This is a genomic window from Ensifer sp. ENS06, from assembly GCF_014852205.1.
Classification (GTDB): domain Bacteria; phylum Pseudomonadota; class Alphaproteobacteria; order Rhizobiales; family Rhizobiaceae; genus Ensifer; species Ensifer adhaerens.
In genome coordinates this window covers 689803-731546 of the sequence record NZ_JACVBC010000003.1, presented here as the reverse complement: position 1 = coordinate 731546, position 41744 = coordinate 689803, and the positions used below count along the sequence as shown (strand labels likewise).

39 protein-coding genes (1 of these 39 running past the window's edge) are annotated in these 41744 nt (G+C 63.3%); 7 read left to right on the top strand and 32 right to left on the bottom strand.

Features of this window, described 5'->3' with window-relative positions; translation table 11 throughout:
- The coding region (locus IB279_RS16860) for a dihydrodipicolinate synthase family protein (protein ID WP_192339375.1) at nt 1-587 on the bottom strand (587 nt) is incomplete at its 3' end.
- A gap of 298 nt (nt 588-885) precedes the next feature.
- Between IB279_RS16860 and IB279_RS16855 the strand changes: the two genes are divergently transcribed.
- Nucleotides 886-1674: an NAD(P)-dependent oxidoreductase gene (locus IB279_RS16855; protein WP_060529793.1), complete on the top strand. Its 789-nt coding sequence runs from the start codon at nt 886-888 to the stop codon at nt 1672-1674.
- A 108-nt stretch (nt 1675-1782) separates the two neighbouring features.
- Nucleotides 1783-2520 carry a FadR/GntR family transcriptional regulator gene (locus tag IB279_RS16850; protein ID WP_060529792.1) on the top strand — a complete coding sequence of 246 codons (738 nt, stop codon included), beginning with the start codon at nt 1783-1785 and terminating at the stop codon, nt 2518-2520.
- Between the two features lie 21 nt (nt 2521-2541).
- Here the strand turns inward: IB279_RS16850 and IB279_RS16845 are convergent, their stop codons facing one another.
- From IB279_RS16845 to pcaD, 5 genes are all read right to left on the bottom strand, one after another.
- Entirely contained in the window at nt 2542-3597 is a 1056-nt protein-coding gene (locus IB279_RS16845; RefSeq protein ID WP_060520905.1) for a 3-carboxy-cis,cis-muconate cycloisomerase, read from the bottom strand.
- Nucleotides 3598-3702: 105 nt separating this feature from the next.
- A complete protein-coding gene (gene pcaG / locus IB279_RS16840) occupies nt 3703-4317 on the bottom strand; it encodes a protocatechuate 3,4-dioxygenase subunit alpha (protein ID WP_192339374.1) in 615 nt (204 codons plus the stop codon).
- A complete protein-coding gene (gene pcaH / locus IB279_RS16835) occupies nt 4317-5066 on the bottom strand; it encodes a protocatechuate 3,4-dioxygenase subunit beta (protein ID WP_034801800.1) in 750 nt (249 codons plus the stop codon). The genes pcaG and pcaH overlap by 1 nt, the downstream gene beginning before the upstream one ends.
- A gap of 12 nt (nt 5067-5078) precedes the next feature.
- A complete protein-coding gene (gene pcaC, locus IB279_RS16830; protein WP_034801802.1) occupies nt 5079-5483 on the bottom strand; it encodes a 4-carboxymuconolactone decarboxylase in 405 nt (134 codons plus the stop codon).
- Nucleotides 5476-6288: a 3-oxoadipate enol-lactonase gene (pcaD, locus tag IB279_RS16825; protein WP_192339373.1), complete on the bottom strand. Its 813-nt coding sequence runs from the start codon at nt 6286-6288 to the stop codon at nt 5476-5478. Before pcaD ends, pcaC begins: the two co-directional genes overlap by 8 nt.
- Before the next feature lie 93 nt (nt 6289-6381).
- On the opposite strand from pcaD, the gene pcaQ reads away from it, so the two are divergent.
- Nucleotides 6382-7308 carry a pca operon transcription factor PcaQ gene (gene pcaQ, locus IB279_RS16820; RefSeq protein WP_090301924.1) on the top strand — a complete coding sequence of 309 codons (927 nt, stop codon included), beginning with the start codon at nt 6382-6384 and terminating at the stop codon, nt 7306-7308.
- Nucleotides 7309-7340: 32 nt separating this feature from the next.
- Here pcaQ and IB279_RS16815 read toward each other — a convergent pair whose 3' ends face one another.
- The 6 genes from IB279_RS16815 to IB279_RS16790 all read right to left on the bottom strand — a co-directional run bounded on the left by IB279_RS16815 (nt 7341) and on the right by IB279_RS16790 (nt 14646).
- Complete coding sequence (locus tag IB279_RS16815; protein WP_192339372.1) at nt 7341-9026, bottom strand: Na/Pi cotransporter family protein; 1686 nt, start codon at nt 9024-9026, stop codon at nt 7341-7343.
- 22 nt (nt 9027-9048) lie between these two features.
- Nucleotides 9049-9654: a histidine phosphatase family protein gene (locus IB279_RS16810; RefSeq protein WP_034801808.1), complete on the bottom strand. Its 606-nt coding sequence runs from the start codon at nt 9652-9654 to the stop codon at nt 9049-9051.
- On the bottom strand, nt 9651-10751 hold the full coding sequence (locus tag IB279_RS16805; protein WP_060584557.1) for an ABC transporter ATP-binding protein: 1101 nt from the start codon (nt 10749-10751) through the stop codon (nt 9651-9653). Before IB279_RS16805 ends, IB279_RS16810 begins: the two co-directional genes overlap by 4 nt.
- On the bottom strand, nt 10748-12493 hold the full coding sequence (locus IB279_RS16800; protein ID WP_192339371.1) for an iron ABC transporter permease: 1746 nt from the start codon (nt 12491-12493) through the stop codon (nt 10748-10750). Before IB279_RS16800 ends, IB279_RS16805 begins: the two co-directional genes overlap by 4 nt.
- Before the next feature lie 62 nt (nt 12494-12555).
- The gene (locus IB279_RS16795; protein ID WP_192339370.1) at nt 12556-13677 is read right to left on the bottom strand and encodes an ABC transporter substrate-binding protein; all 1122 of its coding nucleotides are present in this window, start codon (nt 13675-13677) and stop codon (nt 12556-12558) included.
- 132 nt (nt 13678-13809) lie between these two features.
- Nucleotides 13810-14646 (bottom strand): MurR/RpiR family transcriptional regulator, encoded by an 837-nt coding sequence (locus IB279_RS16790; protein ID WP_063891251.1) that lies wholly within the window; start codon nt 14644-14646, stop codon nt 13810-13812.
- 506 nt (nt 14647-15152) lie between these two features.
- Here IB279_RS16790 and IB279_RS16785 point away from each other — a divergent pair.
- Both IB279_RS16785 and IB279_RS16780 read left to right on the top strand, forming a co-directional pair.
- Complete coding sequence (locus IB279_RS16785) at nt 15153-16199, top strand: ATP-binding protein (RefSeq protein ID WP_192339369.1); 1047 nt, start codon at nt 15153-15155, stop codon at nt 16197-16199.
- A 97-nt stretch (nt 16200-16296) separates the two neighbouring features.
- Nucleotides 16297-16908, top strand: a complete 612-nt coding sequence (locus IB279_RS16780) for an outer membrane protein (protein ID WP_090301904.1) — start codon at nt 16297-16299, stop codon at nt 16906-16908.
- A gap of 361 nt (nt 16909-17269) precedes the next feature.
- Here IB279_RS16780 and IB279_RS16775 read toward each other — a convergent pair whose 3' ends face one another.
- The 9 genes from IB279_RS16775 to IB279_RS16735 all read right to left on the bottom strand — a co-directional run bounded on the left by IB279_RS16775 (nt 17270) and on the right by IB279_RS16735 (nt 28160).
- Nucleotides 17270-18889, bottom strand: a complete 1620-nt coding sequence (locus tag IB279_RS16775) for an ABC transporter substrate-binding protein (protein WP_082566483.1) — start codon at nt 18887-18889, stop codon at nt 17270-17272.
- A 57-nt stretch (nt 18890-18946) separates the two neighbouring features.
- Complete coding sequence (locus tag IB279_RS16770; protein WP_110819860.1) at nt 18947-19771, bottom strand: creatininase family protein; 825 nt, start codon at nt 19769-19771, stop codon at nt 18947-18949.
- Between the two features lie 389 nt (nt 19772-20160).
- Nucleotides 20161-21153, bottom strand: coding sequence for an oligopeptide/dipeptide ABC transporter ATP-binding protein (locus IB279_RS16765; protein ID WP_192339368.1), 993 nt, complete (start codon nt 21151-21153; stop codon nt 20161-20163).
- Nucleotides 21150-22175, bottom strand: coding sequence for an ABC transporter ATP-binding protein (locus IB279_RS16760; protein WP_082584699.1), 1026 nt, complete (start codon nt 22173-22175; stop codon nt 21150-21152). The genes IB279_RS16765 and IB279_RS16760 overlap by 4 nt, the downstream gene beginning before the upstream one ends.
- On the bottom strand, nt 22172-23080 hold the full coding sequence (gene ddpC / locus IB279_RS16755) for a D,D-dipeptide ABC transporter permease (protein ID WP_246801962.1): 909 nt from the start codon (nt 23078-23080) through the stop codon (nt 22172-22174). The genes IB279_RS16760 and ddpC overlap by 4 nt, the downstream gene beginning before the upstream one ends.
- A gap of 2 nt (nt 23081-23082) precedes the next feature.
- Nucleotides 23083-24096 carry an ABC transporter permease gene (locus IB279_RS16750; RefSeq protein WP_034801824.1) on the bottom strand — a complete coding sequence of 338 codons (1014 nt, stop codon included), beginning with the start codon at nt 24094-24096 and terminating at the stop codon, nt 23083-23085.
- Nucleotides 24097-24228: 132 nt separating this feature from the next.
- On the bottom strand, nt 24229-25770 hold the full coding sequence (locus IB279_RS16745) for an ABC transporter substrate-binding protein (protein WP_034801826.1): 1542 nt from the start codon (nt 25768-25770) through the stop codon (nt 24229-24231).
- Nucleotides 25771-25893: 123 nt separating this feature from the next.
- The gene (locus IB279_RS16740; RefSeq protein WP_060584582.1) at nt 25894-26526 is read right to left on the bottom strand and encodes a helix-turn-helix domain-containing protein; all 633 of its coding nucleotides are present in this window, start codon (nt 26524-26526) and stop codon (nt 25894-25896) included.
- Between the two features lie 176 nt (nt 26527-26702).
- Complete coding sequence (locus tag IB279_RS16735) at nt 26703-28160, bottom strand: M81 family metallopeptidase (RefSeq protein ID WP_113187406.1); 1458 nt, start codon at nt 28158-28160, stop codon at nt 26703-26705.
- Between the two features lie 111 nt (nt 28161-28271).
- On the opposite strand from IB279_RS16735, the gene IB279_RS16730 reads away from it, so the two are divergent.
- On the top strand, nt 28272-29096 hold the full coding sequence (locus IB279_RS16730; RefSeq protein ID WP_113187407.1) for a M55 family metallopeptidase: 825 nt from the start codon (nt 28272-28274) through the stop codon (nt 29094-29096).
- Between the two features lie 24 nt (nt 29097-29120).
- The gene (locus tag IB279_RS16725; protein ID WP_113187408.1) at nt 29121-30359 is read left to right on the top strand and encodes an FAD-binding oxidoreductase; all 1239 of its coding nucleotides are present in this window, start codon (nt 29121-29123) and stop codon (nt 30357-30359) included.
- 18 nt (nt 30360-30377) lie between these two features.
- Here IB279_RS16725 and IB279_RS16720 read toward each other — a convergent pair whose 3' ends face one another.
- The 11 genes from IB279_RS16720 to IB279_RS16670 all read right to left on the bottom strand — a co-directional run.
- Nucleotides 30378-31724 (bottom strand): MATE family efflux transporter, encoded by a 1347-nt coding sequence (locus tag IB279_RS16720; protein WP_060529779.1) that lies wholly within the window; start codon nt 31722-31724, stop codon nt 30378-30380.
- The gene (locus IB279_RS16715) at nt 31725-32303 is read right to left on the bottom strand and encodes a peroxidase-related enzyme (RefSeq protein WP_113187409.1); all 579 of its coding nucleotides are present in this window, start codon (nt 32301-32303) and stop codon (nt 31725-31727) included.
- 1 nt (nt 32304) lies between these two features.
- A complete protein-coding gene (locus IB279_RS16710; protein ID WP_113187410.1) occupies nt 32305-32805 on the bottom strand; it encodes a CMD domain-containing protein in 501 nt (166 codons plus the stop codon).
- 31 nt (nt 32806-32836) lie between these two features.
- A complete protein-coding gene (locus IB279_RS16705; RefSeq protein ID WP_113187411.1) occupies nt 32837-34306 on the bottom strand; it encodes an NAD(P)-binding domain-containing protein in 1470 nt (489 codons plus the stop codon).
- A gap of 13 nt (nt 34307-34319) precedes the next feature.
- Entirely contained in the window at nt 34320-35390 is a 1071-nt protein-coding gene (locus IB279_RS16700) for an ABC transporter ATP-binding protein (protein WP_034801840.1), read from the bottom strand.
- Nucleotides 35391-35395: 5 nt separating this feature from the next.
- Entirely contained in the window at nt 35396-36187 is a 792-nt protein-coding gene (locus IB279_RS16695; RefSeq protein ID WP_034801842.1) for an ABC transporter permease, read from the bottom strand.
- A 10-nt stretch (nt 36188-36197) separates the two neighbouring features.
- On the bottom strand, nt 36198-37178 hold the full coding sequence (locus tag IB279_RS16690; protein ID WP_051659597.1) for an ABC transporter permease: 981 nt from the start codon (nt 37176-37178) through the stop codon (nt 36198-36200).
- A gap of 78 nt (nt 37179-37256) precedes the next feature.
- On the bottom strand, nt 37257-38357 hold the full coding sequence (locus IB279_RS16685) for an extracellular solute-binding protein (protein ID WP_051659598.1): 1101 nt from the start codon (nt 38355-38357) through the stop codon (nt 37257-37259).
- 63 nt (nt 38358-38420) lie between these two features.
- A complete protein-coding gene (locus IB279_RS16680; protein WP_192339367.1) occupies nt 38421-39416 on the bottom strand; it encodes a LysR family transcriptional regulator in 996 nt (331 codons plus the stop codon).
- Between the two features lie 118 nt (nt 39417-39534).
- Complete coding sequence (tdh, locus tag IB279_RS16675; protein ID WP_060611193.1) at nt 39535-40569, bottom strand: L-threonine 3-dehydrogenase; 1035 nt, start codon at nt 40567-40569, stop codon at nt 39535-39537.
- A gap of 11 nt (nt 40570-40580) precedes the next feature.
- A protein-coding gene (locus IB279_RS16670) for a glycine C-acetyltransferase (protein ID WP_192339366.1) crosses the window boundary here: on the bottom strand, nt 40581-41744 show its 3' portion. It continues 24 nt past the right edge of the window; 1164 of the gene's 1188 nt are visible here — the last part of the coding sequence; its start codon lies off the right edge, out of view; it ends in the stop codon at nt 40581-40583.

The following is a 41744-nucleotide window of genomic DNA, read 5'->3' as shown; positions in this document are numbered from 1 at the left end:
TCCGCCGTCGGCATGCCGCCGAGATACATCAGCCGGTCGCCCATCTTGGCGGTGACCTGGCGCACCAGCCCGATGTCGCCGGTGCCATCCTTGAAGCCGATCAGGTTCGGGCATTCGTCGCACAGCCGGGCAAGCGTATCGGCCTGCAGCACCGCGTTGTCGCGATTATAGACCATGACGCCGATGCCGACCGACTGGCAGATCTTCTTCACATGGGCATAAAGCCCTTCCTGCGGCGCATCGATCAGATAGTGCGGCAGAAGCAGGATGCCGTCGGCACCGACGCGCTCGACCGAACGAGCGATGTCGACCGCCATCTCCGTGCCATAGCCGCAGCCCGATACGATCGCCGTGTCGCCGGAAACGTCCTTGGCGGCCCTGACGATGCCGGGGATCTCGTCCGGCTTCAGCGAAAAGAACTCGCCGGTGCCACCGGCCGCAAACAGAACCGGCGCCTTGTAGCCGGCCAGCCACTCGACATGCGCCCGATAGCTGTCCGGCGCAAACCGACCCTCCGCATCGAAATGCGTCACCGGGAACGAAAGCAGGCCCGATCCAAGCGCGGCCTTGATCTGCTCAGGGTTCATTTCGTGCGGGTCCTCCCTAAAACTCGACGCGCCTACTAAGCAAGTCATCACACACATGTCAATATGTCGTAATACAAGTCATCATATAAGATCTGTGGGTCGCCTTTGTACTTCGAAAGCGACGTGACGCCATAAGGCCGAAATTCGGCGCCAAACGCCGCCAAGAGATCGCTCCTTACCAAAATCGCCTCATCGCGAAAGCATTGCAATAGAGATGTATTATATGTTAGCGGATATCATATGATATGTGGGCGCATCGATCGCGGTGAGCGCCTGCACCGGCTTGGGGGGACAGGCGATGGAACGACTTCTGATCACCGGCGCGGCGGGGCAATTGGGCCGCGTCATGCGCGAAAGGCTGGCGCCATTGGCAAGGACGATCCGTCTAGCAGATCGCGCGCCGCTCGATCCGCCGGGTGAAAACGAGGAATGCGTTCAGTGCGACCTGGCCGACCGGCGCGCCGTCAACGAGCTTGTCGTCGGATGCGATGCGATCGTGCATCTGGGCGGCATTTCGGTTGAACGTCCGTTCTCGGAAATCCTCGACGGCAATATTCTCGGCCTCTACAATCTCTATGAGGCGGCGCGCGCCAACAACAAGCCGCGCATCCTCTTTGCCAGCACCAACCACACGATCGGCTACTATCCGCAAGGCGAACGGCTCGGCCCGAACGCGCCCTACCGGCCCGACGGGCTCTACGGCGTGTCGAAGTGCTTCGGCGAAGCGCTGGCGCGCATGTATTTCGAGAAGTTCGGCCAGGAGACCGCCCTGGTCCGCATCGGCTCCTGCCTGCCCGAGCCCGTCAACTATCGCATGCTCTCCACCTGGTTTTCCCATGACGACTTCGTATCCTTGACGGAGGCCGTCTTCCGTGTGCCGGTTCTCGGTTGCCCGGTCATCTGGGGCGCCTCGGCCAACGACGCCGGCTGGTGGGACAATTCGCATGTTTCCTGGCTCGGCTGGCGCCCGAAGGACAATGCCGAAGTTTTCCGTCAGAAAGTCGCCGAAAACACCCCCACGCCGCAGCCGGGCGACTCTCTCGTGCGCTATCAGGGCGGCGCCTTCGTCGATGATCCGATTTATTGAGACATCACCCTTGGTTCCCGCGCATTGCAGCCAGCCATGGATTGCGCCCTTGATCGGCAATGGCGTATCCAGACACAAAGCACCCAAGTCGCAGAAACGGCCATTCCCATGAGCAACGTCACCGCCTCCGACCCCCCCGCCTCTCAAGGCAAGACGCTGGTGGCCAAGGTAACGGACGCCCTCAGCGGCCAGATCGGCGCCGGGCATTACAAGCCTGGCGACCGCCTGCCTTCGGAAGCGCAGCTGACGCAGGAATTCGGCGTGAGCCGCACGGTCGTGCGCGAAGCGATCGCGGCGCTGCGCTCCGGCGGGCTTGTCGAGGCGCGGCACGGTATCGGTGTCTTTGTGCTGGAGCCTGCGCCTTCGACCCCGCTGCCGTTCCACGGCATCGATCTTGCGCGCGTCTCTTCGCTGATCGAAATGCTGGAACTGAGGACCGCCGTCGAGGGCGATGCCGCAGCGCTTGCCGCCCTTCGCCGTTCGCCGGCCCAGGAAGAAAAGATCGCCGAAGCGTTCGACAGTTTCTGCGAGAGCGCCGCGCAGGGGCGGCCGACGGCGGAGGCCGACTTCAACTTCCATCTGGCGATCGCCCAGGCGACCAACAACCCGCGCTTCAGCGAGTTCCTGCAGATGCTCGGCACGGCGCTCATTCCCCGCCGAGCGGTTTCGGAGAGCGGCGAGGAAACCGTGCTGGCGTCTGCGGAGCTGTCGCGATTGATCGCCGAGCACGAGGCGATCCTCATCGCCATCCAGGATGGAGACGAGGAGCAGGCGCGCAGCGCCATGCGCCAGCACCTCAAGAACAGCCAGGTGCGCTACCGCTCGATGTTGCGCGCGGCCCGCTGAGGGATCGCGTCACCAGCCCGCTCAGGCGCGGCCAAGCCGGCGTATGTTGCCCACGAGTTCGCCAGCCAGACGAAGCGCTGCCGCCGTCGCACCAGCCATCTGCGGCATGATCAGCCATTCCAGCGTCCAGGCGGCGCCGGAACGCTCCTGTTCGTGGATCAGCGCATGGTGCATGCCGGAAAGCTGGGTCGCGTTGAACCGCGCGAGCGCCACCAGAACTTCGGCTGCCACCGGGTTCTGCTTGTGCGGCATTGCCGAGGATCCGCCGCCACCCGCAAGCTCGATCTCGTCGCCCTGCTGCGCCATCAAGGCGATGTCCTGGCCGAACTTGCCGAGGCTGCCCGTGACCAGCGACAGGGCATTGGCAAAGTCCGCCACCTCCGAGCGCTGGCTGTGCCATTGCGGAAAGTCGGCGAGATCGAGTTCTTCGGCAAGCGTCGCGCGCACGTCGTCCGCCCGGTCACCGAGCTTCTCCAGCGTCCCGGCGGCGCCGCCGAACTGGACGGCGAAGAGATCGCGATCCATGGCTTCCAGCCGGTCCTTGTGATCGAGCAGCGGCTCGATCCAGCTGCGCAGCCGGTCCGACACGGTGATCGGGATCGCCGCCTGCATACGGGTGCGCCCCATCAGTCCGCGCTCGCCCCATTCGTTGTCGCACTCCTCGAGCACCGTGACGATGTTGCCGAGCCGGACGGCGAAAAGCTCGGCCACCGCCTTCATCCTGAGCATCAGGCTGGTGTCGATGACATCCTGGCTGGTGGCGCCGTAATGCACATAGTCTGCCGCCTCGCCGCCGACGATCAATCGCAACTGTCGCACGAGTTCCGGAACCACCACCCCGTCGGCCGCCACGGCCCGCCTCAGCGCGCTGACGTCGGGCGAAAAGGCGCGGCACGCCTCGGTGATCCGGTCGGCAGCCTTGGCCGGAATGATGCCGTGCACGGCTTCGGCCCGCGCAAGCGCCGCCTCGAAGGCGAGCATCGCATGGATATCGGCGGAAGCCGAGAACTCGGCGGCAACCGCCTCATCCCCCAGCAACCCGGAAAGATAAGGGTGGTCGAAGGCGGAATAGGTCATGATTTCCCCGTTTCTGGTCGCGGATGCGGCTCGCCGAACGAAATGCCACCTGCTGCCCTGAATGCCGCCCATGCGGCACTCCATGTCCAGGCGTGACATTCCTGTTCAGATGTCGAGGAAGACCGTTTCCGTCTCACCCTGCAGGTGAATGTCGAAGACATAATTAGGCGCCGTTCCGGTCGCGACAAGCGTCGCGACGCGATGGCGATGTTCGATGCGCGCAAGCAGCGGATCGGCAGCGTTGGCTGCCGCCTCGTCCGGGAAATACATTCGGGTGTGAAGGCCTATGTTGATGCCCCGCGCGACGATCCAGAAGGTGATGTGCGGCGCCATTTTCCGGTCGTGGCTGTAGGGAACCTGCCCCGGCTTGATGGTCTCGAAGGAAAAGACCCCGTCTTCGGCGCCCGTTGCGCAGCGCCCCCAGCCGGTGAAGTTTGCGTCCGCAGCACCGCGTATCTCGGTCGGCGAATTGTAGAGCCCGGCGGCATCCGCCTGCCAGATCTCGACGAGTGCGTCTTTCAACGGCGCGCCGGCGCCGTCGATCACCCGTCCGGTGATAGTAATGCGCTCGCCACGCGTCTCAGCGTTCACCATCCGCGATCCGAGGTCAGCCTCGTAGACGCCGGTGATGCCGCAGAAGTTCGGGGTGAGGCCGATATGCACGTAGGGCCCGGCCGTTTGCGAGGGCGTCTCCTTGAGGTAGCCGAGTTGCTGAACCATCAGTTGCCCTCCAGCCGGTTCTCGAACAGTGTCGAGCGGCGTCCCCGCAGCACGATATCGAACTTGTAGGCCCGTGCGTCGAAGGGAATGGTGTTTGCCCAGTCGAGCGGGGCGATCAATTGTTCTACGGCCTGGCGGTCCGGGATGGTGTTGACGATCGGACACTTCCAGATCATCGGGTCGCCCTCGAAATACATCTGGGTGATCAGCCGCTGCGCGAAACCATGGCCGAAGACCGAGAAATGGATATGCGCCGGACGCCAGTCGTTGACGCCGTTCGGCCAGGGATAGGGACCGGGCTTGATCGTCCGGAAAGCGTAGCCCCCTTCCGCGTCAGTGATCGTGCGGCCGCAGCCGCCGAAGTTCGGATCGAGCGGCGCGAGATAACTTTCCTTCTTGTGGCGGTAGCGGCCGCCGGCATTGGCCTGCCAGAATTCGAGCAGCGCCCCAGGCACGGCGCGGCCACGCTCGTCGAGCACGCGGCCATGCACGATGATGCGCTCGCCAATGGCGCTCTCACCGGGCTTGGCGAAATTGTGGATGAGGTCGTTGTCGCGTTCGCCGATGACCGAGTGCCCGAAGACCGGGCCGGTAATTTCGGAAATCGTGCCGTCGAGTGAAAGCAGCGCCTTTTGAGGCGAGCGCAGCACCGAGGTCTTGTAGCCCGGCGTCAGCGCCGGCGCATGCCATCCACGGTCGCGTGGGAAAAAGGCGCCCGTCTCCGGCTTTCCATTGGTTCTGTCGGACATCGCTTCCTCCCGTCAGGCCGCCGTGCCGGCATCGATCTCGGCAAAGACCTGCTTGGCGATCTTGATCGCGTGGTTGGCCGCCGGCACGCCGGCATAGATCGCCACGTGCAGCAGCGCCTCGCAGATATCCTCGCGGGTCGCACCGGTATTGGCGGTCGCCCGCACATGCATGGCAACCTCGTCGTCCTGGCCGAGGGCGGCGAGCAACGCGATCGTCACGATCGAGCGCTCACGCTTCGTCCAGGTCGGCCGCGACCAGACATGGCCCCACGCCGCTTCGGTGATCAGCTCCTGGAAGGGGCGGTCGAATTCGGTGGAAACCGACTGCGTCCGATCCACGTGATTGTCGCCGAGCACCGCACGGCGCGTGGCCATGCCCTGGCGATAGCGGTCGGAGGGCGCAGAAGCGTCACTCATGGGTCCTGTCTCCATGCATTGCAATTTCGAAGAAGGCGCGAAGCACCGCGGTCAAGGCTTCCGGGTTTTCGACGCAGGGAATGTGACCGGCATCGCGGATGACTTCGTAGCGCGCACCGGGAATGAGGCGGGCGGTGGCAAGCACGACATCCGGCGGCGTCGAGCCGTCCTGATCGCCGACGACGCAAAGCGTCGGCACGGCGATGCGGGCTGCCGCCTCGGTATAGTCGGCGTCGCGGATGGCGGCGCAGGTGGCGACGTATCCGGTTACAGGCTGACGGACGAGCATGTTGCGATAGCCGGCATAGGCGATGTTTTCCGGGCGGCGAAACGCCGGCGTGAACCAGCGCTCGAGCACGCTATCGGCAATCGCCTCGATGCCGTGTTCCTCTACCGCCGCGATGCGTGCGGCCCAGGTCTCGGCCGTGCCGATCTTGTGCGCCGTGTCGCAAAGGACGAGCGCCCGCACCAGATCGGGCCGTCGCTGGTAGAGCGACTGCGCAATCAGGCCGCCGACCGAGAGGCCGCAGATGATCGCCTGCTTGACCGAGAGCATGTCGAGCAGGCCGGCAAGGTCGTTCGCATGGTCCTCGATCGCATAGAGTGTGGGCCCGATATCCGAGAGGCCATGGCCGCGTTTGTCGTAGAGGACGATGGCAAAATCGCCGGCAAGACGGACGATGACATCGCGCCAGATGCGAAAATCCGTGCCGAGCGAATTGGCGAAAACCAGCACCGGCCGGTCGCCGGTGGCGCCGATCACCTGATAGTGGATCGTAATGTCGTTGATACGGGCAAACTGCACGGGCTCTCTCCTCCGCCACCAAATTGGATATTTAATCTGGTTAGGTAAAATGATATTTCATGGCATTTCATTAACTTGAGGGTTATGAATTCCATGATCGACGCCCGGGTCAAGTTTCGCCATCTACAGACATTTGTCGAGGTCTCCCGGCAGAAGAGCGTGATGAAGGCGGCCGAGCTGCTGCATGTCAGCCAGCCGGCCGTGACCAAGACGATCCGCGAACTCGAAGAGGTGCTTGGCGTCGCGGTCTTCGAGCGCGACGGGCGCGGCATCAAGATAACGCGCTACGGCGAGGTGTTCCTGCGCCACGCCGGTGCGGCGCTGACGGCGCTTCGGCAGGGGCTCGATTCCGTCTCGCAGGAACGGTCCGGCGACGGCGTTCCGGTCCGCATCGGAGCGCTGCCGACCGTCTCGACGCGGATCATGCCGCATGCCATGACGCTGTTTCTCAAGGAGGAGACCGGCGCCCGCATCAAGATCGTCACAGGCGAGAATGCAGTCCTCCTCGAACAACTGCGCGTCGGCGATCTCGATCTGGTCGTCGGGCGGCTTGCGGCACCGGAAAAGATGACCGGCTTTTCCTTCGAGCATCTCTACTCGGAACAGGTGGTCTTTGCCGTCAGGGCCGGACATCCGCTGCTTGCCGGCGCCCATGCCACCTTTGCGCGGCTCGCCGACTTCCCGGTCCTGATGCCGACACGCGCCTCGATCATCCGCCCCTTCGTCGAGCGCTTCCTGATCACAAATGGCATTGCCAGTCTGCCGAACCAGATCGAGACCGTGTCCGACGCCTTCGGCCGGGCCTTCGTGCGGGCGAGCGATGCGATCTGGATCATCTCCGCCGGCGTCGTCGCCGCCGATGTCGACGATGGCACGATCGCAATCCTGCCGATCGACACAAGCGAAACGAAAGGTCCTGTTGGCCTGACCATGCGCGCCGACGCGGTGCCGCCGCTCGCCCTTTCTCTGCTGATGCAGACTATCCGAGAGGCGGCGACAGCGGTCTCAGCCAAGCTCTAGCAGCGCCTGGCCGATCGACATCGCCTTTGCGATCATCTCGCACCGGCAACCGCTCCGACGTTGAGAATTCGGCTGCTGCTCAACAGGCCTGCGGCCTGCACCAGCGGATAACCGGCGGCTGCGATATCGGAATTGATCCGGTGGAGGTCGCGCACGAGGTCGATGAAGAGGGCATTGTCTCTCGCACCGGCCGCCGTCTCCACATGCTCGCCGCCGAGATGCCGGCGCACGATTTCATCTTCGAGTTCACGGAAGCGGTCCTTTTGGGCCGCGAGCCGCGATGCGGCCGCGACGTCGCGGGAGGAGAGGGCCGCAGGCAACAATCGCAACGAGGCCACGATCACCTCCGAGAGCGCCTCGATCGCCGCACGCTGGCTGACGGTGAACTGGATGTTCTGCTTGATTTTCGCCCTGATGCGATCGGCAAGGCTTAGCTTGATGACGTCGCCCGCATGTTCGAGATTGCTCGCAAACAACATGATCTCATGGGCTCTGCTCGTCTCTCCGGCCGGCAACCCGTCCTGTGTCAATTGTCCGAGATAGGCGTGCACCGACGCCATGTAATTGCCGAGCCGTGCATCCACGGGCAGCAGTTCCTTCAGATTTTCGAGCCTGCCGGCCTGTAACGACGTCAGCGCCATCCGGAACATGCGCTCCAGCAATTCGCTCATGCGGATCGTTTCGGTCGTTGCATTGCTGAGCGCGATTGCCGGCGTCTCCAGCGACATGCTGTCGAGATAGCGCGGAGACGTCAAGGGATCGCCAACGACCGGCGCTGGCGGGACAAGCCGTTCCACAAGGTTCACGACGAACGACGACAGCGGCAGGAACACGGCCGCAACGACCAGGTTGAAGGTGACGTGAAGACCGACCGCGACATGCAACGGATCGGTGGGTAGACGGCCGGCAATATCGACGATCTGCCGCGCGAAGGGCAGCAGCGACACCGCCAGAAGCCCGCGGCAGAAGAGATTGGCGACCGGCAGCTTGCGGGCGGATGGCGGCTGGTCGAGCGTGGCGCTGACCGCCGGAAGTCCGCCGCCGAAATTGATCCCGAGGATAAGCGGGATGGCGCCGGCGACTTCGAGGCTGCCGTTCATCAGGAGCGAGGCGACGAGCAGGATGACGGCAAGCGTCGAGTGGAACAGCCATGCAAGCATTGCACCGACGAGGAAGCCAAGCACGGGCTCCGTCGCGACCGCCTGCAGGACATCGTGGAAAAGCGTGGCTTCGCGCAGTGGCGCGGTCGCCGACACGACCACCTTCAAGGCCATCAGCATCAGCCCGAGGCCCATCAGGATGCGGCCGGCGTTACGCGGTCGGAATTCGCCGGACACGCTGAATGCGATGTATCCGGTCAGGAGAAACAGCGGAGCGAGCACGCCGGCAAGCGACGAGCCGGAGGCAAAGAGGCCGGAGACGAGCGCGGAGCCGATATCCGCCCCAAGCAGGACGGCGAGCCCGGTCTGGGCCGAAATCGCACCTGCGCCCGCAAGCCCGGCAACGATCAGCGCCATGGCCGTGGCGCTGCCGAGCACGGCGGTCGCAAGGACCCCGCCACCGAAGGCGGTAAGCCGGTTCGACAGGCGTTCTTCGACAAAGCGCTGCAGCCGGTCGCCCCAGCCGCGCATGACGCCAGTGCGCACCATGCGAACGCCCCACAGAAGCAGCGCCACGCCGCCCAGAAGTTCCAGGATAACGAATGTTCCGGAGTTCATCTCATGCCCCTCGCCGCAAGTATCAGTCGGCGACGAAGTCGTCGGGTGCGACAGATCCGATGTTGTAGCCCTCCAGCTGCGCGGTCATGCTGCCGCGCCGCGGGAAATGCAGGATGGTCGCCGTCCCCGGCGTGACGGGGACGACGCGCGACGGGGGAAGATCGAGGAATTCGTGGCAGGCGGCGCGCACCACGCCACCATGGGCAACCACGAGCAGGTCCCCTTCGGTGCGCGACATCCAGTCATGCACACCTTCGGCCACGCGGCCGCGAAATGCGCCCCAGGTTTCGCCGTTGGCCGGCGTGAACGTACCGGCGCGCCATGCGGCATATTCTTCCGGCCGCTCGGCGATCAGATCCGGCTTGCGCCGTCCCGTCCATTCGCCCATGTCCAATTCGCGGAAGCGCTCGTCGGTCGGCGCGTCCGGGTGACCGATGAGGGCGACCGTCTGCCGGGTGCGGCCGAGATCGGAGGCGATAATGCGAACCGGCTTCAACGCCTTGGCGTAGGGGCGGAACCGCCTCACCTGCGCGACCCCACGCTCGGACAGGAGCGAGTTGTCCTGTCCCTGAAGGCGTTGTTCGGCGTTCCACTGGGTTTCGCCGTGGCGCATGAGGATGAGCCTCATTGTTGGATCCTTTCTCCGGTGGCGGCGAAAACCGCATCGGGGGTGCGAATGAAGGAAAGGGGGATCGGCTCCCCCGGTGTGGCGGTGAAGTAGCTGTCGGCCATGGCCGTAACGCGCAGGTCGCCGACCATGGCGGTCACCATGGTTCGCCCCGCGATCGGTGCTGCTTCGGCAAAGCGGGCCATAAGCGACGGTGCTCCGGCGACCGCGCCGACGCTGACGTCTTCGGCACGGTAGAGCAGTTGCGCATCGTCGCGGCCGGCCGCCACGGAAGCCGGCGCGAGCACCATATCGCCGAAGACGAGGCCGTCGCCGGCGCGGTGCACCGGTATCAGGTTTGCCGGCGGCGTGCCGAGGAAGGTCGCAACGAAGGTGGTCTGCGGATTGCGCAGGAGATCGATCGGCTTGCCAAACTGTTCGACGCGGCCGTTGTTGAGCACGGCGACATGGGTCGCCATGGTCATCGCCTCGACCTGGTCGTGCGTGACGTAGACCGATGTCGCCCCCGTCGCCCGGTGGATGCGCATCAGCTCGCTGCGCATCTCGATGCGCAGCTTGGCATCGAGGTTCGACAGCGGCTCGTCGAACAAAAGAATGCTCGGCTGTGGCGCGATCGTGCGGGCGATCGCCACGCGCTGCTGCTGGCCGCCGGAGATCTCGGCCGGATACCGTTCGGCAAGCGTGTCGATGCCGAGAAGCGAAAGCACTTCCCGCACACGCTGCTCGCGCTTGTCGCGCGGCCATCTGGCGACCTTCAGCGGCCAGGCGATGTTGCCGGCGACCGTCATGTGCGGCCAGAGCGCATAGCTCTGGAACACGAGCCCGGCGTTGCGCTTGCCGGCGTCGGCAATGACGCCGCCCGCGCCGCTCGATACGGTCTGCCCGACGAAGGCGATTTCGCCTTCGCTCGGGCTTTCAAGCCCGGCCAGCATGCGCAGAAGGGTCGACTTGCCGCAACCCGAGGGGCCGACGAGCACGAGAAAGGACCCCGCCGGTACCGAGATGTTGACGTCCTTGACGGCGGTAAAGGCGCCAAAGCGTTTGACGAGGCTGCGGATCTTGATGGCGTCCGCAGTGCCGGTTGCTAAAGCATTCATGGTGCTTTCCATTTCTGGACACGGTTCTGCAGGCTGTGGGCCACGAAGGAGGCAGCCAGGCAGACGACGAGGATGACGAGGGTGATGGCATTGGCGAACTGCAGGAAGCCTTCCGCAGCATAGCGATAGGCGACCATGCTCAAGACCGGCGAGGTGGCGGTGAACAGCAGCACGACCAGCGAGAGATCCCGCACCATCTTGACGAAGACGAGGATCGCGCCGGCAAAGAGGCCCCGGATCGCGAGGGGAAAGATGATCGCGAACAGGCGACGGATCAGTCCCGCACCCGTCAGCCGGGCGCTTTCCTCGATGTCGGCGGAGATCTGGCCCAGCACCGACCGCCCCGACTGCACGGCAAAGGGCAGATTGTGCGCCGATGCCGCGATGACCAGCAGGGCGAAGGTGCCGTAGAGCGAAGGCAGCGGCCCGATCGGCGCGCCGAAGAGCGCGATATAGGCCGCGGCAAAGGCGATGCTCGGCACCAGAAGCGGCAGGAAAGCAAGCTGGCTCAGCAGCGTCGCGAGCAGGCTGCCGCGGCGCTGGACGATGGTATAGGCCAGCCCAAGACCGAGCAGCATCGTGGTGAAGGCGACGACCAGCCCGAGACGGATCGTGTTCCAGATCGCGTCGATCAGCACCGGATTGCGGAAGATACCCGCCTGCCCCTGCGCCATCTCGCCGCCACCTTCGCCGATCCAGAAGTGCAGCGTCCAGTTGGAAAACAGCGCGCCGCTCTGCGGTGCCAGGCTCGACGCGGCCAGCACGAAGACCGGCAGCACCGTGGTCAGAAACCCGATGATGACGGCGATGGCAAAGAGTGGCCAGCGCCAGGCGCCAAGCGGGAAGCGTTTGGTCCGCCCGCCTTTGCCGGTCACCGTGATGAAGGCCTTGCGACCGGAGACGATACGATCGGAGAGCCACAGGAACAGTGCCGACACTGCAATGAGCAGCAGCGCAAGCACGAAGCCGCGTTCGTTCTGCCCGGTCTCGATCATGCCGAAGAGACGGGTAGAAAGCGTCTGCATCCGCACCGGCAGGCCGAGCAAAGCGGGTGCCGCGAAATTGGCGACGGCACCGGCGAAGGTCAGCGATGCCGCGGCAATCAGCGCCGGCGTGACCACCGGCAGGATGATGCCGAAGAAGATGCGCGGGCGCTTGGCGCCGGCCATCTGGCCTGCCTCGACGAGATCGGCGCCGACCGAACTCAAGGCCGCGGCGATGATCGTATAGGCGAGCGAATAATAGTGCGCGATCAGCACGATCGCCGTCGGGATGAGCCCCCAGGCGAGCCAGTCGGGAATGGCAAGGCCGCTGGTCTCGAAGAAGCCGGCCGAACCGCCGAGACGCGAGTTGCGAAACAGCGTGCCCCAGGCAAGGGCTGCGGCAAAGCTCGGGATCATGTAGGGCAGCGACGCCATCAGGCCGAGGAAGCGGCGGCCCGGCACGTCCGTCAGCACCACAAGCCAGGCAAGGAAGCCGCCGATGAGCAGGCAGCCGGCGCCGACGCTGAAACCGAGGATCATGGTATTGAGGAGCGGCCGCCACCAGAGGTTGGCCGAGAGCGGGCTGGCGAGCACGGCCTTCCAGGCCGCCATGCCCTCAGGCGTCAGCGTCGTGAAGAGGATGCGCAAGAGCGGAGCGACGACCAGGATCGCGACGATGGCGACGAGAATTGCCGGCAAGAGGAAGCCCGATCGGAGCAGCCGGCTGCCCGATGGTGCGGATATCGATAGGGATGTCATGTCAGAGCCTCGGCGTCTGTCGGCACGCGTTTTTGGAAGAGCGTGCCGACAGACGGTTTCCGTTACTGGAGCGTGATGATCAGGTCGGCAATGCGCCCGCGCGCGGCGGCCGTCTTTGCCGGGTCGATCGTCCAGGCCTTTAAGTCATCGAGCTTCACCGAGTCCGGATGGTGGGCGATGGTCTTGCGGGTCGCGTAGTCGCCGGGAACGTTGAAGGGCTCGAAGCCCGCCCCGCCGGTCGGCGTATCGTCGCCGAACATGAAGTCGATCAGCAACCGAGCGGCCGCCGGATGCGGCGCCTTGTCGGCGACCGTCAGTACCGCCGGAAACAGGATGCCGTTGGCCGGCTCGACATTGTTGGCGATCTGCAGCGCCCAGCCCTCCTTCTCGTTGTCACGACGGTCGGAATAGGTGCCGAAACCGACCGGCGGGCTCTTGGCGTTGACGTCACCCACCGACTTGTTGAGCACGTCGCTGTTGGGAACCAGGATCAGGTCGTTGGCGAAGAGGTCCTTGATGAACTGCTCACCGGCGCCCTGAAGATCACCTTCAACTTCGATATCCTTGCCGAAATGCGCCTTGTAGGCGGCGGCCATTTCGTTCGGATGCAGCGCGATCTCGGTCAGGAGATCGAGCAGTTCGCCACGCTGGCTCGGATCGACCATCAGCACCCTTCCCTGCCATTCCGGCTGGGTGAGCTGCCAGAGATTGCTGACGGGCGAACCATCAGGAAACGCCTTCTCGTTGTACATCAGCACCTTCGTCGAGAGGCGCTGGGTCAGGAGCGGCGCCTTGTAGCGATCCTCCAGTTCGTTCGCGACCCGCGGCGGCACATAGTTCACGATCCGCTTCCCCTCCAGAAGCTTGGTGAACACGACAGGCGTGTCGGCAATATAGAGCACGTCGACAGCATGCACACCGGCCTGTTGCTCCGCTTCGACACGCGCGATCTGCTTGGTCGAACTCATGTCGAGGCCGATGAGGTCGATGCCCGGATAGGTCTCTTCGAAGGCCTTCTCGATCTTGGCTATGCGGCTCGAAAGCGAGAAGACTGTAACGCTTCCCTCCTTCTGTGCGAGCGGCAGCAGTTGCTGCGGCATCAGCCCGTCGAGATCGGACGCCATCGTCAAGGATGGCAGTGCAAAGCATGCGGCAAGTGCGGCACTGGACAGTTTTTTCAGCATTTCGTTCTCCTCCCTTTATAGTTCCCCGCTAGAGCATTCTGCCTTCAAGTGGGATCACTTGCGGGGCGGAAAGATGCTCTAGAATCAAAGTATTAGAACGTCCCTTGTGCGTTCCTGTGAACGCAGGCGCTCCTAGTCGAAGTCGTTGAACAACTCCGACAGCTTCTCCAGCCTGCCGATCACCTGCCCCTGGTGGCGGCCGGCGATCGTCAGCACGATGGCGTTGACGATCGCAAACGGGATCGTCGGTGTCTGAAATTCGCTGCCCGAGCGTCCCCTCGGCGCTGCAAGCATCAGATCGGCAGCGGGCTCCATCAGCGGCCCGACCAGATCGGAAACGAGGATCGAGGGCGCACCGACCCGTGTCGCATGCCGCATCAGCGGGGCGTAGCTTTGCGGCTGTTTGCGAAAGGCAAGCGCCACGATGAGGTCGCCTGCCTCCATGCTGACCAAGCGCTCGGCGATGTCCCGGCCGCGCCCCGTCAGCTGGATCGTGGTCATGCCGAAGCGATCGAGGCGACGCTGCAGGAAGCCGGCCACGGATTGCGCATGCCCCTGCCCGAAGATGAAGACGCGACGTGCGGAAAAAATCATGTCCGCGGCCCTGTCGATATCCGTCTGCTCGACGGACCGGGCGAGCGTTTCGAGCGCGCTGATCTCGGCCGCAATCAGATCGGTCAGGTAGTCGCCATGCTCGACCTTCGAGACCGAGCGGCGCATGCGGTTGGCCGCGTCCTGATCGTCCAGCACCTCGCGCTGCAGCTGCGCGCGAAGGTCCGGAAAGCCCTTGTAGCCGAGCTTCTGCGCCAGCCGGGTGGCGGTGGCCTCATGAACGGAGGCGCGCTGGGAAAGCTGCGGGCCCGACAGGAACGCGGCCTCCGCCCGGTTTTCCAGCATGGTGGTGATCAGCTTCTGATCCGCATCGGTAAGCCGCCTGGAATGCGTCTTAATGCGATCGAGTATCGTCATGACGTCCCCGCAAGTTCATTTGCAGGATCCATCGTTCCTGCAATTTTCCGTGCCGTCAATAATGGCAATGCAAGAATCTTTGCAAGGGTCTGCAATGGGTGATGCCTCCTGTCTGTAGATGGGGTCCCGGCCCTGCAGGTTACCGGCTAGACGCCCCAACAAACCTACCTGTGCGTGCTCCATGCAGGACAACCCGCAACCTGTGCATTTGCCCAACAGATTCTTTGCAAAGCACCGCAAACCGATGCCGCCGGCCGTGATTGCGCCGGACAAGCTCAGTCCCTCGAACGATTGCTCCTCCGAATTCGGCGCTCTCTCCACGCAACCCACACACGGCCTCAACGAATCCTGTGCCTGCCGGTTGCACCGCTGATTGCAGAGAAACTCCGAGAACCACCATGAGCGATCCCCAAACGACAGACCTTACCTTCGGCCCAACCCCGGGCAGCCGTCCCAGGAAACGGGAATGGGCGATCGGAGGCTTCAGCTGGCTTCTGACGAAACACATGTTTCTGGCGGTGACGGCCACCATTGGGGTGCTGACGTCGGGATCGTTCATTTACATGTACGTCCTCTATCTGACGCACCCCGACGCGGTCCTCGAGCCGGTCACCCTGTTCGAGCTCCTGGTTATGGCCGCAGTGCTCATCGTCAGCCTCATCATCGCTGCGATCATCGGCGGTCGCCTCAGCCACCGGATCGTGAACGCACTGGTGCTCATCCGCGATGCCGCAAAGGCGATCGCGATGGGAAATTTCTCCACCCGCGTGCCCGTTCGATCAAGACGACTGGGGGAGGTCGACGATGTGATCGACCATTTCAACCGGATGGCTGAACTGCTGGAGAACGCAGAGAAGGAGTTGCAGTACCAGAACAACGCCATTGCCCATGAGCTGCGAACGCCGCTGACGGTGCTGCGGGGCCGCCTGCAGGGAATGCGCGACGGCGTCTTCAAGCCAACCACTGAGCTTTACGATGGCTTGATCGGTCAGATCGATCACCTGACCGGCATCGTCGAGGACCTCCGCATCCTGGCGCTCTCGAATGTAGGGCGGCTGGAGCTCCGGTTGGAGCCAGGCGACATGGGCGAAGAGGTCGAGACCGCCGTAGCCGCGATGCTCGGCGAGTTCGAGAAGGCCGGGATGCCGGTATCGCTCAACCTCAGTCGGGCGCCGATGATGCTTGATCGCGGCAAAGTGCGACAGGCCTTGCTTGCGATCATGCACAATGCCACCCGCTATGCGTCCGGAAGCCGGCTCTCCATCGTGGCGAAGATGAGAGGTTCGGAGGCAATCTTCCAATGCCAGGATTCCGGCCCTGGTATGTCCGACGTCGACATCGAGCACGCGTTTGATCGGTTCTGGCGCGCGGATGACTCCCGATCCCGGGCGAGCGGCGGCAGCGGTCTCGGCCTGTCGGTGGTTCGCGCGATCGCCGAGGCCCATGGAGGTTCGGCCAGCGCGAAGCGAAACGAGTTCGGCGGCATGACCTTCGAAATCGCCTTGCCGACAGACTGCGGGAGCAGAGGCTCGCAAAGCGTACTCTCTCCATGAAAACCGGATGAACTCTGCGCGAAACCTGCAAGCAGATGAGGCAAACCGATCGCATTGAACGGGCCGGACCGGCCCGCGACAATAAAGGAAACGATCGATGACACTCAACTTCAAGACGGCCGCGCTTGCTCTGACCGTTGCCGCAACCGCTTCGACCGCACAGGCCGCTGATTTCAACAATTCGGGCGTCGACTTTGCCAATGTGGATCGTTGGACGGGGGCCTATGCGGGCGGCCACATCGGCACCGGCTCCTCGAACCGGAAGGGCAGCAAGAACAAGATCAACGGCGGCGTCCAGGTCGGCTACAATCAACAGTTCGGCGATTTCGTGGTCGGTGGTGAGATCGAGGCGGCGCGCGCCGGCGGCTTACAGTACCAGGTTGGCAAAGGCGGCGCCTTGCAGCAGACCTGGAGCGGTACGGCCAGGGCCAAGGCGGGCTACGCACTCGACAACGTGTTGCTCTACGGCACGGTGGGCGTCACCACCGCCCGCTTCGAGGGCAAGGGCACCGTAACCTCACGCGATCGCTGGCACACGGGCTGGACCTATGGTGCGGGCGCAGAGATGGGATTTACCGAAAACATCTCCGGCAAGGTCGAATATACTCAGACCCGCTTCAACGGCGTGGACTCCACGATCGGTGGCGTGAAGGGCTCGAACAATCTGGTCAATCACGCGATCAAGACGGGCCTGAACTTCCGCTTCTGATCTCGACACGCCCGGTTCTACTGTCCCCCTAGCACCGGTCGGGCGAGCAGCAACACTTCACCAACCGGCGGCGCCTCGGCAGGCGCAGACTTCCTCGCTTCGGGTATTCCGCGGTTCCGTACAGGGCGCACGGCTCTTTATCCGCTGCGCTCCACACTGGGGAGTTGCAAGATGTAGTCACTGGAACAGGCCGATCAACGCCCTGCCGTTGGCCGCCGCCAGCCGGGCATTGTCGCGGTCGTTCACCCGCCCCCGGGGACCACTGGAGAGTGAAATCTCCAGCGCCTCGGGGGGGACGGGACGAACGCCCGCCTAAGTCACGCGAGAAAATCGAGCTCGCGCCCAGCCCGGATCGGGTGAGTTACTCCTCGATGTCGACCTTGTCGAAGCGATGCGAGCCCAGAGGCTCCATCACGTAGTTCTTCACCTTTTTCGACATCGGCAGCACGACGGTGGAATGTGCGATCGGAACCCAGGGCGCCTGATCGCTGATGATCGCCTGGGCCTCTTCGTAGAGCTTCGTCCGCTCGCCCTGGTCCGAGCTGGCGCGGGCCTTCTGGAAGATCTCATCCAGCGGCTTGTAGCACCAGTTGGCATTGTTGCTGCCACCGACGCCTGAGCAGCTGAAGAAGTAGCTGAGCAGGTTGTCGGGGTCGCCATTGTCGCTCGTGCCGCCGAGGATGATGGCGCCGTCGCGCGCCTTGTCCCGCGACTTCTTGAGGTATTCGCCCCATTCGTAGGAGACGATCTCGACACCGATGCCGACCTTGGCAAGATCCGCCTGCATCAGTTCCGCGGCGCGGCGGGCATTCGGCATATAGGGGCGGCTGACGGGCATTGCCCAGATCTTCATCTTCAGATCCTTGACGCCGGCCTCGTCGAGAACCTTCTTGGCCGCTTCGGGATCGTAGCCATAGCCCTCGATCCCGCCGTTATAGCCCCACATCGTCGGCGGCAGGACGCTCTTGGCCATCTGGCCCATGCCCTGATAGACGGACTCGACGATCGCCTTGCGGTCGATCGCCATGTTGATGGCGCGGCGCACCTCCAGCTTGTCGAATGGCGCCACCAGGGTGTTCATCGCCAGATAGGAAACGTTGAGGCCCGGTTGCTCCATGACGTTGAGGTCCGGATTTGCCTTTAGCTTGGCGATATCGGCCGGTGCCGGATACGGAGCGATGTGGCATTCGCCCGCCTGAAGCTTCTGCATGCGGGTGGTCGGGTCGGTGGTGATCGCGAAGATGAGATTGTCGATCTTCGGCGCGCCATCCCAATAGTCGGCATTGGCGGCAAAACGGATCGCCGCGTCCTGCTGGTAATCGACAAAGCGGAACGGTCCGGTGCCGACCGGCTTGCGATCGAGGTCCTCGCGCCGCCCGTCTGCCGCCAGCTTGTCGGCATATTCCTTCGACACGATCGAGCCGAAGTTCAGCGCGAGCTTCGACGGCAGTGACGCATCCGGCTGGTTCAGTACGAACTTGACGGTCCTGTCATCGACCTTGACGATCTCCTTGATCGCCGCCGGCATCTCCATCGCGTTGAACATTTCCCAGTTCGCGCCGGCGAAATAGCTATGCCACGGATCGTCCTTGTCCATCTGGCGGTTGAAGGTGAAGAGCACGTCGTCTGCATTGAAATCACGCGTCGGCGTGAAATCGTCCGTCGTCTGGAACTTCACGCCCGCGCGCAGTTTCAACGTGTATTCGAGATTGTCGGCGGAAATGGTCCAGCTTTCGGCAAGGCCCGGGACGACATTCGTGGTGCCGGGCTCGAATTCTGTGAGGCGGTCATAGACCGTCTCGGCCGACGCGTCCCAGGTGCTGTTAGCCGAGTACAGTGCCGCGTCGAAGCCTTCCGGCGCGCCTTCCGAGCAATAGACGAGCGTCTTTGCCATGGCCGGCGTCAGCGCGGCGCCTGAAAGCATGGTGGCAGCGAAGAGCGTTACAAGGGTGTTGCGCGTCCGCGCGAATTTCACGTTCATTGGTCTGTCCTCCCTAAAGGAATGGAATGCGAGTGCCGGCGGATGGCGCCGGAAGGATCATTCGGCCCTGCCGGCCGTGGTGCCGAGCCCGCGGCCGGGGGTCCAGACCGGATCCGGCGTGGTCCAGAGCACGTCGTTGCGGATCAGCTTCACCAGTTCGCTCGCCTGCAGGTCGAGGAAACGCTCGCCCTTTTCAGCGGTTGCGCTGCGCGGATCGCCCCAGGTGCCGGTAACCGGCGCGCGCTCGGAGAAGGAATAGAAGCGCGACACGTCCGCCGGGACATCGACCGGGTGCTGCTGGTTACCGAAAGCCTGACCGAACATCTCGGTCTTTACCGCGTCCGGCACGATCGCCAGCATGACAGAGGCCTCACCTTCGCAGGCATGGTGGGCGCCGGTGTCGACTTCGAAGATTTTTGATGCCTCCTCCGTTGCCAGCATCCACGGCGTAGTCGCGACGATCGGCATGGCGAACTCGACCGCCAGTTCGCGCACGGCGACCGCCAGCGGATCCATGTTGCCGCCGTGACCATTGACAATGAACAGGCGCTGGAAGCCGAGCGTCTTCAGCGAGCGGACGATGCAGCGGAGGACGCGGCTCAGCGTATCGTAATCGAGCGTGATCGTGCCGCCGAAGGGCAGGTGATGTTCGCTCATGCCAGTCCACAAACCCGGAAGGACGGCGACCGGAATGTCATCGGCCACCAGCCGGGCAGCGCGGGTCGCGGCTGCCGATGCGCTCGCGGTATCGGTGATAACAGGCAGGTGCGGGCCGTGCTGCTCCAGCGAGCCGATCGGCAGGATTGCGAGCGCCCCGGGCTTGCCGGCAATTTCGCGCAGGCTCGGCGCGGTCATGCGCGCCCATTCAACTTCCTTGGTCATGTCAGGCCTCTTTCATGTCATCAAAGCAAATTCTGTTCGCCGCCTCGCCGGCGACACGCGCCGTCTGGCGTCCGCGGGCATCGACCCGCAGGGTCACCGCGCGCCCATCCGATTGCCGCAGGCTGACGAAAGGCGTCGAGCAGCGTTGGGTCAGTCAATCTCATCTCCGGCAAGCGGCGGGATCGCGAAAAGGCGGTCCCGATTGGCAAGCGCCGCCCGATGGCGGCGGCTACAAATTTGCACAGTCGGAAATATCAATCAAATTATTTTTCCTATAAGAAAATTATATTTCTCAAACTATCGAAATTGCGCATCAAATGGCACAGGCCGCACCGCGCCGTTCCGGCGGTTGGGCCGGCGGGCGCGGATCTGGCGCGTCGTCTGCGCTTTCACGTCTGCGCCAGGTGACACCTGACATGGCGGGCGCTCTCGCTCAGGCGCCGCAGCACCTGGCCCGCCTCGCAGCCGCCGCCAATCCGGTCGCACCTCTGCTTGTAGAAGCAGCCGTCCGGCAGATGGCGGTTGTTGGGAAGCTCGCCCGCACGCACCTGGGCAATATCCGGCAGCGGGCTCTCGAAGCTCGGCGCAGCCGCCAGAAGCGTCTGCGTGTAGGGATGGCGGGGATTGCGTAACACTTCGTCGGCCGGGCCGGATTCGACGATCTGGCCGAGATACATCACCGCGACGTCGTCGGAGAAATGGCGCACCAGCGCGACGTCGTGCGAAATCAGGAGATAGGTGAGCCCGCGCTCCCGCTGCAGCTTCAAGAGCAGATTGATGATCTGCGCCTGTACCGAGACGTCGAGCGCCGATGTCGGCTCGTCCAGCACCAGCAGCTCCGGGTCCGTGCTGATCGCGCGGGCAATGGCGATGCGCTGGCGCTGGCCGCCTGAAAACTCGTGCGGCAGGCGATCGAGGTGTTCCGGCCTCAGCCCGACGGCGACGGCCAGTTCCTCGGCCTTCTCATGCAGTTCGGCCCTGCTGTGCCCACCGCGAATGTGCAGCGGCTCGCTGATCAGCCGCCAGACCGGCAGGCGCCGGTCGAGCGAGGATTGCGGATCCTGAAAGACGATCTGCATCTTCTGCCGCAAGGCGCGCTTTTGTTTGCCCTGAGCCTTCTGAAAATCCTCGCCGTCGATCGCCACCCTGCCCTGTTCAAAAGGCGCAAGCCCGATGATCGCCTGGGCGAGCGTGCTCTTGCCGCAGCCTGACTCGCCGACGATGCCGAGGCTCTTGCCGGCGCCGACCTCAAGGGTCACGCCATTGACCGCATGCACATAAGACGTGGGCCGCCCCAACCAGTTGCGGGAGGCCGGGAAGCGGACATGGAGGTCGGAAACCTCGAGCACCGGCCGCGCTATCGTACCAACGCCTTCGGTCATTGCCGGCCTCCCTGCTCTACGAGTTCGGTCGCCGCACCGCGACGCCAGCAGGCGACCTGCTGGCCGCTGGCCCCCACCAGTTGCGGAGACTGGGTTCGACATTGTTCGACTGCTTCCTTGCATCGCGGCTGGAAGTAGCAACCCGCCGGTGGGTGGAGAAGGTTCGGCACAGCACCAGGGATCGCTTCGAGTTCCTGCTTCGGCGCGACCCGCTCCGGCAGGCAGCGCAACAGCGCCTGGGTATAGGGATGCTGCGGCGTTTCAAGGACCGTCCGCGTCGCGCCGTGCTCGACGATCCGCCCGGCATACATCACGTAGAGCCGATCGCAGAGCTGCGAGACGACGGCGACATTGTGCGAGATGAAGATGACTGACGTGCCTGTCCGGCGCGCCCGGTTCTGGATCAACCGCAGGATCACCGCCTGCACGGTAACATCGAGTGCAGTCGTCGGCTCGTCGGCGATGATCAGGCCGGGGTTGCAGGAAAACGCCATGGCGATCAGCACCCGCTGCCGCATGCCGCCGGAGAGTTCGAACGGATAGAGGTTCATGACCCGCTCCGGCTCGCCGATCAGCATGTCGGCAAGAATGTCCCGCGCCACGCGCCTTGCCTCGGCGAGACCTATTTCCTCGTGGCGCATGATGACGTCGGTCAGCTGCTTGCCGATACGGATCGTCGGGTTCAGCGCGTTCATCGGTTCCTGGAAGATGGTCGAGACCACCTTGCCGCGCAGGTCCTGCAACTGATTGTCGTCCATGGAAAGCGTGCTGTGGCCAAAGAGCCTGACGGTGCCACCGGTGATGCGGTAGCGTCCCTTGGGCAGGAGCCCCGTTGCCGCCATCGTCGTCACCGACTTGCCGCAGCCGGATTCGCCGACAATACCGACAATCTCGGCCTTGCCGACGCTGATCGTGACATCGTCGAGCGCTTTGACGGCGCCGCTGAAGGTTGGAAACTCCAGCGAGAGATTGTTGATGGCCAGCGCCTGGCCGCGTGGTTCTGCCGTTCCCATCGTCATCATCTGCCCCTCAAGCGCGGGTCGAGCATATCGCGTATGCCGTCGCCGACGAGATTGCACCCCATGGCCGTGATCAGGATCGCCAGGCCCGGGAAGGTCGCGTACCACCATTGGTCGAGCATGTAGCTGCGGCCGCTGCTGACGAGCGCGCCCCATTCGGCGGTCGGCGGCTGCGCGCCGAGGCCGATGAAGCTGAGGGCGGCTGCAATCAGCACGACGCCGCCGAGATCGAGGGTCGCCTGGACGATGATCGGCGACATGGCGTTTGGCAGGATATGCCAGCGCAGGATGTAGAACGGCGAGGCGCCAAAGGTGCGCGACGCCTTGACGAAGACCTGCTCGCGCAGCGACAGCGTCTGGCCGCGGGCGAGGCGCACATGGGCGGGGATGCGTACGATCGCGACCGCCAGCATCGAATTGAACAGGCTTGGGCCAAGAGCCGCGGCCAGCGCCATGGCGAGCACCAGCGCCGGCAGGGCGAGCACGACATCCATCAGCCGCATGATGGCGGTATCGACCCGACCGCCGACGACGCCCGAGAAGCAGCCGATCAGCACCCCGACCGACATCGAGATCAGGACGATCATGAAGGCGGCGCCGCAGGAGGCCCTTGCCCCAAAGATCACGCGCGAGAACAGGTCGCGGCCGACCTCGTCGGTGCCGAACCAGTGCGCCGCACTCGGTGGCAACAGGCGCGCCGTCAGCGACACCTTGTCCGGATTGTAGGGCGCGATCACGGGTGCGGCGACGATCATCACGAGGACAAGCAGGATGATCGCGACGCCGACCATCGTCAGCGGGCTGCGGCGGCTGAGGTACCAGAAATAGCGCAGCCGCTCGGAAAAGGACTTGGTCCTGCGCATTGCTGCATTCGACGCGGCAGGCTCTGTCGGCATGACGGCGGACATGATCAGACCTCCCTGATCTGCGGGTCGGCGAGCATGTAGGCGAGATCGACCAGGAGGTTGATCAGCACGTAGCCGATGGATGCGACGATGGTGAAACCCATGATCGCGGGGAAATCGAGGGTCTGGATCGACGTCACGACATAGGTGCCCATGCCCGGCCAGGCGAAGATCGTCTCGGTCAGCACCGCGCCATAGAGCAGATCGCCGAGCGCCAGCCCGAGCAGCGTGATCGAGGGGATGAGCGCGTTTCTGAGCGCATAGTTGAAGATGATCATGCCCTTGCGCAGGCCGCTGGCGCGCGCTGTCCGGATGTAGTCTTCCTGCAGCACGTCGAGCATCGAGGCGCGGATCTGGCGCGTGATCACGCCCATATTGGCAAAGGCGAGCACGAAGCCCGGCAGGATGATGTGGTAAAGGGCGCTGCGGAATGCGTCGAAACGGCCCTGCAGCAGCGAATCGATCAACAGGAATCCGGTGATGCGCTCCGGTGTCGCGATGCCCATGGCCAGGCGTCCGCTGCCGGGCAGGATCTGGAATTTCGCATAAAAGACGTAGATCAGGATCAGGCCGAACCAGAAGACTGGCATCGAGATGCCGCAGACCGAGACCGTGCGTGCCACCTGATCAATTGGACCATCCTTGTAGACGGCCGAGAGCACACCGAGCGGCACGCCGAGACAGATCGCGATGAAAAGCGCGACCACGCCGAGCTCCAGCGTCGCCGGCAGGAAGGTGCGGATATCGGCCGCGACGGGGCGATTGGTCCTGAGCGACGTGCCGAGATCGCCCTGAAGCAGATTGCCGATATAGATGGTGAATTGTTCGACGACCGGCCGGTCGAGACCGAGATTGCGCCTGACATTTTCAAGCGTCTCGGCGCTTGCCCTGTCGCCCGCGATCATGCGCGCCGGATCACCGGGAATGAGATGCGAGATCGTGAAGGTGATGACCGCGACCCCCAGCACGACGAAAAGCAAGAGGATCAGACGCGGAAGAATGATGCGGGTGATTGCCATGGACGTCAGCCCTTCCGGCAGGGGAACCCCGGCCTAGCTTGGGAAACGAAGAACCCCTGCCGCCACGGCCGGGGGCCGGCGGCAGGCGTTCCGTGGAATGCGGTCGGCCGAGCGAAGCTTGACCGTTCCTCCTCACTCCGTCTTCGACATCGTTCCGAAGTTGTAGACCTGGATCAGCATCGGATTGTAGACATAGCCCTTCACCGCGGCGCGGCGGGCGAAGATGTCGTTCTTCTCCATGATGTAGAGATATGGCGCGTCGTCAGTCGAAAGCTTCTGCGCCTCGATATAGAGAGCCTTGCGCTTTGCTTCGTCGACGATCGAGGCTGCCTCTTGGACGAGACCCGTCACCTTGCTGTTGTTGTAGAAGGAACGGTTGCCCGGACCGCCCATCTTACCGGCGTCGAACCAGTAGTTCATGAACATGTAGGGGTCGGCGAAATCAGGCGTCCAGGCGCCGGGCGCCATGTCGAACTTGCCGTTGGCGACCAACTCGCGCTTCGTCGTGTCGGCGACCGCCTGCAGATCGAGCTTGACGCCGATTTCTGCGAGAGAGGCTTGCAGCGCCAGACCAACCGGTTCCCAGGCAGGATCGGCCTGCGAGAAGGTATAGGTCAAATGGATGTCGCCCTTGCCGGATTCGGCAAGTAACGCCTTGGCCTTCTCGATGTCGTAGCTGTACTGGAAACCCTGGGGATCATGCCCCCACATGCCGCTCGGCACGGCGCCGCGCATCTGCTTGGCCTGACCGAGCATGATGCCGTCGATGATGCCCTGGTAGTCGACCGCATAGGAGATCGCCTGACGCACCTTGGCGTCGTCGAGCGGCGGCTGGCGATTGTTCATGTAGATGTAGTTCACATACATGCTCGGATTGCTCTCGACGACGACGGAGGCATCCTTCTGCAGCGCTTCGGCCTGATCGAGCGGGATCTGTTCGATGATGTCGGCATCGCCGTTGGTCAGTTGAAGGCGACGCGCCGACACGTCGCCGACAATGCGGAGCACGACTTGTTTCAGCGCCGGCTTGGCGCCTGCATAATGTTCGTTGCTGTCGAGCACGATGCTCTGGTTGCGCTCCCAGGAAGCGATGCGATAGGGACCGCTGCCGGCCGTATGCTCGGCGAGCCAGGCCTTCGCCATATCGCCGTCCTTCTCATGCTCCATCACCTTTGGATTGATGATCGCAGCGCCGGAGACGGCAAGCGTGGAAATGAACGGCGCAAACGGCGCGGTCAGGTGAAACTTTACGGTTTGCGGGTCGACGACCTCGACCTCCTTCAAGACCGGGAACGCGTCGGAGGGGCCAGCCTTCAGCTTCATCAGCCGGTCGAAGCTGAACTTGACGGCCGCGGCATCGACCGGCGAGCCGTCATCAAACTTGTGGCCGGCCGCAATCTTGAAGGTCCAGACGAGACCGGCATCGTCGGCAGTCCAGCTTTCGGCGAGTTCCGGCCCGACTTCCGTCGAGGCGCCCTTGTAGGCGACGAGCCTTTCATAGGCGGCATAAGTGAGCGTGTAGCCGCTGTTGCTGATCTCAATGCCTGGATCGGCTGTCGGCGGATCTTCCGCGCGCGCCAGCACCAGCACGTCCTGCGCAGCAATCGCGCCGGAAAGCGGCGTCGATGCCAGAAGCAATGCAATGCCGATCGATTTCCACTTGGAACCGTTCATCTCGTCGTCCTCCCCAGAACCGCGGCGTGCGATGCCCTCCCGGCACCCACCGCAGTCCTAGACTAGGAAACGATTTTCCTAAGTGCAATATTTTTTCTTATCGTATTTGTTTTTTAGTTTCGATCAGTTTTTGAGCTTGATCGTCTGCGCGTTTGCCAGCGTGGAGACCAATTCGGTTTCCGGGGTCGAGCAAACGCATAATATCTGCGCCGGCTCCTCGCTGACGCTCAAATAGGCGTGTCCCATCATGGCGTCGAAGTAGCAGGAATCACCCTTCTTCAGCCGAAGGGGCGCGTAGATCTCGGTGTGAAGTTCCAATTCACCGTCGAGGACGTAGAAGAATTCCTCGCCCTTGTGGCGGATGAGCGGTCCGAATTCCTCGAGCGTGCGCGCCCGTGCCATCGCCAGGATCGGGACCATCGACTTCTTGGAAATCTCCGTGCAAACATAGAGATAGTCGTAGTTCTGCGTGACGATCTCCCGACCGTCTCCGGATTTGGTATAGGTGCGCCGCCCCATCATGTTGGGGACGTCTTCCGCGCCCGTCATGGTCCCGAAAAGCTCGACGATGTCGACCTTCAGGCCCTGGGCAAGCTGGATCAAGCGGTCGTAGGTGAGCTGCATCTGGTTGTTCTCGACCTTGGAAAGGGTCGAGACCGCAAGCCCGGTCATGGAGCTGACTTCGGCCAAGGTCCAGCGGTTGCGGTTGCGAATATCCTTGAGGATCTCGCCGAGGCTGGATTTCGCGTCGGTCATCGTTGGCGTCTCCATTTGCCTGCCGCCATCGAAGTGCTCGCCGGTTCTCGCCCGCCCGCAACACAGAATCCGATTGGCATGATAGGAAAACCATTTCCTATAATACGTGGCCGAAAGCAACATCGTGTTGAGGGCAATCCCTGCCCCACAACCACTTGCAGCGTTTCGAAGCCCGCCTACTCCGCAAACGGGTTGGCGACCCTTGGCCAATAGGGGCGCTTCAGCTTGGTGAAAGCCAGATCCTCGAATGTCGGCTGCAAGGCGCCTGGCGCACTGACGTAAAGAATGTCACGCGCGATCGGTTCGAAGCCGGCACGGAAGTGGTTGCTGGATTTCACCACGACGATCTTCTTTTGCGCGGGGTCGAGGCCAAGCGCTGTCATGCATTCCGGATGGAAGGTCTGCGTGCGCACTGTGTTGATCACGATGTCGATGCTGCCGGAAGACACCCACACGGCATCGCCGATGGCAAGCGGCGTCGGCCCGAAGCGCTGGGTGATGCCGGACGCGACGCGCCGGACCGTCACCGTCAGGTCGAGCGGGTCGCCGGATGCAGGCCCGACCTTGCCGCCGATCCTCAGCGCCAAAGTGGCCCCTTCCCCCGCCTCGCGGCACATGCGAACCGCAATCGGATCCCAATAGAGGCAGGAGGCCACGTCTTCGATGCCGCGCTCGATGATACGACGCAGGATGAAGGTCGAGTCTCCAGGCGCGCCTCCGCCGGCATTATCCGAAACATCGGCAAGTACGATCGGACCGCTTGTCGCGGCAACGGCCCGGTCCAGCGCCGCGTCGATCCCGAGATAGTCTCCCCGCATCTGTTCGCGCGCCTCGAATATCTCGCGAGCGAAGGAGCGGGCGATACGCGCGGCTTTTTCCGGATCGTTGTCGGTCACAACAAGCATCTTGGCACCGACATCCTCGACATCGCCCCAGGGGAAGCCGTGACCGAAGGAGACCGAGAGCACACCGTCCTGCCCTTCCATCGCCTTCATGCGGTCAACGATGCCACGCAAGGGCGCGCGATGCGGGTGGAAGGTGTTGATCATGCGGCAATCATGCATGCCCATGGCCGGCTTCACTTCGCCCGCAAGTGTGCGCTCCATCAACCGGAACAATTGTTCCGCAACCTCTTCGATGTCGGTGTGCGGATATTCCTTGTAGGTGGCGATCATGGTCGCATTGGCCAGCATGCGTTCGGTGATGTGGCAGTGCAGGTCGAGTTCGGCCGCAACCGGCACTTCCGGCCCGACCACCTGCCGGATATGCGCAAGCAGATCGCCTTCGACATCGTCGTAACCGTCGGCGACGCAGGCACCGTGCAGAGCGAGCATGACAGCGTCAACCGGCATCGCGGCCTTGAGATCGTCGAGAATGGTGGCGCGGAAACTCTCATAGACCGCTCGCGTGGTCCTACCGCCGGGCTCGGCCACGGCGCACAGGCTCTCCACCACATCCCAGCCTTTTTCTTGCGCGGCATTGCGCCAGACGAACAATTGCGAAGAGCAGCAGTTGAGCGGCTTGCCGGTAGCATCGCCATAGGCGATCAGGTTTTCGCGGAAGGCCTCGATGCCGGTCTGCATGGGCGAAAAGGTGTTGGTCTCCGTATCCAGCCCCGCGATGAAAAGTTTCATTTTCGCCTCTCGCCTATCAAGAAAGATATTTTCTAATCATAAAACTATGTTTATCGTCGGAAAGTCAAATGCATTATCCGCGCCCTTGCGCGGCTGACCGGGGAGACAGGAATGCGCATCTATATTTCCGCTGACATCGAAGGGATAGTCGGGGTCGTGAGCCGCGACCAGCTGATGCCCGAAGGTTTCGAGTACGAGAACGCCCGGCGCTGGATGACGGACACCGTGGTTCACGCCTGCGAAGCTGCGCACGAGGAAGGCGTCGAGGAGGTCATCCTCAGCGATTCCCATGGAAATGGCGAGAGCATCCTGATCGACCGCCTGCCCGACTACGTACAGGTCGTGCGCAGCTGGCCGCGGCCGCTGATGATGATGCAGGGCGTCGAACTCGGTTCCTTCGTCGGCGCGATGCTACTCGGCTACCATGCCGGCGCAAGCCATGCGAGCGGCGTGCTATCCCACACGATCGGCGGCACCGCCTTTGCCGAAGTGCGGATCAACGGCGTGGTCATGCCGGAGGCCGGCATCAACGCCGCCATCGCCGGGCATTTCGATGTCCCGGTGCTGCTCGCATCCGGAGACAACGTTGCCCTCGACGAAATCAAGGAGCGGATCGGCGACATCGTGACGGTGCCGGTCAAGCAAGTCTACAGCACGCAATCGGCGATCACATTGACGCCCGCCGTCGCCCATCGCCGCATCCGCGAGGGCGTCAAGAAGGCATTGTCGAGGGCCGGTTCGGCAAAGCCGTTCAAGTTGGAGAACCCCGTCCTTGAGATCGTCTTCCGCAACCGCCTTCCGGCCGAATATCTTTCCTATCTCAAGGGCGTCGAACGCACCGACGGCTACACGATCCGCTACCAGGGTGACGACATGGTCGACGTCTCGCGTTTCATCCAATTCGTGGTCGGCTACAATTCCCGCCTCACCTTCTGACGAGCATTTCCGCGGAACCAATCCATGACCACCTCTATCGTCCTCGGCGCCGGCATGGTCGGCGTCTCCACAGCGCTCGCTTTGCAGGAAACCGGGCACCAGGTGGTGCTTATCGACCGCAAGGCGCCGGGCCGGGAAACCAGCTTCGGCAATGCCGGCATCATCCAGACCGAGGCCGTCGAACCCTATGCTTTCCCCCGCTCCTTGGCCGAGATCGTGCGGGTGGCACTGAAGCGTGGCAACGATACGGACTGGCGGCTCGGCGACATGCCGCGGCTGGCCGGACCGCTCTGGCGCTATTTCACGCAATCGGCGCCGGCGACTTATGCGAGAACCGTAGCGGCCTACTCGAAACTGGCGCTGCGGGCGAGCGACGATCATGCGCGCTTCATCGAACCCGCCAATGCCGGCGACCTGATCGTTCGCGAGGGTTGGCGCGCGGTCTACCGTTCGCCAGGAAAGCTCGATGCGGCTGTCGCGACCGCCGAGCGTCTGAAACGGGAATACGGCGTGCCGTCGGACGTGCTTACCTCCGACGAGCTTGCGGCAAGCGAGCCTGCGCTCAAAAGCCGGCTGGCGGGCGCAGTCCATTGGACCTCACCCTGGACCTGCCGTGATCCGGGCGACCTGGTCTCGCGCTACGCCGCGCTCTTCGTCGCCCGCGGCGGCAAGGTCGCCCAGGGCGATGCCATGTCCCTGCAGCAGACCGGCGCGGGCTGGCGGGTCCTGTCGGAGGGTGGCAATCTCACGGCTGAAAACGCGGTCGTCGCCCTGGGGCCGTGGTCGCCGATGCTTTTGGCGCGGTTTGGCTATCGTGTCCCCATGGTGTTCAAGCGCGGCTACCACTGGCACTTTGGCGGCAAGGAAGGCCCACGCATTTCGATGCTGGACATCGACAGCTCCGCCTTGATCGCCCCGATGAACGCGGGGTGGCGGGTTTTGACCGGCGCGCACCTGGCGCCGCTCGGCACCGCCCCGGCATCCCGACAGATACGACACGCTGTCAGCGCCGCACGAACGCTCTTTGCACTCCGCGACCCCATCGAAGCAGCGCCATGGTCGGGTACCCGTCCCTGCATGCCCGATATGCTTCCCGTCGTCGGGCCCAGTCGTCACAAGGGCCTGTGGTTCCATTTCGGCCATGGGCACCAGGGCTTCACCCTGGGGCCGACGACAGCACTTCTCCTGGCCGAGCAGGTTGCCGGGGATCGCAACAATCCGCTGGCCCTGCCCCTGTTGCCGTCGACCCGAGACTGGGCATAGCCGAACGTCAGGGCCCGGTCATTGGCGCACGGTCGAAAATGTGCGGTCGGCCAGCCGCGGCAGCATGAGCCGGAAGGCGACGCTGCGGGCGCTTTGGAACAGGATCAGCGCGATCCACAGTCCGTCATTGCCGAAGACCGGCTGCAGGATCGCCCAGGCGGCAAAGTAGATCACCAGCGAGGCGACCATCAGATTTCGCATCTGCCGCGACCAGGTGGCGCCGATATAGACGCCATCCATCTGGAAGGCGACGATACCGAAGATCGGAAGGGCGGCGACATAGGGCAGGTACGCGTGTGCAAGTGCTGACACGCTTTCCGACGGGGCGGTGATGCCGATCACCCAGTCGCCGGCCACAAAGAGACAGAGCGCGACGAGCCCGGCAAAGACGAAGCCCCATACCGTGGTCAAACCAACAGCACGGTCGAACGCCGGCCGGTAGCGCGCGCCGACGGCTCGTCCGGCCAGTTGCTCCGCCGCCGTTGCCACCCCGTCGAGAAAGGCGACGCCGAAGAAATAGAAGCGCAGCAGGATCGTATTGGCCGCAAGGACTTCGATGCCGAGCATGCCGCTTTGGCGGGTGAAGAAGGAAAGCCCGATCAGAAGCGCGAAGGAGCGGATCATCATGTCGCCGTTGACCGAAAAGGCGCGGCGGAACGCCGTCAGATCCGGCAGGTTCCACGCGCTCCGGTCGGTCTTTGCCCAGATGAGGTAGAGCCCCGCCAGTGCCGTGACGGCTTCGGCAACGAGAGAGGCGGCAGCAACGCCCGCCACGCCCCAGCCGAGACCGAGGACCCAGTGTACGCTCAAGCCGGCGTTCAGCGCATTGAGCAAGGTTTGCAGGATCATGCCCCAGAGCGCATCGCCACGCCCGATGATCCAGCCGAAAACCACGAAATTGAAGAGGACGAAGGGCGCCGACCACACCCGCCAGGCGAAATAGGTGGCGGCCGCTTCGGCGACCTTGCCTTCCGCGCCCATCGCGGCAAGGCCAAGCGCGCCGATCGGCTTTTGAAGCAAAAGCAGTGCCAGCCCCGCCACGATCGCGATGATGAGGCCGCTTGCGAGCATGCGCTGCTCTTCGCGCCGGTCACCGGCGCCGAGCGCCTGGGCCGTAAAACCCGTGGTCGCCCCGCGCAGGAAGTTGAAGGTGACGAAGATGACGTCGAAGATGACGGTCGAAAGCGCCACGCCGCCGATCAGGGTCTCGTCGCGCAACTGGCCGATGACGCCGGTTGCGACGAGCCCGACAAGCGGGCTCGACAGATAGGCGATCATCATCGGCAACGCGATGCGAAGCACGTCGCGATGCGCGATGTCGAAGGGACGGACCGTGACCGCAGCGTGATCGGAAGCGTGTTTCACTCAATCCAGCCGGTGTGGTTCGCCGAGCGTATGCATCAGCCGATTGGCCCAGCCGAAGATTGCAACCGCGTGGATAAGGTCGAGGATCTGCAGGTCGTCGAGGCCGATCTCGCGCAGATGGTAGAACTGGTAGGCGCCGACATTGTCGGGATGCGCCGTCAGGTCGACGCCGAAATTGAACAGCGCCTGCTCGAATTCCGGCAGGTTCGCGTCAAGGCCGCTGTCATAGATCTCGTCCACCACCTCCGGCCGCTTTTCGAGCTGGATGTAGCGCGCCGCATGAACCGAGGCGCAATAGATGCAGCGGTTGACGAAGGATGCGGCAAGCGCGCCGATCTCCCGGCCACCGCGCGACAGCCCGCCCTCGCTATACATGATGTCGTTGAAAAGCGGCGTGCGCTCCTTCAGGGTTTCCGGCTCGTTGGCGAGAACCAGTACATAGTCCGAAATCTTCTTGTTGGACGGCGTGATCTTCAGCGCGTCGAGCTGTTCGGGTGTGGCTGTCTCAACATCGACCGGCTTGACATAGGGCTTCCAGTCGAGCGCTTCGACGGTGAATTCGTGCACGGGTTGCGACATCTCAGTTGTCCCTCAGCATCTTGAGGCCGGCCGTAACCAGCACCTGATAGTTCACGAAGGCGATCAGGCCGGCGAGCGTGACAATGTCCCGGTCGTCGAGACCTGCGGCGGCGAGCTTTTCGATGTTGGTGCGCGTCGCCTCCTTCGGCGAAAGCGTGACGAGATCGACATGGGCGAGGATCGCCTGAAGGCGGGGGTCTTCGATGCCGTTGCCAGGATCGGCAATAGACGCCAACGCGGAGCCCTCGTCCTCGCGTTCGAGCAGCGCCCGGAAATGCGCGGAAAGCTCCTGCGACTTCCAGAGTGCCGCCATGCGCGCAGCAAGGGCTGCTCGGAGCGCATAGGAGAAGTTGCGCGGATCGGCTGGGCGAAGGGCAGCCTGATAGCTCGTCTGGCTCAACTGCTTCAGCTTCGCCCGCTGTTCGCGCAGCGCCTGAAGATCCGGGAAGCGATCGAGCCCGAGAACGGTGTCGATCACATCAGCTGTCGATGGAGAGGTCATTGATTTTCCTGTCATCTGAAACGCGGGAGGTTCAGGCCGTCTTCTGTGCCGGCGTCGGCGCGTCGGCATCCACCCATTCGGTCCCGTCGAGCTCCGGCTTTTCGTAGGCGATTAGCGCTTCCCAATGGTAGTCGACGTCCCGAATGAAGAGCGAGGCCGCGACCCCGCGCGCCAACCAGAGCGCACCCTCGCTGATGGCCGGAATGTCGCCGCTGACCTTGCCGACGCTGACGGAGGCGCCGTAGTTGAAGCAATGGATGTCCTTCAGCCAGGGGGCTGTTCCCGGCTCCTTCTCGGTGAAGGAGAAGTCTCCGCTCAGCCAGGGGAAGCGCCCGAGCCCGGGGTTCTCTTCGCCCGGTGGCGGCGCGTATCGGTCATCCCAGCAGGCGATCTGGTCCTGATGGGGGGCAAGCTCGCTGCGGCTCAGCGGATCGATCGAGAACCCAGTGCCGAGGATGACGAAGTCGGTGCGGAAGATGCGGCCGTTCGTCGTGGTGATAACGACCTCGCTGCCCTCTTCCCTCATCGACCGGATGCCGCAGTCGAAATGGAAGTAGGCGTTCGGGTGCCGGCTGACGCGCAGCGTCGAATTGTGTGGTGCCGGCGTCTGCTGCTTGGCCGCATAGTCCATCAGCCGCCAACGCCATTCCGGCGAGATCTCGGCAAAGCCTGCGGTCACACCATAAGAGCCGATGCCCATCAGCTTGTTGACCGTCGGCATTTCCTTGCGGCGGGCGAGAAGCCGCACCTCCCCTGCCCCTTGCTCCAACGCCTCGGCGGCATTGTCGACCGCCGAAGCACCGACACCGATGACGACGACGCGCTTGCCCTTCAGGCGATCGAAGTCGATCTCGTCGGCCGAGTGCGCCCAGGACTTGTGCCGCTCCATGCCCTTGACGAAATCCGGAATGGTCGGCTCGCCGAGCCCATCGCGGCCCGTCGCCATCACCAGCTTGCGGGTGATGATCGACGGTTTTGCACCGCCGGCGATTTCAAGTTCCAGCAGTCCATCGGGGCGCGGCACGACGCGGGTGACATGCGTGTCGTTTTCGACCGGAATGTCCATGACATCGCGATACCAGCGCAGGTAATCCATCCACATAGGCCGCGGGATGCGAAAGAGCTCCTCCCATTCCGCTTCACCATGAAGCGCTGTGAACCAGGCGCGGAAGCTGAGTGACGCAACGCCCAGTGCCGGGCCGAGAAGGATCTTCGGCGAGCGCAGCGTCTCCATGCGTGCATAGGTGACCCAAGGGCCCTCGAAACCCTTCGGAGCGCGGTCGACGATGCGCAGATTGGCAATGCCGGCACGCGTCAAGGCATGCCAAGCAACGAGCCCGCACATGCCGCCGCCGATCACGACCACATCGCTGACGTCATCGCCCGCCGCAGTCGTCACCGGCTTCGACCAGTTGGCCGGCGGATAGTTGAGGTAGCTCAGGTCCTGCCTTACCCGCGCATTGAGCGCGGCAAGCCGTTGCTGCTTTTGACTGTCGGTCATCCCCGATCTCCCTTCACTTCGCCAGCAGGACGGCATCGCGGTCGCGCCACCCCACCCAGACGTCGTCCCCTTCGATATGCGAAAGCGCCACCGGATCGATCTGCGCCTCGAGCGTGCTACCGTTGTCGAGCTTGACGGTCAGCGACGTGTGAGCCCCCTTGAAGACGCGCTGATCGATGCGCCCTTTGAGCGACGGCCGGTCTTCCGGCTTGCGCGACAGGCAGAAAACCGCCTCCGGTCGCAGCGCCACGGTGGCATGGTCTCCCGGTATCGGCGAGGTGCCGTTCACATCCGCATGCACGATGTTGCCGCGCCACTCGACGGCAGCGATCTCGCCGGAGACCGAAGCAACCGTGCCTTCGAGGAAATTGCTCTGGCCGATGAAGTTCGCAACGAAGCGGCTGCGCGGCCGGGCGTAGAGCTCGTCCGGTCCTCCCATCTGCTCGATCCTGCCCTTGTTCATCACGACGATGACGTCGGACATGGTGAGCGCTTCCTCCTGGTCGTGGGTGACGAAGATGAAGGTCTTGCCGGTCTTCTTTTGGATCGACTTCAGCTCGATCTGCATCTGCTGGCGCAGCTTCGCGTCGAGCGCCGACAGCGGCTCGTCGAGCAGAAGCACGTTCGGATCCGGAGCCAGCGCCCGCATCAGCGCCACGCGCTGGCGCTGTCCGCCGGAAAGCTGTGCCGGCATGCGTTCGGCGTGATCCTGAAGGGAGACGAGGGCGAGGAGATCGCTGACCCGTCTGTGGATCGCGGCGCTCTCCATGCCCTTCAATTCCAGGCCGAAGGCGATGTTGCGGCCGACCGTCAAATGCGGAAAGAGCGCGTAGTCCTGGAAGACGATGTTGACGTTGCGCTTGTTCGGCGGCAGGTGCGAGATCGGCTTGCCCTCGAGGTAGATTTCCCCCGACGTCGGGCTGTCGAAGCCACCGAGCATGCGCAGCGTCGTCGACTTGCCGCAGCCGGATGGGCCAAGCAGCGTGACGAACTGGCCGGGCGCGATCGCAAGATCGAGATCATCGACGGCGGTCAGCGCTCCATAGGACTTGTTGACGTTCTTGAAATGGACGACAGGCTGCATTTGCGTCAGCTCCTCGATCGGCGGGTGAAATGCTCGGCATAAAGGCCGATGGCGGTGGTGACGACGAGCACGATGGTCGCCATGGCGTTGATTTCCGGCGACATACCACCTTGCACCTTGGCGAAGATCAGCATGGGCAGGGTCGGCTGGTAGCCGCCGAGGAAGAAGGTGCGGACGAAGTCGTCGATGCTGGTCAACACGCAGAAGATCATGCCGCCGAAGAGCGCCGGCATCAGATAGGGGATGGTGACGCGCAGGAAGGCGATGAAGGGATCGGCGCCGAGATCGCGCGCCGCATCCACCAGATTGGCCGGCATCGACCGCAGCCGGGTCAGAACCATGATGACGACGAAGGGCACGGCATGAACCGTATGCGCAAGGATGATCGCGAAGGTTCCGGTCGGAATGTCGACGGCGCGGATGAAGATGCGCATCGAGATCGCGTTGATCAGCCCCGGCACGACGGCCGGAAGGCAGGCGAGCGCGAAGATCACCGCCTTGCCCCAGATGTTTTCCGCCGAAACGAGAAGTGCGATCCAGACGCCGATGATCGTCGCCGAAACGGTGGTCGCGAGCGCAATGCCGATCGAATAGAGCGAGGCTTCGAGGAACTGCTTGTCCTGGATCACCTTGCCGTACCAGGACAGCGTCCAGTTGCCGATCGGGAAGGCGATGAAGTTCGCATCCTTGAAGCTCATCGCGGTCATCAGCGCCAGCGGCAGCACCAGATAGACGGCAAAGATCCAATAGGAAGCGCCAAGCGCGGTTTTCGGAAGGTCGTTGAAATAGTTTCGCATGGGTCCCCCCTCACATCAGCCGGACGGAGCGACCGCCGACGACCCGCATGAAGAGCCCGACGGTCGTCAAGGACACGACAAGCATGATCATCGAGAAGGCAGCACCTTCCGGCCATTTGTCGTTTGAGCCGTGAAACAGCGTCGCGATAACTTCAGGGAAAATCACTGAATTCGGGCCGCCAAGCAGCAGCGGTGCTGCGAAGACACCGACGGCGGTCAGATAGACGAGGCTGCAGCCCGAGACGATGCCGTCCTTGGAGAGTGGCAGGATGACCCGGCGGAACCGCTGAAAGGGTCCGGCGCCGAGATCGGCTGCCGCCTGGATCAGCGGCGTCGGGATCTTCTCGATCGCCGAATAGAGCGGCAGGAGCATGTAGAGCGCCAGCAGATAGATGACGCCGAAGCTCAGCGAAAAGAAGGTGTAGAGCATCGGGATCGGCCGGTCGATGAAGCCGAATTCCCGCAAGAGCACGTTCAGCGCCCCGCGGTTGGCGAGCAGCATGATGACCGAGAAGGTGCGGATCAGCTCACCGGCCCAGAAGGGGATGAGCAGCAGCAACAGGGCCCGCATCCGGTTCTTCGGCTGCACAATCTTTGCGACATAGTAGGCCACGGGATAGACGATCACCAGTGTCGAGATCGTGACCACGGCGGCAAAGATCAGGCTGCGGACAAAGGGCAGGAAATAGAGCCGATCGGAGAAGAACAGCGCGTAGTTGGCCAGCGTGTATTCGCTGCTCTTGTCCGGCTGCGGCGGATAGTTGGCAAGAAGGCTGATATTGGCCATCTGCAGGATCGGCCCGATATGCAACATGGCGATCCAGAAAAGCGGCACGCCTGCCAGCACGGCGAGACGCACGCGCCGGCTTTCGACGAGCAGGCCGATCGTATGGCGATAAAGCCCCGAACGTGCCGCCTTGCCGATCCATCCGGCATAGCGCGGCACCGTCGACAAACCGACGGATGGCGGTTGTGTTGTCGTATCCAGCATTGTCTTTGTTCCCGGCTCTGGAAGAGTCCATTTTATGACGGGCGACCGGCCTCAGCCGATCGCCCGGATTTTGATAGGTCAGGCCGACTTGATCTCGGCCGTTGCCTTGTCGATCATCTCGTTCTTCATGTCGCGGTTGACGGAGCTGAAGAACTGGATGCGTTCGACCTGCTCGGGCGGCAGCGACAGCGCGGCACGCTCCTTCTCGTCCAGCACCTTGTCGACGCCGTCGAAGGCCGACGAGAAGCCGGACTGGCGGGTCATCGCAGCACCAATCTCCGGCGACGACAGGATGGCGTCGAGGAAGGTGTAGGCCGCGTCCGCGTTCGGCGCGTTATTGACGATGTTGAAGGAGTAGAGGAAGCCGAATGTCCCTTCCTTCGGCACCGAAATCTCGATCGGATGGCCGTCCATGATGAGCTTGGCGGCCGGACCGGACCAGGCCTGCGCCAGGTAGATGTCCTCGTTGACCAACATCTGCTGCAGCTCGGAGCCGGCATCGTAGTACTTGCGCACCTTGTCCTTGTGCTGAATGAGGAAATCGCGGGCCTGGTTCGTTGCGGCCTGTGCGACTTCGGGCTTGTCGCCATAGGTGACGTAGTCGCCGTCGTTGCCCTGGTAGCGCATGACGATCGAGAGGAAGTCGCTGACGATGTAGGACGTCAGGTTCTTGTTCTCGTCATCGAACATGATCGCCCAGCTGTCGGAAGCCTTGGCGTATTCGGTGTTGCGCACCAGGCCCTCGAAGCCGGCAAGCAGCGGCACGCCGAAGGTCTTGCCGTCGACGGTCAGTTGCGGCGCGCCCTTGTAGGCGGCTGCAAGCTTGCCCCAGTTCTTCAGCCGCGTGGTGTCGAGCGACGAGAGCAGGTTCGATTTCATGAACTGCGACAGGCGATGGCCGGTCACGGTGACAATGTCGGTGGAAGGTGCAGCCCCTTCGGCGGTCAAAAGGTTGTACTGCTTTCCCTGGTCGTCGGTCAGCCGGATTCGCACCTCGATGCCGGTATCCTTCTGGAACTGATCGATGAAGGACTGCGGTACGAACTTGTCATAGGTCGTGATGTTGACGACCTTGCTCTGTGCGAAGGCCGGGCGGATGATCGAAGGCGCTGCGAGCACACCGGCGCCGGCCGCCAACAGCTTCATTGCCGATCGGCGGGTGACATCAAAATTGTTCATCTCGTTCTCCTCATTTTGGCAGGCTCAATTCTCGTGTGGGCGTTCAGAGCTTTTTGCTCCCCTTTATTTCGCCGCCGGGTTGTCCGGCAGCGCACCATTGCCGGCGTTCCTGCCGGCAAAGCTCCTTTCGGCGATACGCGCCATCTGCTTGGGATCATGCACTGTCAGATCCGGCATCCGCTCCGAAGCGATCCGCGCTATCCGTTGAATGAGTTCCCGAACGCCGGCCGAGAGCGGGCGCGAGCCGGCTGACAGGATCGCCCATAGGAAGGGGATCTCGACATCGAGAGGCCGAATGACGATGGGCGCCGATTGCAGACCGTAGGCCGTCGCCGGCTCGATGATCGCCACGCCAAGGCCGAGCGATGCGACATGCACGGCGTTATTGGCCGCGTTGGTCGCGATAATGCGATTGGGCCGCACGCCGGCCGCATTGAGCACTTCATCAACGCTATGGCGCAGCCGAAACGGATTGGACATGGTGACCAGCGTGCGCCCGGCCAGATCGGCGATCGAGATCACGTCTTTCGCAGCCAGCGGATCGTGCGGCGCAACCGCGGCGACGCAGCGCCCTTCGAAAAAACCCTGAACATCCAGGCCGGGCTGATCGGCCGGCAGCGACGTCACGCAGAAATCCGCCGTCCGCGCAAACACCGACTGCACGGCGGCCTCGGCCGGCATGCTGCGCAGATTGATCGTGTGGGGCAGCAGATGCTCCGGCAGTTCGGCAAGTGCGATCGGGATGATGCCGCTGGCAAAGGCCGGCGTTGCGGCGATCTCGATCGGCTCGGGTTCCTTGCCGGCGATTGCCTTGGCGCGATTGCGCAGGTGCCCGATGCCGCTGACGAAACGCTCGGCATCCTCATGGAAGGCAATGCCCTTGTCGGTCGGCGCGATCCTCGGGCCATTCCGCTCGAACAGCGCAAAGCCGAGCGACGTCTCCAGGTCCTGGATCAGGCGCGTCACCTGCGACTGCGAGCGGTCGAGCAGGCGGGCGGCACCTGTGATGCTGCCCGTCGACATAACGGCGAGAAAGGCCTCGAGATCGCGTACTTCCATCGGCTATCATGCGCTCCCTGCATGGTGGACGATCAATAGTGCATAAAACGCATTCTTAGTTCTAGTGACAAAAGACAATTTTTCTCGGGTGGGCTCGACCGGGCCCGCTCTTGCGGCCTTACCAGTCCATGACGACCTTTCCGGAATTGCCGGAGCGCATGGCCTGAAAGCCGTCGCGGAACTCGTCGATCTTGATGCGGTGGGTGATGACGGGGGCAAGGTCGAGCCCGCCCTGCACGAAGGCGATCATCTTGTACCAGGTCTCGAACATCTCGCGGCCATAGATGCCCTTGAGGTTGAGCATCTTGAAGATCACCTTGTTCCAGTCGATCTCGAAGCCGGCCGGTGCGATGCCGAGGATGGCGATCTTGCCGCCATTGTTCATCTTGTCGATCATGTCGCGGAAGGCAGGGGCCGCGCCCGACATTTCCAGCCCGACGTCAAAACCTTCGGTCATGCCGATCGCCTTCATCACGTCGGCAAGGTTTTCCTTCGAGGCATCGACGACATGGTCGATGCCGACGCTCTTGGCGAGTGCCAGCCGCGTCGGGTTGATGTCGGTGATCACCACCTTGCGCGCGCCGGAACGCTTGGCGACCAGCGCCCCCATGATGCCGATCGGCCCGGCGCCGGTGACGAGAACGTCCTCGCCGACGAGATCGAAGGAGAGTGCCGTGTGCACCGCGTTGCCGAACGGATCGAAGATCGCCGCGATCTCGTCGGGCACATCCTCCGGGATCGGCACGACGTTGTACTCCGGCAGGCAGACGAACTCGCCGAACGAGCCCGGCCGGTTGACGCCGACGCCGAGCGTGTTGCGGCACAGATGCCCGCGGCCGGCCCGGCAGTTGCGGCACTTGCCGCAGACGATGTGGCCCTCGCCCGAGACGCGCTCGCCGACATGGTACTTGGTGACGGCCGATCCGACCTCGGCGATCTCGCCCATGAACTCATGGCCGACGACCATCGGCACCGGAATGGTTTTTTGGGCCCACTGGTCCCAGTTCCAGATGTGCACGTCGGTGCCGCAGATCGCCGATTTCTTCACCTTGATCAGCACGTCGTTCGGGCCGATCTCCGGCACCGGCACGCGCTCCATCCAGAGGCCCTCTTCCGGCTTCGACTTCACCAGCGCCTTCATCATGTTCGTCATCAGTCTCTCCCTCAGATCACGCCGAGGTCGCGGCCGACCTCTTCGAAGGCGGCGATTGCCCGCCGGACGTCCGCTTCACTATGCGCTGCCGACATCTGCGTGCGGATGCGCGCCTGGCCCTTCGGCACCACCGGGAAGGAGAAGCCGATGACATAGACGCCCTTCTTCAGCATGCGCGCCGCCATCTCCTGGGCGAGTGCGGCATCACCGAGCATCACCGGGATGATCGGGTGGCCCTCACCGGCCAGCGTGAAGCCGAGCTTGGTCATCTCGGTGCGAAACAGCGCCGCATTGGCATAGAGCCGTTCGCGCAAGGCATCGCCGTTGTCGATCAGGTCGAAGACTTTGAGCGAGGCGGCGGCAATGACCGGCGCCAGGGTGTTGGAAAACAGATAAGGGCGCGAGCGCTGGCGCAGCCAGTCGACGACTTCGGCCTTGGCCGAGGTGTAGCCGCCCGAAGCGCCGCCGAGCGCCTTGCCGAGCGTGCCGGTGATGATGTCGATCCGGCCCTCGACGCCACAATGTTCGGCGGAGCCACGGCCATTCTTCCCGACGAAGCCGACCGCATGGCTGTCGTCGACCATGACCATGGCGCCATATTTGTCGGCGAGGTCGCAGACGCCACCGAGATTGGCGATGATGCCGTCCATCGAAAACACGCCATCGGTGGCGATCAGCTTGAAGCGGCTGCCCTCGGCCTTCTTCAGTTCCTCCTCCAGCGCCGCCATGTCGTTGTTGGCGTAGCGGAAGCGCCTGGCCTTCGACAGCCGCACGCCGTCGATGATCGAGGCGTGGTTGAGCGCGTCGGAGATGATCGCATCCTCTTCGCCGAGCAGCGTTTCGAACAGGCCGCCATTGGCATCGAAACAGGAGGAATAGAGGATCGTGTCTTCCAGGCCGAGGAAGGACGAAATGCGCGCCTCCAGCTGTTTATGCTCCTCCTGCGTGCCGCAGATGAAGCGCACCGAGGCCATGCCGTAACCGTAGCGGTCGAGCGCCTGTTTGCCGGCCTCGGCCAGTTCCGCGTTGTCGGCAAGGCCGAGATAGTTGTTGGCGCAGAAGTTGAGCACCCGCTCGCCCGAGGCGACCTTGATCTCACCCGCCTGCTTCGAGGTGATCACACGCTCCGACTTGTACAACCCGGCCGTCTTCAGGCCCTCGAATTCTGAACGGAG

Bases quoted from the DNA above. Each gene is read 5' to 3' on its own strand.
- IB279_RS16855 (WP_060529793.1), top strand. From the start codon at position 886: ATGGAACGACTTCTGATCACCGGCGCGGCGGGGCAATTGGGCCGCGTC.
- IB279_RS16850 (WP_060529792.1), top strand. From the start codon at position 1,783: ATGAGCAACGTCACCGCCTCCGACCCCCCCGCCTCTCAAGGCAAGACG.
- IB279_RS16845 (WP_060520905.1), bottom strand. From the start codon at position 3,597: ATGACCTATTCCGCCTTCGACCACCCTTATCTTTCCGGGTTGCTGGGG.
- pcaG (WP_192339374.1), bottom strand. From the start codon at position 4,317: ATGGTTCAGCAACTCGGCTACCTCAAGGAGACGCCCTCGCAAACGGCC.
- pcaH (WP_034801800.1), bottom strand. From the start codon at position 5,066: ATGTCCGACAGAACCAATGGAAAGCCGGAGACGGGCGCCTTTTTCCCA.
- pcaC (WP_034801802.1), bottom strand. From the start codon at position 5,483: ATGAGTGACGCTTCTGCGCCCTCCGACCGCTATCGCCAGGGCATGGCC.
- pcaQ (WP_090301924.1), top strand. From the start codon at position 6,382: ATGATCGACGCCCGGGTCAAGTTTCGCCATCTACAGACATTTGTCGAG.
- IB279_RS16815 (WP_192339372.1), bottom strand. From the start codon at position 9,026: ATGAACTCCGGAACATTCGTTATCCTGGAACTTCTGGGCGGCGTGGCG.
- IB279_RS16810 (WP_034801808.1), bottom strand. From the start codon at position 9,654: ATGAGGCTCATCCTCATGCGCCACGGCGAAACCCAGTGGAACGCCGAA.
- IB279_RS16805 (WP_060584557.1), bottom strand. From the start codon at position 10,751: ATGAATGCTTTAGCAACCGGCACTGCGGACGCCATCAAGATCCGCAGC.
- IB279_RS16800 (WP_192339371.1), bottom strand. From the start codon at position 12,493: ATGACATCCCTATCGATATCCGCACCATCGGGCAGCCGGCTGCTCCGA.
- IB279_RS16795 (WP_192339370.1), bottom strand. From the start codon at position 13,677: ATGCTGAAAAAACTGTCCAGTGCCGCACTTGCCGCATGCTTTGCACTG.
- IB279_RS16790 (WP_063891251.1), bottom strand. From the start codon at position 14,646: ATGACGATACTCGATCGCATTAAGACGCATTCCAGGCGGCTTACCGAT.
- IB279_RS16785 (WP_192339369.1), top strand. From the start codon at position 15,153: ATGTTTCTGGCGGTGACGGCCACCATTGGGGTGCTGACGTCGGGATCG.
- IB279_RS16780 (WP_090301904.1), top strand. From the start codon at position 16,297: ATGACACTCAACTTCAAGACGGCCGCGCTTGCTCTGACCGTTGCCGCA.
- IB279_RS16775 (WP_082566483.1), bottom strand. From the start codon at position 18,889: ATGAACGTGAAATTCGCGCGGACGCGCAACACCCTTGTAACGCTCTTC.
- IB279_RS16770 (WP_110819860.1), bottom strand. From the start codon at position 19,771: ATGACCAAGGAAGTTGAATGGGCGCGCATGACCGCGCCGAGCCTGCGC.
- IB279_RS16765 (WP_192339368.1), bottom strand. From the start codon at position 21,153: ATGACCGAAGGCGTTGGTACGATAGCGCGGCCGGTGCTCGAGGTTTCC.
- IB279_RS16760 (WP_082584699.1), bottom strand. From the start codon at position 22,175: ATGATGACGATGGGAACGGCAGAACCACGCGGCCAGGCGCTGGCCATC.
- ddpC (WP_246801962.1), bottom strand. From the start codon at position 23,080: ATGTCCGCCGTCATGCCGACAGAGCCTGCCGCGTCGAATGCAGCAATG.
- IB279_RS16750 (WP_034801824.1), bottom strand. From the start codon at position 24,096: ATGGCAATCACCCGCATCATTCTTCCGCGTCTGATCCTCTTGCTTTTC.
- IB279_RS16745 (WP_034801826.1), bottom strand. From the start codon at position 25,770: ATGAACGGTTCCAAGTGGAAATCGATCGGCATTGCATTGCTTCTGGCA.
- IB279_RS16740 (WP_060584582.1), bottom strand. From the start codon at position 26,526: ATGACCGACGCGAAATCCAGCCTCGGCGAGATCCTCAAGGATATTCGC.
- IB279_RS16735 (WP_113187406.1), bottom strand. From the start codon at position 28,160: ATGAAACTTTTCATCGCGGGGCTGGATACGGAGACCAACACCTTTTCG.
- IB279_RS16730 (WP_113187407.1), top strand. From the start codon at position 28,272: ATGCGCATCTATATTTCCGCTGACATCGAAGGGATAGTCGGGGTCGTG.
- IB279_RS16725 (WP_113187408.1), top strand. From the start codon at position 29,121: ATGACCACCTCTATCGTCCTCGGCGCCGGCATGGTCGGCGTCTCCACA.
- IB279_RS16715 (WP_113187409.1), bottom strand. From the start codon at position 32,303: ATGTCGCAACCCGTGCACGAATTCACCGTCGAAGCGCTCGACTGGAAG.
- IB279_RS16710 (WP_113187410.1), bottom strand. From the start codon at position 32,805: ATGACCTCTCCATCGACAGCTGATGTGATCGACACCGTTCTCGGGCTC.
- IB279_RS16705 (WP_113187411.1), bottom strand. From the start codon at position 34,306: ATGACCGACAGTCAAAAGCAGCAACGGCTTGCCGCGCTCAATGCGCGG.
- IB279_RS16700 (WP_034801840.1), bottom strand. From the start codon at position 35,390: ATGCAGCCTGTCGTCCATTTCAAGAACGTCAACAAGTCCTATGGAGCG.
- IB279_RS16695 (WP_034801842.1), bottom strand. From the start codon at position 36,187: ATGCGAAACTATTTCAACGACCTTCCGAAAACCGCGCTTGGCGCTTCC.
- IB279_RS16690 (WP_051659597.1), bottom strand. From the start codon at position 37,178: ATGCTGGATACGACAACACAACCGCCATCCGTCGGTTTGTCGACGGTG.
- IB279_RS16685 (WP_051659598.1), bottom strand. From the start codon at position 38,357: ATGAACAATTTTGATGTCACCCGCCGATCGGCAATGAAGCTGTTGGCG.
- IB279_RS16680 (WP_192339367.1), bottom strand. From the start codon at position 39,416: ATGGAAGTACGCGATCTCGAGGCCTTTCTCGCCGTTATGTCGACGGGC.
- tdh (WP_060611193.1), bottom strand. From the start codon at position 40,569: ATGACGAACATGATGAAGGCGCTGGTGAAGTCGAAGCCGGAAGAGGGC.